Source organism: Cronobacter muytjensii ATCC 51329 (assembly GCF_001277195.1).
Taxonomy (GTDB): Bacteria; Pseudomonadota; Gammaproteobacteria; order Enterobacterales; family Enterobacteriaceae; genus Cronobacter; species Cronobacter muytjensii.
The window spans coordinates 1,656,651-1,711,429 of the sequence record NZ_CP012268.1 but is presented as its reverse complement, the minus strand read 5'-3'; the positions used below and the strand labels follow the sequence as shown (position 1 = coordinate 1,711,429).

Genomic DNA, 54,779 nt, shown 5'->3' with positions numbered 1-54,779 from the left:
CAGTCGAGAAACGCCTCCATGCTGCGCTGGTGCCGTCGTTCATCGGCTTTTTCACGCTGCATCAGCGTCAGCAGTTCGCCATCGCAATCCTGATAGATATGGGCCGGGAACAGCGTCGCGCCGGCTTTATCGCCGCAGAACTCGACGTTCATCAACGACTGCGGCGCAATGTTGAGCGCAAAGGAGGTTTCGAGACGTAAAATGCCGCCGTTCGTAAACTCCAGAGTGGCGAACAGCGCGTCCTCTACCGTGTAGCGCTGCGGATCCCAGTGGCCAAACTGGCCGCTGCTTTTGGTCGTGCCAAGCTTCTGGAACGTGTGCGCGGTGACGCGCGAGACCTGCGGAAAGCCGAGCACAAATAAGGCGGCATCCAGCATATGAATACCGATATCTATCAACGGCCCGCCGCCCTGCAACGCTTTATTGGTAAACACGCCCCACCCAGGAACGCCGCAACGCCTGAGCGCGCGGGCGTTGGTTACATAGATGTCACCGAGCACACCGTGTGCGACCTGTTCACGCAGGAGTTGGGTATCGCGCGCAAAACGGTGATGAAAATCATAGGCCAGCACGGTTCCGGCGCGACGCGCGGCCTGGCGCATCTCGTCCGCCTGCGCGGGCGTCATGGCGGGCGGTTTTTCGCACATCACATGGCAGCCCGCGGCCAGCGCCTGCATCACATGCTCATGATGAAAGCGGTTTGGCGAACAGACGCTCACCACATCAGGGCGCGCGTCAGCAAGCAGCGTGGCGACATCGGCGAAAACGTGCCTGATGGCGTGGCGTTCTGCGAACGCCTGCGCCTGTTCAGGGCGGCTGTCGCAGACAGCCACCATTTGCACCTCTTCGCGTGTGCGGTAAAACGAGGCATGGACATTATCCGCCACCTGACCGGCGCCGATAATGGCGACCCGTAGTGGCGAGGCTTGATGAGCACTCATTTCGCACGCCGCCTCTTAACACTGACGCAGGAAATCGAGAGACTGCTGGTACGCCTGTGCCGGATCGTCAGCCCGGATGCGGCACTCGTAGACGATATAGCCGTCGTAGCCGTCGGCGCGGAGCTGGTCGAACGCCACGCGGAAATCGATGGCGCCGCTACCCGGCTGGTAGCGGTGGTTATCGGCGATAAGGGAAGGACGGTGCGGAGTTTTGGAAATTTACCGTATTTTCTGGGCTGAATGGGCTTTTTTAAGCACTTAACTAGCTCGCTTTATGTTCATGTTTGGGGCATTTATGACACTCATGTGTCCCATATATGCCCCACGGTTTGACCTATCATTCTCGGCAATAGCAAGTGGTACAAAGCTATTACATGTGCCTAATCCTGTTGTCAGCTTTGTGCCAGGAGCGGACATTGGTAGCTGGTAAACGCTGTAGTGATACTTCGCCGGGAAGAGTAGAACGGACCTGTCCGGTTTAGATATCGAATAATATTTATCTGATTTCTTTTTTTGCAAAACTGCTGTTTAGGCTTTTCAGCACTTCATTGATTCCTCTGCTTACAATCCGGTCCTCCCGCATAACTGCCCCGAGAGTCCTGTGAAGAGAGGGCGCCACAGAGTAAAGATCTAGCCCCGATCTTTCCTCGATGCATGCAACGGACATTCGGGGAACAATGCTGTAGCCAAGACCTGCACGGACCATTCTTTTAATAGCCTCGATACTGCCAAGCTCCATGACCGGGCAGGCAATATGTCCCGTCTCCCGGAACCACTGGTCAATCAGGGCGCGTGTCCCGCTTCCCGGTTCAAAGATAATCAGCGGCAGCGGCAGCAAGGCGCCCGGAGTCCATATTTTCGCGCTCTGCTCTGATGCATCCTTTTCCATGATGACAACAAACTCATCCGTACCCAGCGGGATGATGCTCAGGTTTTTACCTGCAGCTGGCAGAGTCACCAGGCCAATATCTATACGATTTTCCTCCACGCCCCGCACAATATCGGAAGTATTACCTGTGCGTACGTCCACCTTCAGCAGGGGATGGACCTGCCGCAGTTGCTGCAGTAAGGGGGGCAGTAGATGAATACAGGCCGTTGCGCCTGTGCCGACAGTAACAGTGCCGGTTATCTCATCGGAATGCAGGCACACCGATTCAACTGCTGTACTTACCACTGCATCAATTTTCATGCTGTGCTCAACGAGAGTCAGCCCGGCAGGCGTGGGCCTTACTCCCCGGCTGGTTCGCTCAATAAGTCGGACCTGAAGCGCCTGCTCCAGTTGTCTTATCTGCAGGCTCACTGCCGGCTGCGACAGACCAAGTGCTTCAGCCGCGCCGGAGAAACTGCCCCGGCTGACGACCAGTCTGAAAGTAACCAGGTAATCGAGGTTCAGGTTTGCCATACCAAAATTTTCCTTATGCCGCTGATAAGTCCTGCTGCCTGTCTGAAATTATTCATTCGGGTTAGTCTCTGCTTCTGACCGTAGAAGGAGCCGTACCGATGGAAATAACCGAAGCAGATGAACGACATATTCCTGCCATCCAGCAGATTTATGCTTATCACGTATTGCATGGCACCGCCACTTTTGAAACCGAACCGCCGGATTCGGCTGAAATGACAGCCCGTCTGAAAAAGGTGCGGGCAGCAGGACTGCCCTGGTTTGTGGCGGTTGAAGACGGCGATATCCGCGGGTACTGCTACCTATCACTCTACCGGGAACGGTGTGCCTACAGATTCACCCTGGAGGACTCTGTATATATTGCCCCTGGCTTTCAGGGTAAGGGGATTGGAAAAAAGCTGTTATCGAATGCGGTCGTATGGGCAGAGGCCCGTAGCTTTCGCCAGCTTGTGGCCGTAGTTGGCAACAGCGAAAACACCGCCTCTATTGCCCTGCATAGTGCGGCAGGCTTCAGAATTACAGGAACGCTCAAATCTGTGGGCTTCAAGCACGGACGCTGGCTTGATACGGTCATCATGCAGCGTACGCTTGGGCAGGGCGACGCCACATTTCCGGAAAGTACAGGTTGACTGACGGGTATCTGACAGGCCGCACCATTTTCTGCATTGGCATGACGCAGTTTATCAACTGGGGTATCACATTCTATATGCCGGGAGTCTTCGGGAGCGCCATCATGGCGGAGACAGGCTGGTCGCCGGTTGTGACATTCTCCGGGCTGACTACTGCCATGCTTGTTATGGGGCTTGTTTCGCCGCTTACCGGCCCCCTTATGGCCCGTACCGGCGTACATACGATGATGATGGCGGGAACCTTCGCCATAGTCCTCGGTTGTTTTTTGATGGCTTTTACCCATTCAACAACATCGTGGGTTGCCGTCTGGCTCCTGACGGGAGCCGGCATGCGACTTGCACTGTATGATGCCGCATTTGCTCTGCTTGTAGAAACCGCAGGCGCAGGGGCCCGCCGGGCAATTACCCTGGTCACACTGCTGGGTGGTCTCGCTTCAGTCGCGTTCTGGCCTGCTGGCGCTGCGCTACTGCACATTACCGACTGGCGGCATGCCATTATCGTTTACGGCTGCGCGGGCATTGTCAGCCTGCTTTTTTTGTCCACCGTTCCGGCAGGGCATCGGAGTCAACCTCCCGTTGCCGGGCAGCCTGCTCTTCCGGCGATCGGAACAGCAGAAGACCGAAAAGCATTCATCAGCGGCCTGTGGTACGCCACGCTAATAGCGCTGATAAGCTTTGTTTCCACCGGCGTGTCCGCTCATTTTCCTCAGATACTGGCCGCTTATGGTATGCCCGCCGTGGCGGGTATGTTGTGGGGAGTGGGACAGGTGAGCGCCAGACTGCTGGACGTGGCTTCTGGCGCACGTACTTCAGCGATTCGTCTGAGCCTGGTTACTGGCATTCTGCTGCCATTTTGCTTTCTGGCCGGCCTTGCAGGTAATGTTACCCCTGTGGCTACAGCCATCTTTATTCTGAGTTACGGAGCTGTGAACGGACTGAGTACGGTAGTTAAGGCCGTACTACCTCTTGTGCTGTTTGATCCGCAGCAGTATGCCCGTAAAACAGGCGTACTGCTGTCACCAGCTTTTTTGCTCGCGGCGCTCGCTCCGTCAGCTTACGCCATACTGCTGGAGCGATACGGCATACCCGGCACGCTGCTTTTATCTGCCATCCTTACCCTGTTCATCACGGCGATTTCCATAGTGATCTGGCGTCGCCATCCTTCCTCTGCTGGACAGAACCGGGATAAGAACGTGCCATCCATTCCGGGGAAAAATATTTGACGCTGACTATATTTCCATTATTCTGGAAATATAGTTTAAGGAGGCCGCATGGATTTAAATACAGCAGCAAATGCGCTTCGGGAGCTGGGGCACCCGACCCGTCTCAGCGTGTACCGGGAGCTGGTGAGAGCGGGTCATGACGGCCTGCCGGTCGGCGTTCTGCAGAAGCGCCTCGGTATTCCGCCCTCCACGCTCAGTCATCATATTTCCGCGCTGATGTCCGCCGGGCTGGTCAGCCAGGAGCGGCAGAGCCGTACCCTGTTCTGCAGACCCTGCTATGCGCAGCTTGAACAGCTGATGGCCTTTCTGACAGAAGAATGCTGTGCAGGTGGCAGCTGCAGCCTGTCAACCGTGACGACTCATGAAGAGACCTCATTGTGAACAACATGAACGATATCCTGAAAAATATTGATACTTCACTCCTGGACGTGCCGCTGACTGAAGATAAGCTGAGGGCTGCAGAAGTAGCGCACCCGCCCCGCATCCTGATGCTCTACGGCTCGCTGCGGGAACGCTCATACAGCCGTCTAACTACGGAAGAGGCGGCCCGGCTGCTGACGACAATGGGCGCCGAAGTGAAAATTTTTAACCCGTCCGGCCTGCCCCTGCCCGATGACGCCCCGGAAACGCATCCGAAAGTTGCAGAGCTGCGCGAGCTGGTTCTCTGGTCCGAAGGCATGGTCTGGTGCTCGCCGGAGCGTCACGGTGCCATGACCGGCATCATGAAGGCGCAGATAGACTGGATACCCCTGACGTCGGGGGCGGTGCGGCCTTCTCAGGGCAAAACTCTCGCCGTTATGCAGGTCAGTGGCGGCTCGCAGTCGTTTAATGCCGTCAACCAGATGCGCATCCTCGGCCGCTGGATGCGTATGATCACTGTCCCGAATCAGTCATCCGTGGCAAAAGCGTGGGCCGAATTTGATGAAGATGGTCGCATGAAGCCTTCGCCATACTACGACCGCATCGTGGACGTAATGGAGGAGCTGATGAAGTTCACTCTGCTGACGCGCGGGCGCAGTGACTACCTGACCGATCGCTACAGCGAAAGGAAGGAGAGTGCCGCGCAGCTGTCTGAGCGGGTTAATCAGCGCAGTATATGAAAAAAGCCGGCATCTGCCGGCTTCTGTTTTTGCGTCTCCCTTCCTGCCGGCAGCACACTGAAAAAATCAGTGGCTGATCCGGTTTCCGTGTTCATCAATGACTTTTTCGCCGTCCTCTTTCGTAAATGCTCCCTGCTGCGGGTCAGGCAGAATGTCCAGAACCGCTTCAGACGGACGACAGAGCCTTGTGCCGAGCGGCGTCACAACCACCGGGCGGTTGATGAGGATGGGGTGAGCCAGCATCGCATTCAGCAGTTCATCATCGCTGAACCGGTCTTCTGCCAGCCCCATATGCTCATACGGCTCTGTATTTTTGCGCAGCAGGGCGCGTACGCTGATACCCATATCTGCTATCAGCTTCTTCAGCTCGTCGCGGGATGGTGGCGTCTCCAGATACAAAATCACTGTTGGCTCCACGCCACTGTTGCGGATAAGCGCCAGGGTGTTACGCGACGTCCCACAGGCCGGGTTGTGGTAAATAGTGATATCAGTCATAAACGGTACTCCGTTACGGGGCTGCGCAGACGCAGCCCCGAGGTTTAGGTTAAACAGACAGGCGCAGGGCCAGCGCGGCCAGCGTCACAAAAAGCACCGGCAGGGTCATCACAATGCCCACGCGGAAGTAGTAGCCCCAGCTGACGGTGATGTTTTTCTGCGCCAGAACGTGCAGCCACAGCAGGGTCGCCAGGCTGCCGATGGGTGTGATTTTCGGGCCGAGATCGCAGCCGATGATGTTGGCGTAAATCATCGCCTCCTTCACCGCGCCCTGAGCCGTGCTGCCATCAATGGACAGGGCACCGACCAGGACGGTAGGCATATTGTTCATCACCGATGACAGAAAGGCCGTCAAAAAACCGGTGCCGAGCGTGGCACCCCAGACGCCGTGCTCTGCAAACCGGTTCAGGATGGCTGAGAGGTAATCCGTCAGCCCGGCGTTGCGCAGGCCATACACCACGAGATACATACCCAGCGAGAAGATGACGATCTGCCAGGGCGCGCCCTTCAGCACTTTACCGGTGTCAATTACGTGCCCTTTCCGGGCAACAAGCCACAGAATAAATGCCGCCACCGCAGCCACCAGACTGACCGGAACGCCGAGCGGCTCCAGGGCAAAAAAACCGGCCAGCAGCAGGAGCAGGACCAGCCATCCGGCTTTAAAAGTTCGCATGTCACGAATGGCTTCCCGTGGCACCTTCAGTTTCGCCAGGTCATAAGTGACCGGGAGGTCTTTACGGAAGAAGAGGTGAAGCATAACCAGCGTGGCCGCCACGGACGCGATATTTACCGGCACCATGACAGATGCATATTCGCTGAACCCCAACTTAAAAAAGTCCGCCGTCACGATGTTGACCAGGTTCGATACGATGAGCGGCAGGCTGGATGTGTCCGCGATAAAGCCTGCCGCCATCACAAACGCCAGCGTGGCGCCGGGGCTAAAGCCCAACGCCAGCAGCATAGCAATGACGATTGGCGTCAGGATAAGCGCCGCTCCATCATTGGCGAACAGTGCCGCTACCGTTGCGCCCAGCAGAACAATATACGTAAAAAGCAGCCTGCCTCTGCCGCTTCCCCAGCGGGAAACGTGCAGTGCAGCCCACTCAAAAAAGCCAGACTCATCAAGCAGCAGGCTGATGATAATAACCGCGATAAACGTGGCCGTGGCGTTCCAGACAATCTGCCAGACAACCGGAATATCACCGATATGCACCACGCCGGTCAGCAGCGCCAGCGCGGCCCCGATAACCGCACTCCAGCCAATACTGAGTCCCTTTGGCTGCCAGATAACCAGCACCAGTGTCAGGACGAATATAGCGCCTGCCAGAAACATACTTTCTCCTTTGGATATAAAGCCTGCAAACCGGACTAAAGACAGCCCTGCCAACAAGTATGAAAAATCATATGTGTTTGGGTAAATTTTTAAATGCAGACAGGCTTGCCGTTGGTGGTCGCGTTATTCCTTTCAGCCTGCTGACTGAGTTGCAGAATGTCATCGCGCTGACACAGGTAAGCCTGCTCAATCACCGCAGCAGCCCAGGCGGGCATGTGTGGTGATAACCGATAATAAATCCACTTGCCGTCACGCCTGTCGATAAGCAGACCGGCGTCTCTGAGTAACGCCAGATGCCGGGAAATTTTAGGCTGACTTTCTTTCAGCATTGACGTGAGTTCACAGACGCAAAGCTCTCCTTTTTCGCGCAACAGCAGCACCAGACTGAGTCGTGTTTCATCAGAGAGATTTTTGAAAAGCTGAAGAGGCTGAAATTGAGGCATGATGACTCCTGAGTCCAGAATTGAAGACATTCTCGCTGCCTGCAATCTGTGAGTCAATCATATATTCATTAATTCAGATATGTTTATCTGGCAATGGCTCATCTTGTGATAATTCGTTTGCGGTATGCCTGCACAGGTAAACCAGAAGGATGCAATCAATCTTCGAGCATTCAACGTCCGCTTTTCGCTCTAAGCGGACGTTAATTGATATCATTTTTCTTAGCTTGTATCACAGGTAACCGGTACGACTACTACTTAGCGTAAACGTCCCACTGATGCTCCCCAACCCGCTTCAGACAGTAGTGATCGTAATGCCGCGTCCGGAGTTGCCGAATGTGCTCCTTCGCCTCTTCTCCATTCCCTTCAAAAATGAAATCGTGCTCATCGCAGTTGAGCCTGACGGGTAAAGCCCTTCTGAAATGCTGGTTGCTGGAAGCTGATGGTGTAAGCATGTACGCGATCAATGCAGTAAGCATAAATCCGCCGCCAAACAGAATAATTAAGAATAGTTTTGCGCCGGGAGTAAGCCTGGGAAGCATAACAATACCCACTTAGTTTTTGTGGGCACACTACCAGCCAAGCGGCTAGATTTGAAATTGGTACTATAGATCAATAAGACGACATTGATCGCTTTCACCGATCAATGTGATACGAGACTAGGCGAAGAAGAAACCGCCCGAAGGCGGTGCGCAACCCAGCTTGAGCCCCCTTCGGGTTAGCCAGGCTTTGCAGGCCAAGTGATTGTCTTAAAACCTTGCTCATCACTAACGCAGGTAAAGCTCAACGCCTTCACTTTGCGAATGTACTCCATCCACCGTGACAGGCTGGCCTTGTCTGCTTCAGGAAGTGCACCAAGCATCAACTCAACACGCCAGTCCGACGTTACGCTATGAGCTTGTGATAGCAGCATCTGACGCCGTGCTTCAGCTTGCGCACGCCAGTCGATTGTCGGTTCGATCAACTTAGGTTGTCCCATTTCATCCGCAGTAATGATTCTCCCGTCTGCCTGCCCTTCAATTAATGAGTGATAGAGATCGTCACTGATTGGTGTTACATCATCAGGCCATGTACCGGAAGCGCGATAATCATTCTCCAGCGCTGCCGCAAAAAAGGCGTTTAATTTTGGGCTGTAATAATAAGAAGGCATGTCTGTTAATAACCTATAGCCAGAAAATAAGAGCTAACTTCGCCAGAGCCCGCAATGTAATTAAACCGGGTACGGTCGACCGGCTGGCAAAATACGTTTTGATCGGTGAAATGCCCGCTCCATATCACCGTCAAATTTGTACAAAGGGCCGCATTAGGAAATGCAATCGGGTAAGCGATACTTGTCGAATCGGCAGAGCGTTTAGCCACGCCCCACTGAATAATCAACCCGGTCGAGGTGTCTTTATACCAGCCACTTGAGGCGCGATTCGCGGTGTTCTTCGCCTGATAACGGGCGTCAAAATTCGCATAGTTACCGGGGATAAGCTGCCCCGGACACGTATAGTTGCCGCTTGTATCCCATTCGTGTCGATAGGTATGGCCGCTTCCGTCGATCATATGTAGGCACCAGGAAAGCTTGCCATTATCACATAGTGATCCGTAAGAAAAAGACCATGCGGCCTTGTTGGTTATCGTCGCTTTCTGTTTCAGAAGCGGATGAAACTCGCTAACACCAGTGGTGTTAAACGTCTCATAGAAAGCAGCTCCTGTTGCAAATTGGGCAGAGAATGCATATGAGCCTACATAACCTGACTGAACGCCTTTATCTGCCTGAATCGTACTGGCGACATATAACGGTGTGCCAATGGAAACATTTCCTTTTGCAAGATCCACGCGAAACGGGCGAAGGCCGTTATAACTTCCGTAAGGGTCACCATTATCAGTGAGCATCAGGTACAGATTTGCGCTGTCATTACGCCAGAACGCGCCATAACCGCCATAAGCGATGCGAAAGCCATTAGGGGTGCTTGATTGCACCTCCCCGGTCGTGCGCAACGGCCCGGTAATATCGGTGCTTCCCGTTATTGGAATGGCTCCCACGTCGCTCGCCTTTAAGCTGTCTTTTAACGCCAGCTCGCCGAGACCGAGGTTTTTCCGCGCCTGCTCGACGTCGTCGACGTCTGAAAGATTGTTCTTAATCAGAAGCGCCAGCTCATGCTTTGCCTGAATCATCTTGTTGATGGCGGCGGAGAGCTGCGCGCGGTCGCTTTTTTTAAGCTGAATCCCGACTCCCTCGATAACGGCGCAAATCTCCTCCTGAACCGAATCGAAAAAGGTCTCGTCGAGCTGCGTCGCCGGAACGCCGAGCGTCGGATCGCCAGCCGTGAAGCCGTTTTTGCCCGCGCCGAATTTGCCCTCTTGTGCTGTGGGGGTGTCTATACGATGCAAAGTAATTACCTCATAAAAAACCCGCCGAGCGGGGTTAACTGTGAAAGGAAGCGCTTTATTCCGTGTACGCGAACACGACTTCGGTATGAGAGGGGGCGACCTTGTTAATCACGCATTCAATGACCGTATCGCCCCAGGTGCGGAGGCTGTCCACGCAACTTGATGCGCATGTCATGACGTCAATCGTCGCGAGCGTCGGAATATTCACCTGCCACAAATAGCGGTAGTCGTCGTCCGTGGCGATATCCGGGCGTGGGTTGTCGGCCTCGTTTTGATACTGCGTAATCGAAACAGACTGATAGCCGAGCGCGTCGAGCTGTCGCCGGTAAAACGCCTCGTTAATGCCGCCGTAACCGTTGACCTTTGCCGCCAGTCGCCGCTGTCGCTGCGAGAGGGTTTGCGTTTCCTCGATGGTGCATTCATCAGGCAACCCGCATAACGCCTCGTAACGGTCGAGGAGCTGCACCGCCGCCCCCGGATCAATCTCGCGCATTAATGCCGACGATTGCGCATGTACCCGCGCCAGAGACGGCGCGAGCCCTTCGAGGAGGGGATTATTCCCCTCCCAGGCAGGGCCAGGCGGTAAAAGCCGTTTTAACAGGCGGGTATATTCGTCCTCTACAGCCACGTAACCTCCTCAATATCGAGATAGGAGTTATCCGTTGCGGTCTTGCCTTTGTACTCGACAGTAACCCGAACATGAACTGTCCCTGGAGCGATGCCGGTTGCTTTCACGCCGCTGTTATCTGCACTCGGGGTAATGACGCAAAGCGTCGACGGGTCAGGTTCGCCCTCGCCTGCCGGGACAAAATCCCAGGTGATGTTAACCCCATCCAGCGAAGGCAGATTCTCAGGCGTGAAGGTGGCGGTCGCGAATGCGTCCGGGCTGTCCGGCAGCGTGACGGGGTTCGGTGAGAACGAGCTCAGGGAGACATCTATTTCAACGTCAGATTCGTTGTAGTTCGACCAGGTTATTTCCCCGATAACCGGCAATTCATAGGTGCCGAGCGCTACGTCTTTCGCTGGCGAAATCAGGCGGTGCGCGAACTGGTCAGTCGCCAGGCTAATCGCCTCACTGATACGCGAAAGATAAATCTTTCCTGACGGCTCGCCATCCCTGAACAGCGCCGATTTAATCTCTTTCGTTACCGCTGCCCTGATTGCCGGAGTATCTTTCGCAAGCGCGATTTCGAAGTCGATTTTTCTCAGCGTTGGCGGGAACACAAACAAGCCTGAACCGGCCACCGGCGCAAGCGGAAGAATGTACTGTTTAACCGCTTCGATTAGCGTCTCATCCGGCACCGGATTATCTAAATCGCTGTTAGCAGGCATCACGCCAACCGTCCCGCGTCCGGCATGATGGCGGAACACCCAGGCGCGGGAGATCCCCGCGACGTCGGTCGCCCATATCCGGTAATCGGCATCCGCGCCGCCCTGCGGCGTGTAGTACCAGCGAGCCATGATTCGCGAGCGCCAGTCCTCCAGCGCTTCTAAATCTGTCCCGCCCTCAACCGACTCCGCATAGCCCGTCGAGGAGAGGCCCGCGACCGGCGTCATCAGGCGGAGCGGCGTTTTGTCATCGAGATTTCCGCCTGTCCCCGCATCAACCGCTTCTACAGGCGCACGGAGAACCCCCTCATCGTTGACGGTCGCGTCTGCGGTCGTTACATACTGCTTTTGCTCGTCAGTCTGCATTTCCGTCCCGGCGGGCAGCGTGATCCCGGACGACACGCTCTCCCATCGCGCATAACCGCCCGCCGTGGTTGGTTGTTTGCGCGGGACTTGTTTCAGATTCCCGTGTCGCGAAAGCCATTCCTCATCCGCAAGGTCAGGAAGCATGTTTCGCGCCAGATAGTCGAGATAGCCATAAAGCGTGTGAACGGCAGCCGCCATCACGCGCGAATAGACTTCTGCATCAAGGCGACGGAGGACGACGTCCGTCTCAAATCGCGTGAGTAAATCACTTCTGATTGTGGCGATCAGATTTGGCAAATCTGGACGCGAGAAGCCGGAGTCAGCCATTTAACACCTCCTGCCATATGTCATCGAAAATAATTGCGTGTTTGCTGCCGTCCCGCTGCCAGATAACAACTTCCAGTTGAAGCGAGTTAATCCCGGTTCGGGTGGCGGCCACGTCGACGCGCGCGGCGACGCCGTCCTCCTCCATCCAGGCGAGCGCCTGGCGGGCGTAATCCTTCGCGCGCGTCGCGGTTGCGTTGGTGAGTTTGCTCCGTTGCAGCAGGTACAGGCGGGAGCCAATCCGGTCGTTCTCCACACTCGGGTAAGTGTCACCCCACCACCCGAAAGGCTGCCCGGTTTCGTCGTCCGTCTCAGCGCGTCGCCAGGAAAAAAGCGAAATGATCACGGAACGAGTAAGGTCGTCGAAATAGTCGGTCGACTCTTTCAGTAATCCATTTACAAAGATGATCATGCGTTATCCCATAGAGGCAGAAGGGCCGGTCGTTTCTGCGGTTTCGCCCCGTGCGGTGTGCGTGTGTCCGTTATATGTGGTGCGGATAGCCGACATGGTGCCGACGCCGTCGGACACCTCGCCAGCCGCTGAAAAGTCCCCGCTTGTTGTGATGGTCGGCGTCGTGAATGAGACGCCGGAGGATGCATTCACGACGAGCTGCGTCGCGTTGAGCGAGATTTTCGACTCAGCATTAACCACAAGCTCGGATGTCGTTATCTCGGTAACGCGCCCGCGCTTGAGAACAATCGAGTCGCCCTCGTCAGTGTAGATAGCCACCTCGCCAGACTTGAGCCCTTTCAGCCGGTAACGCCGGTCAGCAACAGAGATAACAACGCCGTGAGAACGGTCGCCCGACGGGAACAGGACAACCGCCTCCGCGCCTGTGTGTGCGGTTGACGTGAAGCCGTAAGGCTCGATGTATTCGACGTTCTCTTTCGTTTCACCGGCAATCAGTTTTAACCCTGCCGCCTGGCATTTTCTGGAGGAGTCCAGCGCCGCCAGAACGGCGCGCGCCGCGAGATTAGAAATCGCCTGTTTGATACCCATCAGAAAAGCCAGTCCTCATCATCGCCAGATTTTTTCTTTTTGGGTGCCGCCGGTTGCGGGAGATACGCATCCGCGGGCGCGACGCGGAGCTCTGTCGTTGTCCCCTGATCGCCCTTAATGAAGGTCACCTCACCGATAACCAGCTCCTCGTTATCGAAGCCGCAAAACGGGTCGTAGACGATAACTTTCATGTTCGGTGCCCACAAAGCGCCGTCACCCTGACGCCAGCCCTGAACCGTGTAAGTCGTTTCGCGTGTTTTCGCGGCGCGCTGCGCCTGCTCAAACTCGCACCGGGCCTTACAGGTCGCCGATGTCGCCGCGCCGCTTTGCTGGATTGTGTGGGGACGGTAACGGGTGATCGCGCTGTCACCGCTTTTTTGTTTAATAGCGGCGATGGTTGCCTCGCCGAAATCGTCGTCCGTTCCCGGTCGCTGACCGGTGACGAGATACTCAGAAAAACGGTCTTTGATGCTTCGCTCGGTATCACACGATAGAACGTTTTCACCCAAGACGAGCGCCGTCGCGGCTTTCGCCGAACCGACCACGCCGAGGACGAGATCGCCTTTTTCGTTGTCATAAACCAGCGCCTGAACCTGACCGAGAAGCCGGTAAAGGCAGTCAATGACCGTTTCGCCGTGCTGCGGCTGCGCATCAATAAGCGCGGTCGTCGGCGCGCCTGCGTCGATGACATTCACTTTAAACGGCCCGGCCAGCGAGGCGGCAATCTCCGCAAGCGTTGCGCCGGTGTGCTGCGATGGCGTGGCGGTGCAATCAATCAGATCGCCGGTTTTGCTGCGCCCGACTATCGCCATGCTTAACGAGCGCGCGTTATAGCGAACGGGCGTCGCCTCAACCCATCCGGTGAGGACAAGATCGTCGCCGATTCTGACCTCGACCGCGTCGCCGTTTTTTATCTGCGGCGTGGAATCTGTCGCACCGGGCCATTGGCGGGTGATTTCAACGTTGAAATCGCGCGCGGCGCGGTCAACCCCGGCGGATATGCGAACGGTTGTCCACCCGCCCCACTCGCGCCCGTTCACGCGTAAGAGAACGGTATTATTCATCGGACAGGAACCCTCAGCGGCACCACCGGCACAAAGCCGGGGTGCGCTATGTTGTTGCGATAGAGGATGTCAGTTTCCCGACTGGCGTCGTCGAACCACTGCGCCGCCAGCACAACCGCCGGGAGCGACTCGGACGGCGTTACAGAGACGGTTTTCTCCACCTGCGCCAGACGCGACGAAATATCTTTGTTGAGGTCGGCCCGGAGCGTCGTCAGCGCCATAAAAACGGCGTCGTCGGTCGTGCGGGCCTGCTCGCTGTCTATCGCCGCATTAAGCGCGGTGCGGATATCCGTTAAATCGTCCCAGGTTGCCGGTGTGGCGCGCGCCGTGGTGGCGGGCTGTGAATCCAGCGCAGGGTGATTGATATTGACAATATCCGATACGGGGTTTGCGCCACCCTGCAACGCCCTGTTACCCGGTGGCGTCGGGATTTGCGCGACCGCGCGCGCCGCTTCGGATATCGAGACGACGCGCATCGTCGAGGCGACAAGGTTCGTTTGGGCCTTGCGTGAGGCGGTTGTCCCGCTGTCTGTGCTCCAGACGCCGCGAGGCGCTAACCCGGAATCAACGGTAACGCCGCTGATGGTCTTAACCATCGTGACCAGATCCGAGGCGTTGCCGGAAAGCCGTGTCCCGGCCCGCCAGGCTTTTTGCAGGTTGCGAACAAAATCATTAGCGGAGCTCGGCGGCATCAGGATCACCGACAAATCGCCCTGCACAAGTCGCATGGCGGCGGAGATACCGGAATCAACCATCGTGAACGCGTCGGCGATAACGTCGAACATCTCCGCCGCGTCAGCCAGAACGCCGTTCTGAACAAAATCGCTTAACCCGTCGAGGGAGAACGCCGAGAAAGCGCCGGAGATAGCATCGGCCAGAGAACCCGCCGAGCTGTCGAGACTCGCGTCGGTTGCCGTGCCGGATGTCGGGAATGTCAGCTCGCCGGACTCGACGAACTGAAACGACACGCGACACATTCGCCCTTCCTGATTGCTGTGCGTCACGCGTACCTGACCGTCGACATTGCCCTTCATTTCCCCGTAATAGGGATGAACCAGCGTCGCCGCGCCCTCTGTCTCGATGGCGGCAATAAGCCGGTCGCGCTTCTCCGGGTAATCGTCACCGATGAGGTAAGCATTGATGGTTATCCGTCGCGCGGCGCGCCCCAAATCCTCGGTAAACGGCTTGTCGCGGTTGGGGTATTCGTGAACCTGAACGCGGCGGCCAAAAATGCCTTCATCGCTTTCAACCTCAAAGGGAACGCCGCGAAAGGAGGCGCTTTGCAGACGCGCGCGCCAGCCGGTTTCAAATGCCATGATCGGCCCTCATAAAAAAACCCGCCGGAGCGGGTTTAACCTGGGTTTCTGAAAGGTGAATATGCGACATCGGTTTTCACCGACATAAACGGATCGCCGGATTTCGGGTCGATAACCCGCATTCCTGGCGGAGCATTTTCAAACGTGACGGTTAACTCGCTTTGTGAGCGTCCACCGACGGGGCGCGAAAGGCCAACGTTGGGCGAGTAGCGGCCATCAGGGATCGGCGGGGTATAGTCCTGCCCGGTGATACTCGCCCATATCTCTTTCGCACGCTCACCGAAGCCGTAATATCCGCGCTCCCGCTCCTTAGCCTGCATCTTATGCACGGCAAACGCCCCGGAGCTTTCACCCGCTGCCTTAGCGTCAGTTTCAAGCTCTTTGAGCGCCTGAAGCATGGAGACCGCTATGCCGATAGTGACAGTCATCGCGCCCATTTTGCCAATCTTGCCGAGGGTGCCGGAGAGCGCCCCGGCCAGCGCGACAGCCTCGCGAAGCGAGCCGAGGGTTTTGATCGCGAAAGAGCCCGCCATTACCGCCCCCACTCCCTCGATCACGTTTTCCCATCCGCCGAGCTCCTGCGCCACGTTGTCGACTTCCTGCCACACTTTTTTAATGACCGGCCCGACCTCGTCCCAATGTTCAATAATCTCATATGCGCCCAGGACAAGAGCCCCGATCAGCAATTTTGCAGGCGACATTTTCATCGCAAAATTCATGATCTTGACCGCCTGGGAGATAGCGCCAATCGACGCGGAAACGCCCAGCAAAGCCACGCCAAATTTTGCCGCGGCGCGAACGGCTTCGGGGTTATCTTTTATGAATTGAGAGAAGGTTTTAAGTAGCGGCATAAACTCTTTTGCCGCGTCGCGTATGACTGGAAGAAATTCGCGCCCTATCTCTACGGTAATTTGTGTGACCTGGTTTTTCATTCGCGCCAGATCAGCCGCTGCCGTATCCGACGCGATGGCATATTCATTAGCAGCCGCACCGCTATAGAGCTGCGCGTCCGAAACTTTATTAAAGTTAGCTTTTAAGGTGTCCAGGTTAGTGAGAAGTGGGACGATTGCCTCCGCTGACTCCTTACCAAACAAGATCTCCATAATCCTGTTTTGCTTATAGGGAGCCATCTTCCTGACGCCCTCCAAAACCTTAAGCATTGTCCCGCGTGAGTCCTGGATCATGCTCTTGGCAAGCGTGGCGGGCGTAAAGCCGAGCGCTTTCGCTACTTTCTTCTGATCCCCCGTAGAAACGCCCGTAAGACCGGAAATAAAGTTTTTAATGCCTGTTTTGGCGACGTCGCCATTAATACCCACGCCGATAATTGTCGATGCCAGCGCGGCAACATCGCCAGAGGCAACATGCGCAGATTTCGAGATCCCGCCGAGCTCAGTCACGACCTTAGCAATAGAGGCCGCATTCGCGGGGCCGGTATTGCCTAAGTAGTTCACCTTGTCGGCCAGCTCGACGACTTCTTTTTGGGTCAGCCCAAACGCGGTACGCCAGACCGCAAGCGTCCTCCCCGCCTCCTGACCAGACAGATCCCACGCCACGCCAATTTTTGCGGCATCCTCGGCAAACTGTGACAGCTCAGAGCGCTTTATTCCTGACTGCCCCGCCTGCGCGACGATGTCCGCAATTTCCGTTGCCGCTAGCGGGATTTTTGCCGACAGGTTGAGAATATCATCCTGCATCTGGCGGAACGCTTCCGGCGATTCGAGCCCGTCGACGACTTTCCGCACATCTGCCATCGACTTTTCAAAATCAACCGCCTGCATTGTTGCGCCAGCCAGTGCGCCGAGAATCGCCGTTCCCGTCGCGCCCGCGCCAACAGCCAGCCCCGAGAGTTCTTTCTGGAATCCTTTTAGCTGGCGTTGCATCCCCTTTAGCGGAGCTGAAAGGCGATCAACGGCGGTGATAATCGCTTTCAGCTCGAATGAGTCAGCCATTGCCTTTTAACTCCTCATTAATGCGAACGGCTTCGGCCTCCATCTCGGCGAAATCCGAGATGGAGGCGCGTTTCAGCTCTAAAGGATTTACTCGCCAGAAGTGGGCGACGTTGTAGAGACGCCGACGGAGTCCGCTTCCGTTCCCGAGGACGTAAAAAAACCCATGATATGCATGGAGATCATGAACACATCACGGAGCGCCAGTTTTTCAGCGGAACTTCGGGGAATCCCCGCCAGCGCGGGGATGTATTTCAGGGCGACGGCGCTGTCGATTTTCATTCCGCCATCACCGGCAACGGTGAACGGGAAACCGAGGGACTCGACCTCATCGAAGCGCGGCGGGCGTAGTTCCAGCACATGAAGTTTTTCGCCGTGCGCCATGACTGGCTGTGAAAGTGTAATTTCTTTAATCACTGGTAAAAGCCCTCCTGACCGTGAAACTCAATGTCGACCGTGCCGTCCTCGGGGTTATGGTTCATTTCGCCATTAACCCACGCGTTAGAAAGGACGTACACGTCCCCGTTTGCGAGTTCGCTCGTTACCGTCATATTTTCCGAGCTGATAAGCTTGTCGCGCGGGAACCCCTTCGGAACTTTCGCGGTGAGTTTGGTATAGGGCGCGCGGTGCGTTTCCTTGTAGTCGACTGAGCCATCAAGAGCGATCACGTCCTCTTTAAGACGCGTGTTCATGGGAACCTCCACGCCGCCGGTTGCGGAGAGCTGGAGCCCGTCAACTTTGATGTAACAGGTGCCTGCAATCTTACCCATTTGCCATTTCCTCATTCGAATACTGGAGGCGGAACTGATTTTTAAGCGCGAACACGCGGAGTTGATTCACATAATCAGCCGGGAACAGAACGTCGACGCGGTTCGGGTCGTCAGCGTTACGCTCAACAATCAGGTATTTTTTGAACACTTCGAAATTCTCGACGATACCGGCGAGCTCCATTTCGCGATAAGCGGCGCACATTTCACCGCGTAACACGGACGGAGTAACAATCGCCTGACCAGGCCCGAAGCGAGTCCCGTCATTCGCGAGCTTGTGTCGCGGATATTTGGTCGTGATGACCGATTTCAGCTTGCGCAGAACATAGGCGGAGGTGTGGAGCGTTTCGCTGTCGAGATAGCTGTTATCCGCCACGCCGAATTTGTTCTTCTGATAGGTCGTGATATCGCGCTCGATAAGAAGCGTCCCGCTGTTTACGGTCGAGCTGGCGATCCCGTGAGTCAGCAGGGACTGGCGCTCGGTCATGGAGAAACGTTCACCCACCGGAGCCGGTAACGCGCCGGTGATTTCACCGGTCTGTGTCGGTCGGGCCGGGTCATTGCGGATAAACACTGCCTGACGTCCCAGGCGGGACGCGAGAAGCTCCTCCGGCGCGGTCTGCGTTTTTGGCTCGTAACCCGCAATGGTGAGGTGCGGGTCGTTAAGCGCTTCCCCGAACGCGGCGAGATCCGTCAGGGTGCCAATTTTGGCGGTGTACACATGCCCGTAGAGCTGACGTGACCAGCTCCAGCGGCCCGAGGAATCGTTCATCTCCTCGCCCATCTGCTTTAACGTCGCGGCGTCGTTATATGGCAGGCCGATAAAATCGAACGGCTCATCGCCCATCGCGGCGATCACGTTATCGAGACTGATTACGCCCGCGCCGTCCTGCATGGCGGACAGGGAAACGGTCAGACCGTCCGGGATTTCTTCGCCGCTAATCGCGCCGTAATAGTTCAGCATCAACGGGATCTGATTGCCCGCCTCGCCGCTGTATTTTGCGGTCAGCGTGACTTTTGCCCCAATAACCTCAGCGGCAGCGCGGGCGGAGGTCGCTTTTTTGAGGCTTCGTTTGGCTGATCGCACTTCGCCTTGTTCAACAGTAACCGCGCATACGCCAGAAAGCCCGGAACCGTCGGTCGTCGTCGCGGTAACGTTGGCGGCACCTTCAGCAATACCGGTAACGGTGCCGTTATCGTCAACTGTGGCGATCGCGGTGTCGTCAGATTCCCAGGAGAGGGTTTTATTGGTGGCGTTGTCCGGGAGAATGGTCACGTCGACGCCTGCGCTTTCGCCGGTTTTGACGGTCAGCGTCGGGGCGACCGTCAGCTCGGTGATTTTTACGTCACTGGTAATAGCGGTCGCGGACGCCAGAACAGGCAGATCGGGGTCGGCATTAATGGCATCGGCCAGAGATTGTGCCGCGTCCAGCGCTGTATCGCCGGACGTTACCGCGCCCGCGATCCGTTTGGCACCGATATACAGCGAGACCGCGCCCGACACGTTAGCGCTGCCGGAGAACGTTACCTCACCAACCGCCGGAGCCCCTTCCGGGTCAGAAACGGCGATAACATACAGCTCGCCAAACGGATCTGTTTTGCGATAGGCGTCCACCATGCGCGCCAGCGGTGATCCCTGCCCGCATAACTTGCGTGCCTGATCGGCGGTCGGCATCAGAACCAGCTTATTACGCTCGATGGTTGCATCTTCCAGCGCCTGACCAATCAGGAGCGCGGGCGCGGAGGTCTGCGCGGTGTTGGCCTTGCTGTTATCCATTTCCGCATAAAACAGCGGAACGCGGATATTTGAAGGGATGGAATCAAAACTAACAGACACTTAATCGCCCTTTTTTTGAGAGGTTTCTTTTACATCGCCGTCCATGAGACGGCGGAGCCAGTAGGAGTTTTTTTCGACATTTCTCCCCTTTTCGGGCAAAAAGTCGCCCCGGCGCGGATCGGGAACTTTCCGCCCGTTAACTGGAATGACAAACATGGGGTTTACTCCGTGAAGTGGATTTCGTCGTGATGCTCGATGTCGCCGTCCGGCCCGTTGTCGGGGTCGATAAAGTCCATATCGATAGCCACCGTTTCGAGCGGGACAAGCTCGTCCAGATCGCGGTGATGGCGCGTGTCTATGTCGGTTATTTCCCGTTCAGCAGTAAAATCGAACTGGTAATAAAGCGCGGCGCGGTTCATTTCGACCACCTGCCCGCCGTCATAGGTGATCTGGTGTGTGCAATCGTCCGGCTCCCATCCGAGAATCGCGCCGAATATCTCCGCCCGGATTGAATCGACGGCATCAAACGCGGCAGCCTGCCCGCGCATGTCCCGCCGGTTGTCGAGCACGACAACCACGGCGAAACCCTCATTCACAACCTGGTAGTAGTCGGTTTGAGACTCCTGGTGGGAGACGGTATCGCCGGTCGGAATGACGTAAGCGGCGGGAAGCATCATCTTTGCGTTAGGCTCCAGCGCCTGAAACTCAGCCGCGCCCGCGACTCGCGATTTAAAAGACGGAGCGCGCTCTCTCAACGCCTCGATAATTAACGATAATTTCATGACCTTACCCTCCTGACTTTCGGCGGTCGCAAGGCTTTTCGTAACGCGCGTTGCAGTGTGTAGCGCGTCCAGGCTTTGCGACGCTCTAACACTTCGGTCATGTAGTTATTACGTGGGGCAACTTTCCACCCGGAGCCGCCGGATTTGCCTTTGTGGTGCGAGCGCTGCCGCTTCGCGCCACGGCGAACGCCGTAGAACAGGAAAGCCGGGTAAAAGTCGCCCTCAATGGGCCGGTTGCCCTCGCCCCGTTTCTGGTTCGGCGCGATACGCACCATCAGGCCGGGACGGTTTTTCGAGGCGCGCGGAACGTAATAGCCGATTGAGCGCGCCAGCCTGCCGGTTTTGTATCCGGGGTTTTCGCCAGGTTTCGACGTCCCCCGTTTCATTACCAGCCGACGGGCATCCTTCATGTGAACCTGACCGATTTTGACGAATGCCTGGCGCATGACGGGGCGTTTAAACTCCATCTGCTCCGGGACGTCGTAATCGACGTGAAAGAGAGGGGAATCAGCCATAAACCACCCCACAGTAGTGATCCGCGTCGCCGAGGCTCTCGCACTCCAGGAGCAAGAACCGGTGCTCGGAATTGAGATCCCGGATTCTGCGGACGCGCAAAACCTCACCTCCGGGCAACACGATTTGCCACTCGTTCGACATGCCCGACCGGTAGCGAATCGTGATGAGGTGCGTCACGGCCTCGCCAGTCTGAACAGAGGACTGATAAGTCGTCGCGCCGGTTTGCTGGACTCTCGCCCACACCCGGAAGGTGTCGAGCTCCTCGCTTTCCGTGCCGAAATCAGCCGCCGGTGAATCAACGCGCTTTCTGAACTGAACGCGTCGGTTAAGCTCTCCGGGGTCGGGAAATGAATAGCGCGTCGCTGTCTGTGACGGACTTCTTTTCATAGCGGGATAAACCTGTATGCATCGACAAGCCATTTAAACGACTGCGGCATCTCCGTCATTTCCACGTCAGACGTTGATGATCGGTTTTCATAAAGATGACTACAGAGCATCAGCATCGCCTGGCGGATATCGTCAGATACGACGAGTCCGTCCTCGTCAGTGTCGGGGACTTCCGTCGCGTATAACCTGCGGTTGAGGTAATTCGAGGTGCGGGCCTCAGCGGCCCCGCCGAGGAGGGTTAAAAGCGCGTCCTCCTCGGTGAAATCCTCCTCAATACGCAACTGCGTTTTAATTTCTGAAAGGGAAAGAATCACGGCTCGGCCTCAATAAAAAACGCCCCGGAGGGCGTTATTTAGATTTAGTTCGCTTTTCCGCTGTGACAGTGACGGCGCAGGAAGCAGAAACGCCGGAGCCGTCCGCCGCTGTCGCGGTAACGTCTACCGGGCCGCCCTCAGCGACGCCAGTAACAACGCCCGAGGCGTCAACGGTTGCAATGGCTTCGTCTCCTGACGTCCAGTGAAGCGCCTTGTTTGTGGCGTTTGCAGGGGTGACACTTGCTTTAATTGGCGAGGCTGTGCCGACCGCGACAGAAAGCACGGTCGGGTCAAGCGTCACCCCTGTTACTTTGCCTCGGCTTTACCGACCAGCGCTTTAACCGCTGCGGCATCTTCGAGGGCGCAGTCGAAGCGATGGAATGCCAGGAAGCCTACCTGATCATATTCCGCGTAACGCTCAGTGAGTCGCATCAGGGTCATGTACGCCACACGGCGTAAGATGAAGCGGTCAAAGTCACCGCAATACACGAACTGTTTACCCGCGCCAATATCGGCAATCGCCTGATCAATAACGTAAGGCACGTTGAGCACGGTCGCCGGTGCCATACCAACCACATCCGGGAGCCAGAGCGGACGGCCCTGCGCATCTTTCATAGAGGAGATTTTCAGCAGGGTATTGTCGTTAAATGCAAAGCGGAATTTCGGCGAATTGCGATAGGCCGGATCGACGCTGTGTTTCAGCGCGAGCAACTCCTCCCAAGTAAACGCGTCAGCGGCTGCGGCGGATGTGGTTTTCGTCACCCACTTAGCCAAGCCTTTAACGTTTTTACCGGTGCCGTCACCGTTAACGATTTGCGCTGCTTCGCCACGGCCCAGGCGCTGCGCGATACGTGCGGCCAGATAGCCGTTCATGTCGATGCCGCTATCCAATAACAGCTCGTTAGAAACGCGGATAATTTTCGACGTCATTTTTTTGGCACCGATAGTGATCGGCTCGAAAGTGACATCGCCTTCGCTCGCTTCCTCGTTCTCTCCGAGCATCACGCCCATATCAGCGGTGCCGTCACTGTAAGTCCAGTCGATATCCTGACCGTTCGAGGTGCTCAGAATCTGGCAAACACCCGCGATCCCGCCGTAGGCTTTCATTGCCTCAACGACACGGTTTCGGAACTGTTTCGGCACAGTGAAACCGCCTTTAGAACCGCCGCCCTCGCCGTCGTCGATACCCTGGGCGCGGAACTCTTTTAGAGTGCGCTTTTCTTCCGTTGACAGCTCCCCTAAGCCGTGGCGGACAAACTTGTCGAAAACAGCGGCGCGACGTTCATCTTCGGAGCCCTCCGGGTTGTTGCGGTGTTCGGGTTCGTTTTCGGCTGCGAGGATATTATCCATCGCGCGGAGTTCTTCCTCGCGCTTAATCGCCGCGTCGAGCTTGTCGTATTCGTGCTTTGCATTGTCCCACTGGCTGCGCTGTTCCTCAGTCCAGGACCCGTCGCCGATTTTTTCGTTCAGGGCGCGCATTTCAGCGGCGATAGTGGCGCGTTTTTGCTGCATTTCGTGCAATTTCATGAGATCTATCACTCTTTTTTCAGATATAAAAAAACCCCGCCGAAGCGAGGTTGTTTAATGAATTGTTTATTTAAAATTACGGTCGCGCTATCAGGTCGAGAACACGCTCGCGAGCGGCTTTCTCTGTCGCCTGCTTTTGCCGCGCCTCAGCACTCCGCTGATCCTGCTCTGCCTGTTGGCTGCGCCACTGCTCCAGCGAACGGACGGCGCTATCGGCCTCCTGATAAGCCGGATAGGTGACAGGCGAAACGTCCAGCAAGCGGGAAAAGCGAGTAATTTCGCGAACGACGACGCCGTCTTCATCCTGATACCAGCGTTCGCCGTCGCGGGCGACACGGAACGCAAAGGAGCTTTGTGAAATGTCTCCGCGCTGCATCGGCGCGAGAACCAGATCGCGGATTGTCTGCGTTTGTGGAGCAGTGATTTCGTAACGCAAGCCTCTGTCGTCGACAGAGAGGGACAACGTCCCCGCCGAGCTGCGTCCTAAAATAAAATTAGGGTCATGGTTAAACAGGGCGCGAACATCGTCGCCGAGGACGTCGTCAAACGCTCCCGGCTTAATCACTTCGCGGAACGAGCCGAAAATCAGCTCAGAACGGCTGTTAAATACAGACGCATAGCCAATAATTTTGGTTGGTTCGCCCTCAACCTCAGCGGCGCGGACGTCACCAACGTAACAGCGCTTTTCAATATCACTCATTGTCAGGATTTCCCTCCGGGGTTTTGTCTTTACTTCCGCTTGTCTGCGCCGCATTGACCGACACGAGCATCTCATCAAGCCCCGGAACCGGGTTTTTATCTTCCAGCGCCCGGACTTCGTTACGGCTTAACCAGCCGTCGGTGATTGCGTAGTGATAGAACTCGGCTCGCTCTTTCGGCGTACCACGCAACAGCCCGGCCAGATTGAATTTGACGTAATAACCGGCGGCCAGCTCCTGCCGGGTAAACAAGCGGCGATTTAGCTCCTGCTCCCAGTTAACAACCCACGGCATAATCGTGAATCGCACGAACTGGATCGACTGCTCGGAAATATTGGAAAACGTCGCTTTTTCGAGGTCGTTAATCATGTGCGCCGGCACATTGAAAATCCCCGCTATCATGCTGCGGTTTAGCTTCATCATTTCGACGAGCTGCGCGTCTACTGGCGATATGGTCAGGGCTTTGTAATCCAGCTCGGCAGGGAGTAAGAGTGTTTTGTTTTCCTGCGAACGGAGCGCGGCAGCAGCTTTCTGCCAGATTTTTTTAAGCCGATCCCACGATTTATCGTTCAGCTCCTGCTTAACGGACACTATCCCCGCCGGGCGCGCATTGCCGTTAAAAAAACTCTCTGTATACTTCTGCCCCGAGAGTCCCAAGCCGATAGTTTGCGCGTGCTGCATAATCGGGGAGATCCCCCATTTGTCGCAGTTACCAATCGCCTTAATATGAACCATATCGTCGGGGTGAACCGACCAGCTCCCTTCGTCGGTGTAAATCGCGTAACGCCAGCGGCCATCAAATTTAGTCAGACACGACTCCCACGGCATCCGGTGCGCCAGCTCGATAACCTCGCCGCGCCGGTTGCGTTTAATCTCTGTGTACGCATTGCCCCAACCTAAAACGTGGCGTTGCATCAGCTCGCGCCATTTATACGAGGTCTCCCACGGGTTCGGCTCGTCATGAACGAGATGGAAAACTGGATGTTCTGTTGCCTGCCGAACGTTTTTCCCTTCGCGCCGCAAAACGTGTAGGGGCATTTGCGCCAGGTTCGACGAGATAACGTAAATACAGGAATAAACCGCCGCCAGTTTCATAGCCGTCTCAGGCGAGACAAAAACGTCTGAAACCATGCCGGACGTTGTCGCGATATTTTCGCCTGTCAGCGGTGTGGCGGGATTTTCGGGATTACCCTGCCCTGCGTTAGGGTCAGAACGGAAAAACGCGTCGAGTAACATCAGCGCCTCCTGTTGCGGGCCATTGCGAGCCCGGTTATCAGAAAACCGCTACCAGCAACCGCCAGTGCCGGAGCCAGACCAAAGCGCAGGTAGCTGGCAGCAACAAGCAAGCCAAAGCCTGCGACGCCAAACAGGTCGTGGATTTTCATATAGCTAGAATGTCCTCGTCGTCGAGATTAGAAAGGAAATCGCCTGGCTCGTTGAGCATGGCCCGGCCAACACCCATCATTGCCGCGACTGCGCCGTCAATTTTGTTCTCGTTGCCCTCTTTGGTCGGACGGACAACATCGTCAGAGCCTGCGTAATACTTGCCGACAACGTTCTGGATGCACCAGGTCAGGATCGGGTTTCCATCGTGATGGAAACGGCCAGCCGCGAGCGCGGCCTCGATTTCTCGCATCGGGTCGGACATGTTCGTAAAGTTCTGCGTAATGGTGACAGGATTTAGCCCTTCATCGTTGAGCATATGCGCCAGTGACGTCGCGCCGTAAGGGTCGATGGGGCATATCTCGATTTTCACCGTGTCACGGAGCCTGAGAATCGACTCGAAAATCACCCGATAATCGACTTCTGCGCCATCGGTCGGGATCAGCACACCTTGATTAACAAACGACTGATAGCGCTCGGCGGTGCGTTTTAGCTGCGGATCTGTTGAGTAAACCGTATCCTCTGGCACCCAGAACTGAGCGCCGATGCAGTAAAAGTGTTTAAGCCCATCGATTTCCCGCATGAATACTGGCACCACGGCGTTGAGGTCGAGCTTTGATGCCAGGTCGATCCCGAGATAACACGGCTCTCCCTCAAAATCGGCAAGCGTCAGCGACGGGTCGGCAGCCTCCTGCCAGCGCTGCATGTTGTAAAACGCGGCTTTACTTGAGACCCAAAGGTTGAAGTGCTTGGTCAGGATCTTGTTAGTCTGGCTCGGGGTAGTTTTTGCAAGCTCCTGCTTGGCGCGCAGAAATTCAGGCTTGAGCGAAACGCCAAGGTTAGGGTTCGCTTTCCGAATGGCTTCCTCAGAGGTCCAGTCGTCATCCTTATCAAGGGTGTAAATGATGCCGAAAATCGTCTCATTTGCACCGTCAGTGCGAATGCCCTCAAGAATTTCCACCACCTGTGAGCGCTTGTCATAACAGGGCGAGGCAATATCGTAGCCCGCTGTCGTGATGATGAGCGTCAGTGGCTGTTCACGCGCGCCCTGCCCGGTCGTCATTGTCGTGTAAAGCGCATCTGTGGCGTGTTCGTGATACTCGTCGATAATCGCACAGCTCGGCGAGTCACCATCACCAGGGTCGCCGACAATCGGCGCAAACACCGAGCCATCTGGCCGGGTCATTTTTTTTGCCCACGGCTTTATTGAGAAGCGCTTACGCAGCGCCGGGAGTTTCTGCACCATTTGACGCGCAGGTTCAAAGACTTTAAACGCCTGCTTTTCTGTTGTGGCTCCGCAGTAAACTTCAGCGCCGTGCTCGTCGTCCGCGCAGAACATATAAATGCCCACGCTGGCAGCGATGAGTGATTTCCCGTTCTTACGGGGAACCTCGATGTAAATCTCCTGGAAGCGGCGAAGTCCATCTGATTTGCGAACCCAGCCAAACGAAACGCAGAAACAAAACTTTTGCCAGTCCTCCAGCGTCAGCCGGAGCTTTTTACGGGCCCATTCGCCGGACGTGTGGGGCATTTTTTGCGAGAAGCGACAAAAACGCTCGGCTTTATCTCTGTCGAACCTGTATGGCCAGCGCTGATCTTTGGCCCGCTCAAGGTCATTAAGATGGCGCTGACACGCGAGCTTTACATAACGGCAGGCGAGAATCTTCCCGGCGACAACATCCCGCGCGTAGCGATTCGCGTCGTTAACGTTCGGATAGGTCGCCATAAGTTAAAACTCATCAAATTCATTTCCCTCTTCATCGTCAGGCGTACCCGCGCCGAGCATACGCGCACGACTCATAGGGTCCAGGCCCAGCAACGAGCCAAGCCTGGTTATCTGCGCTACGGCATCGTTTCGAACATTAATCGCGGGATGTTTTTTGATGCCGCTCTCGCCGGTAGCGATGATTCCACTGGTTGCGATCATCTTCTCGGCTTCGATCATGAGGTGAAATGCATTACAGTAGGCCATGAGGACAGGAGCGTCCTCCGGTTCAAATAAACCACGCTCAATAAGTATCTTTGAGGTGCTTTTCCAGACCTTCACAGCAACGGCGCTCATTAGCTCTTGCGGCGGTCTGATATTTGTAATTGAGCTTTTGCCGCTTACAGGGAGATTCTTCTTTCGACCTCCACCAGCGGCCCGGACTCCGGCCATAAATTCACCTCCTGGTTGAGCAAGAAACCGGCAAAAAGCCTCCCGGAAAAAAATTCTTATTTCTCACGCGTAAAAATTTAGCGGGGCGGGCAGTCTGGAACGCTTTATTCACCAGAGATTTACCCCCGCCCCTCCCTGCTCGCTCTCCCTTATGTTCTGCATCATTCACCGCATCACGCTCAGTCGCTCTCTCGCTGTTTTAGCCTTGTGATGTTCAGAGCAAATGCATTCGAGATTACTCGGGTCGTCTGTGCCCCCGTGAGCTTTAGCGATGATATGGTCGACGCTTGAACCGGGACGAATGACGCCCTCACGCTTACAGGTCTGACACAACCCCTTGTCGCGCTTGATAACTAGGTTCCTTACCTTTCGCCACTCAGCACCATAGCCTCGCTGTGCTGCTGACCGCCCTTTATTGTGTCGTTCCCAGCCAGCGCCTTTATGCACTTCGCAGTATCCGCTTCTGTCTGTAGTTGATTTACCACATCCACGTTTACGGCAGGCTTTAGGAATTCTTGGGGGCATATGTGATTTCTTGCAGGGGACAGCAGGGAAAGGGTTGTAATAAGAAATGACTACTGCTAAACGAAGCGGGTGCTTCATCTTAAAAAAAAGCCCCACATAAGTGAGGCAAGTTGGGCATCAACCTTTCGTCGAGGGAAAAGGTTTGGGCTTATCAAAGACTTTGTAATTATCATAAATATAAATTAAAGATGTTAAATTTACTTGGAGACTGAAACTACCTTAACAAGTAGAACGCAGGTTTTTGATATTATAAACACAAGTTCGTAAGTGAACTGGAGGTTTCTGGAGCTATCTACACATATGTCCAGAGCTTATAAAAACATTCGACTGACATACATGCCTGAATACGCACCACATAAACCGCCATTATTGATACTATCGTGACTCCAGTGAATCCCGATGTTGCTGACATTTAACCAACACATGACCGTTAAATGAAGTAGGCAAGCAATTTCTTAATACAGATGTCGATCCAATATTATTTTCAAGATTGAAATCATCTCTGTTAATTTTGATTTCTGCTATTTCATACATAAAGCTAGGTAAAGATTTACCAAGATACTCGTTATCAAAAACCTTTACAACAAAGGAATCATCATCAATTTTAATGACATCATATCTTACTAACCGACTATTATCATTACTGTTTATGTAATATGTTTCCACTTCCGACATAACCATTTTCACCCCCACACTATCCTTTAATTGCGTCGCATTCTTAAAATGCGATGTCAGACATTACTCCCTTATAAGCTTTTAACATTTCGGTTATTAACTTATGGTGAGAAAACCGCCCGAGGGCGGTTCGTTTATACAAGGCGGATTGTAATATCATCCGCGATGGTATCGAGCGTCTTGAGATCCACACCCTCATCTTCAGTTGGCTCTTGACCTGGCTCGTCTTGCACAGGTTTATCCGAGGGAACGGGTTCATCATAATCAGGTTGCTGCGACATAAAACCTCCAGCATTTTGCACATGTGTGTGATAAAACACCCCGTTATTTCTTATCTTGATGGGGTTTTTTATTATCAGTTTCTGAACGCTTATCAGAATCTTTCTGATTATCGTTTTTATCATTTGCAATGTTCATAATGTAGTTTTTCATGGGAACTCCTGGGTTATGCAGAATTTTTCCGCCTTAAAACTATAGCCCCACAACCAAATAAATGATAGCTTTTTAGCGAAATTAAATTTTCAAGCATTCCGCAAAAGGCAATTTAAAAAAAATCGCCATAAAAAATCACCATGAAAAAAAAGCAAATGATGGACATATTTCCCCAGGGCGCTGATTACAAAGAATGAGTTATGAAAAGTTTAACTTCCCCGCCGCATTTTCATCCCAAACGCCTCTGTGCAGCTCTTAAACCTCGAAAAATCACAACATTAATACGGACTCAATTCAACTGACCATTTAGTCATCTTCAATTGATTTTTTATCATTAAAAAATTATAAAGCAAGCTCTTGTAATGTTTGCATAACTAAACGCCAATCCAGATTATCAGCAACGTGTCAGGTGGGTAAATGGTGGCCATCATTATGAGTTTTGACACAGGAAAATTACCCTGCCCACCGAGAATCACGCTTTGCAAAAGCATGCCGACGCTTTTGAGCTTATCGACAGGCAACTTTAACTGCGTTTAATTCACAATTAAATCCTGTTAAAGAAGCCTCTGTTTTTGTGAGCAAGATCGAGTAATTCCTACCCATAAAATGGTGCGATTCAATAGAGCAGCATTGGTGTAAACGCTAATGAATAGAAAAACTTACAAGAGAATTTTAATGAGATAGCACAATTCAATATGGCGGAAAATCTGTAGGTGCTGGCGCAAAATTGCTTATGGCCATTTCAATATCTTCTTGTAAAGGCTCCAGGTCAGACGTGCCTATCAGATAAGCTATGCCGTTATCAGTTATATAAGTCGTTATGAAAAACATCACGGATCTGGCTTCTTGGTCGTGGGGTATATGCTCAAAGAATTTGATATTTGTTTCGACTTTAAACAACTCGCCAGACCAACCATCACCGAACAGCATGACATCATTCATGATTATTCCCAGTAGGTATGGGCTAGGGATAGCCCATCTTTTAACAGAAAAGGCCACGCAAAAGCGTGGCCTTTGTTTGTCGCTTAGCTGGGCTTAACGAAGTCAACACTCAGGTGCCACCGGAAAATGTCGACGTTCGGCCAATTAAACTGGCTTCAATACCCTCATCTGGTGTTGGCAGGTGAACCGAAGTTACACGAAGCTTAACACCAAATCGGAAATAACTATCGAAAATTTTAAAACAATTGATAGTAACAATCAATGTATCGTAGATTGGCTATTTTTGGTCGTTAATAGGGGGAATTAATTTTAGGCAGAGGATATGCGCACCATGTCAGATAATTCCTTGCTTTATCAGGTGATTACCCACAATAAAGACCACAAATAGGCAAAAAATAGGGGTTTATAGCTCATAAATGCGCCTATTTCAGAGAATTATACCAAGCCTGCCATCGGTATTTGTCGAGCCTTAACTGTCTTAAGCACTTTGCGGTTTCTATATCAGCCAGTAAATCTTCGTCACTGTTTCTACCAGCATTACTTGCTTTGCATGGGGGCTCCATCAAATCCGCTGAGGGAATTGGCAGCGTCAATGGCGCGTTGCCGCAACCGCACAGCATCATGGTCAAACTTACACACAGTACGATTTGGAGACTGGACATATTTAATTACATCACGATTGATAACATGGTAAACGATTTTTCCTTCGTGACTGGTGCGAGCAGCTTTAATCTCAGAAGAACGAATCATATCTTCAGCTTTTGCTTTCTTACTTGCCGCCATCGCGTTTACGTAATCAGAGTGGGCATTCCAGCCAGCGCGCCAGGAAAGTAAACCCGTGAGCATAAAAAGCAGTACATAGATTACAAATTTTCCAATGACCTTCATTACCGATCCCACATGCAAACCTGATGTTCAACTTCTCGCCTGCTCATCAACCCTCTCCACTTCTTGCCACCAGCGTAAATCCAGCGCTTAAGCTCGTTACATGCCCCGACATAATCACCGTCGTTAAGCTTTTTCATCAGAGTAGATTTGATAGCTGCTGAGGGGCCGACGTTATAGGCAAATGAGTAGATAGCGGCGCGTTGGGTATCAGTAGTGTTTACTTTGATGTGCGGATCAATCTGGCGAGCGATATGTGTCATATCAGCTTGGGTAAGCGCATCACACTCGGCATCGGTGTAACGCTTTCCCAGAATAATGTCTTTGCCGGTATGTCCATCACAGACCGTAAGAACGCCAACCACATCCCGATAAGGCACATACTCGCGCCCTTCTAAGCCGTCTTTACCAGCAACCATTGCGGTGGCAATGGCAATAGCCCCACCGCCCACAGCTGCGACGATTCGTTGTTTTAATGCCGGGGACATTATTCTCCCCTTGCGGCTTTACGCCGATCTTCTTTCAGTTTGAAATAGAGGTTGGTCAGGAAGGTAAGGAAACCGAATACCAGGCTGCCGAGTACACCAATAGCTGCCCACTGTGATGGGGAAACTTTATCGAGGAGCTGGAGCACCCAAAACCCGGCATTACCTACAGATGTCCCATAGGCAATGCCTGTCGTTAATTTATCCATTTGATACATACTCTCACCTCCTCTGTTCAGGGAAGTGTTCTGTGTTAAGACAGGAGTGGAACGGAGATAAGGAAAAGGGCAAAAAAAAGCCAGTTCGGCAGAACTGGCGACATGCGTGACTTCAGGACGCTCCATAGCCCTTGTTCTGTAACGTACTATTCTTCCCTGAGTTAGTTAGGTGCGGCACATCTTAATTTTAACAATCAAGATGCATTCGGCACTCAATACCGGAAGAATTCGCTACAGCTAATTATTTGCACCATGTGAGGGGCGCGCTTTAAAAGTAGCAAGTCCTGGGACGAAAAGGATCGCTGGCATTAACGAAAAAAGTTTTATTTTTTTATATCGTGATTATTATCAACTTTTTAGTTTCCAGCACGTTTGCAATGTTTGAACGCCAGATAACATGAAAAGGCCACCTCTCACACAAGAAGCTCTACACCCGAGCAAAAAGGCGGTTGATAGAACCTGCCTATGTTAAGGAGCAGGAGCGTATCTCTTTACTGGACGTCAAAAGAGTTTTTGTAGGAAAGCCAATCATGCCAGACGTTCTCTGGGTCAACGTCAGGATAACCACGGCTCTCATACATTTTTAAAGCGATATCGTCAGGCATTACCATACCGACTGCATTATCGCGCAGTGTCTCAACCTCTTGTTGCGTCAACTCGCGACCGAGTTCTTTCTCTTTTGCAGTGAGTAAAACGATGAGAGCAGGAATAAACACCAGTGCCATTTGTTGCCCCTGAAGGTATCGGTAATGGAAGCCATATTATCTGATGGCACATGTCGCAGAAACAAAAAACCCGCACAAGGCGGGTTAGATATAACAGAGGCAAAATAACATAATGTAAATAAATTTACCGGTTTTAGTTCGGTTTTGCAATAACTTGTTTGTAATTTGCTACCTTCTGCTTCGAACGTGTTTTTGCTGCATCTATTACGGCCCTCTTATCCAGATAAATAAAATTGGCTCTCATCTGCGCCCACCGTGCGGCATATCCTTCCGACCACGTAGATTTTGTTACCCCAACCGTCTGCGCCAACGCATGGGCTTTGTAGCAGCCTTGCGGCTCATTTCGTAACTCGCGTTTAACGTCCTGCGCCGCCAGCCATACCAACGCACGCAAACGCTCCAGTGTCTTACCGGCGATGCGCTGTCCTTTGAGTTCCTCGCTGAAAGTCTCCCATCCCCAGCGTACTATCTCGACCTGATGTGCGTAACGGATGTTTTCGGAGTAACACCAAAGCAGCCAGGCGCATTCGACTTCATCAAGCGCCAGTACAGCCCGACGCCAGCTCGCGGTAGCGTATTCGACGGGAAGCACCAGCGCGATTGATGAACCTTTGGATCGGGACTGCACTCCCGGTACGGGTGGGTTATGTAAGGTAATCATCTTCCCGGTTTCCTCATCCCTAACCTTCAGGCGCTTTCGCTTGTAGCGGTTCGTGGCCAATTGAGCGTTTTCTGCGAACGCAACGAGTTGCCCCTTGGTTGACCCGCTTAAATCAGCGGTCGCGGTAATGAGTTGCTGACGGATGTATTCGTAATCCTGTGCTATCACTCTTCAATCTCCGTGACTTTAATACCCAGACGACCACCGGGAATGACTTCCCCGCGTACCACTTTTAGTTCGTCTATTTGCGAGTCGTTTTGCATGAAACCGCCCTTCTCTAGTGAGTCGCAGACCGCTTTGAGAATGTTGTCGATATCGCGGCGGCGCTTATCAGGCATGTTCGCGATAATGCGCAGCCTCAGCCGCGCAGGGGTGTTTATGTCGAGCTTGAGGATATGCAGGATCTCCTGCACTGCCCGACGGTACTCGCGGCCTTTCTTATTGATGTAGGTAATGCCATTTCCACGCCGCCAGTAGTCGTTAACACTTGGTGGATACGGCAATGTGAATTCATAGGTGTTCGTCATTTGGGCACCACCAGACCGCGCCGCGTCAGTTCCCGAAGCGTAAGCACGATGGCGCGGTCCATTAATGCGCGACGCTCCTCTCTTGTCAGTTCGCTGCCGTTATCGATAGCATGATGACAGTCAACACAGAGCGCTGCCGTCAGGCTGTCATCTGCCTTAAGGCCCATGCCTTTGTCCTCGTTGCGATGTGCCGCCTGTACACCCCAGCGGCGGCAAAGCACGCAACAATCTAACTGGCGAACGGCGGCCAGCCATTTAGCGCTTCGATAAATACTCTTCACCCTCACCTCCACATCCGTTGTTGAAATGTGGTGTCCTGCCGTGGCGGGTATTTGCTTTCCGGCAGCAGTACGCGAACAACGAACGTCTTACAGTCAGCAGACAGAGACCGCTCCGCTTTCATACCGCGTTTGCGATACTGGCGAAGCAGCTCGTCGGCCTCTTCTGCGGTGCAATCCGAGTGTTCAAACCATCCCATACGCATGATTAAGCCTCCTGCTCTGCCCGGAGCTGCGCATATTCACAGTCCTCAGGAATAGTGAGACGGCAACCGATGCTCAGAGCCCAAGCTTCAACTTGCGAGAGGAAGAAATGCATCTCGCCGGTATCGAGATCGGAGGTATGACGGAGGGAACTGATTGTAGTTTTCTCGCCGGTAATGACGTCAGTCATCTCACGGCGTTCGTAACCGAGATAGGAATGCTTCAGCGCGTCCTTAACCCACGCCGAGGAAGCAAAGGATTTGCCCCGCTTAATGAGATAGTCGCTGATTTCAGCAAACCACATGTGCGCCAGCGCGTTCTGTGAAAGGCTGCGAGTTTCGCGCCACGGTTTGATGATCAGGCGGTAGCAATCGCCAGTAGCCAGTAGCGGCTGCAATTGCTGGCCGATGGAAGCGAAGTTGGATTTGTGAAGGCGGATGCCGTCTTTGGGGAAGTTCACGCCGCACCTCCGTAGAGGTCGAACGCTGGACAAAGGAAAGCGCCAGTCTCGGGGGTACCCGGGGCCAGCGTATCAGGAAAGGCTAGTACTAAGTTGATATGCGCCATCGGTTTCTCCGATAAGGCGCAGTGACTACAAAGCCTAGGGTGTTCAGCCCTATTGCTTAATTATATTCGAGCTAAGGGAGCTAAATCCAGCTAGCCGAGTGGCCTGTCTGAAATCTTCTAGAGATGTCACGAACTCATCTTCTCTAAGCGCAAATCCATCCACAACCTCTAAATTATTCATGTAAAGCAAGATCGCGCCATTGAAACTTCCGCTTTCGAGTACGGGAATCAGTGCCTTGGGTACCTCGATATTGATTGTTTTCACAAAATACACCCCTTACATCTTAACGATAAGTTCGTTATCGCCTAACACTTAAAAACTATATCTCAGCTTCGCTCGTGAAAATTCATGTACCTACACAATCAGATAACATTTTAGTAACGGCTCACCGACACATTAACTGTATATAAATACAGTATCTTTTGTGGGATCGGGAAATACAAGAACCAAGAACTCTATTTGGTTAATTTCAATGATCTCAGTAAAGCAACATGTAATTGTACACTTTAATTTTATGATTGAAATCAATCATTAGCTGGAATCACTAGCAGGAAGAAAAGACTATAAACGGGGGGGTGAAGTATGTTAAGAAATATTCAAAGTCCGCTTTGTGCCAAAAGCGGAAGTAGCTACAACATTTGTGTGGAGCAACTGGGCCCAGGCCAGTGGTTATAGAAAAATGAGCCCTCGGGGACGAGGGCAAATAGTAAAAGTCGTCTTAGAAAGTCAATTTGGTGTTGCTTCATCCTGTTTCTTTTAAAGGATAGAACTATGCTCAGCATCGGGACTCTAGATACTTGCGTATAACTCCTGTATTTTTGCTGGATTGGCAAAAAATCTAGCAGGATATGCATTAGGGTAATTTTGCTCTAAATAGCTCTCTGTACTGTTTATCAACAAAGCAAGTTCAGCTGTTAACTTCGATACATCCGGACTCAAATGATCAGTACTTGAGTTTAAATTTTGTATAGCGCTTAACAGAACAGATGCATAATATCTATTTCCATGAGTAATTATTAAGTGGCGTCTACTATGGGTGGATTTATCCGTGGAGAATAATGCTTCACTAATTGCTCTTTCAATCACTCTAAAGTGATTAACTGCATTAATTAATTTAACACCGCTCAATCTTGGGTTGAACAGCGTTTTATAGAGTGAACCATCGAAGTTTTCAAAAAATCTACCTCTATTAGATTTCAATGTTGCAACAATGGTGTTATTTTTACTTAAACATGCAAGCGCATTTAGCGCTTCATCCAGATCTATAACTTTTATATTACTTTGAGAATAGTCTTCATCTGTCCTCAAAAGTTGATATTGATATCCTTCAAGTATTAGTTCTCTTGCCAGGCGATGCTGATCGGGTTGCTGCGAAGCAAAGTCTCTTCCTAATACTCTGTTTTGAAAGTTATTTGCCCTAGTTATTGAATTTGAAATAATATTATCCTGATCCTCTCTCAATTCAATAAATCGGACTGGGACTTTAACTTGAAATATTTTATCACCAATTGTATCCATAACTGAACCAATGCTGCTTACAGTTTGAGCGCCATTAATAATACTTACATCCTTAAAGTCAAAAAAACCTCTTTCTGTTCCTGAAGCTGCGTTTCTTCTATGAGGAACCACTTCCTTAACTAAAATGGTAACGCCATTGTTATAGAACCAAAACATCTCAGGGTTTTCAGATGCGGATTTTTTTATTTCTTCATTGACATCAGTTTTACCTAACATGTTTCTAATGTTTTTTGTAAACAGGCGAGTCCCGTACTGCTTCCACCAATTACCAACTTGATCACCAGATAGAGTTCCATAGAACGCCTTATAAGGTTCATTTAAGTATCCATAACGTTCAACCTCTACACTTGACAGATCTATTTGACCTCTTGAACCTGTCTGCAGCCAATGAACAAGGTCTTCAGATGAAATTAGATGAACCTGAAAAGCCCACTCTTCTTTTGGCTCTTCACCTGGTGTAAAGGAAGCATCATTTAATTGGCTTTGCCATTCTTGCATATCACGAAGCACTTCCTCTGAAGCACCCTTTTTACCAGTGTGAGTCATGGCAAATATAAATTTATAGTCAAAAGAATTGAGGGCAATATTTATGTCTGAATTTTTATCTTGCAGTATTTGGTCAAATAAATCATAACGCTCGTTTTGTAGTTTTTCACATGCATCTTTAAAGCAAATGAAATCAGCTTTAGTCCATGTTCCATTACCGGCCTGATTAAATTTTGATTGAACTACAACAACTATTTTTTCACTATGATTTATAACAATTCCATCAATGCCACCGTCTGTGCTACTATCACAAACCGACTCGCCTGCGTGCTTCTCATCAACGCCGCCTAGCTGATACATGGTAAACGCGGCTAGGGCTCGACTTGCCATTTTCGTATTATAATCTTGTTGATCTATCTGGCATTCACGCTTATGGATATGGGCCTCAAATCTTTCTCTTAAGCCACTTCCTAGTCTCTGCGCTATAACTTGTGCCGTTGCTGGTGCAGCAACAGCATTATCCTCAACGCGAATATCTACAACGAATGCCATTTTATTTCCCTTAATAAATTGAACCAGCGTAAGTACAAAGAGAATGCACTTTTCAAGCCATGATATCCATAGAAACACCAAAATTTTGACTGGTTGATGTATGGGCCATTACCTTTTGTTTTGGCAGTATCGCCATACTAGTTTGTTAGAGGTCGTGATTATTGTGAACGGCAGCTCCTCGCTCAAAACGGACATTACCCTATGCTTCAGCCCCCTCTTGCCAGAAGCAGAAATTATGTGTAATCCCCCGCTGTACATTGCTACCCCCTAAAACCTGCCGGAATTGTATTATCAGGCTCCGGAATATGATTCACATCGCGCCAGGCGGGCATGTTCACGCCAGTGCAACACCTGATCACTAGGTCATCCCATTTCTCACGCAACTTGGACGGGCATTTAACCTGACGGATCCAGAACGGGTCGCTTTGTACCCGTCGAAATAACTCGCAAATCTGTTTGTGTGTACGGCCATCCAGCATGCGCATCAGGCGTATATCGTTCGCCCATGCCGTCCAGTTAGGCTCTTTAGGCTGGACAGGTTCGCCGTCAAGGGTGTCGGCCTGCTCGTACAGTTTCAGCACTCGCGTCCAGATCCACTTCGCGCAGGTCAAATCTTCCTGACTGCCCCACTGGCTTTTCCTGGGGCTGAAAACCACGGCTTCAGGATGCCGTGTCAAAAACTCAGCTTTGGTGAGCTTTTCGTCCGACAGCGAAGCGTCGGGACAAGAAGTGTTTTCTGGTTCTTTGACTGGTTCAAAAGAGTGACTGATTCTGGGTGAATCTCCTGCACCACCCCCTAGTGAATCTGTTGCACCACCTAGTGAATCTCCTTCACCCCCCTGGTGAATCTGCTGCACTATGCCTTGTTTATTACTGGCCCCGTCTAAGGTCAGCCGGTAAAAATTACTGGTGTTTCCTTTGGGTCCGGTTCGGGTTTCTTTAATCATCAGCCCGGACAGGCATAATGCATTAATATGGTTCATCACTGAGCGTCGACTGATTTCGCATTGATCGGCGATATGCTGATAGCTCGGCCAGCATTCGCCCTGGTCGCTCGCGTTATCGGCCAGCTTAAGCAGGACCAGCTTGCGCAGCGGGTTCCCCACTTTCACTTTCATTGCCTGAACCATCAGTTCCATACTCATAATAAGACCTCGATACTACTGCGCTAAACTGCGTTCGGCATAGCCGGAACCAGCTTCACTTCGTAACCCGGCAATAAATCTGCCAGGGCATTAATCGCTTCCAGCGTTTCCTTACGGATAATTTCCTTCGGCTTGCGCATCAGCACGGCGTTCGTCGCCTCGATACACTCGCGGTTCGCCACAGCGGCCCGCAGTTGTTCGGCGGCAGCGGTTTCCAGCTCAGCGTTCATGGCAGCCCTAACCGCATAGCTCAGCGCTTCAGCGTTGCGGCGGTACTTTGGTGAGTCGCCCCGGAAAGCGCGTTTGATAATCTGCGCGTTGTTATGCAGCCGGCGGCTGTACTCTTTGGCGTCCTGAACGCTCAGGCTTTCCAAAAGACCGCCGGAATGATGCGCCGTTATCATCGGCGTGATGGTCTTCCAGCCCTTTTCCGCCGCCCACTGCTCAAGCTCCATGCCGAGTTTTTTGATTTCCATCAGTCAGAATCCTTCTGAGATTCAGTGTTAGCCTTTCGACTCAAACGTTTTTTCTTGCGGTATTCGTCGTAAAGGTTTTTGTCGTAGTGAAGTGTCCCTTCAGAAGCATCGGCTAAACGTTGAGCACAACGCTCTGGAACAAGGATTTTCCACTGGCTGACTGCGGAGGGGTCAACACCTGCCGCAAATGCAACGCGAGACTTATTTCCAAAAACTTTAATGGCATCCTCTTTAAACATATCGACTCCTTAATCTGAGTTTTCTCAATGTTAAAATCGCAAGGAATCTCAAGTCAAGAAACTTTAAGATATCTCAATATGAACAACATCACTTTGGGCAGGCGTATTCGCCAAAGACGTAAAGAGATAGGTTTTAGTCAACGAGACTTGAGCCGGGCTGCTGGCGTCTCCGATTCGTCAATATCACTATGGGAAAGCGACAACACAGCCCCAAGAGGTGAAAACCTTCACAAGTTAGCCGCAGCACTGCAGTGCACCCCTACATGGCTGTTGTTCGGAGACGAAAACCAAGCTCCGACTCAGGCGGTTCCAGCGGGTGCGCCCCTCGAACTGTCTGATGATGAACTTGAGATGATCAGGCTTTACCGCGCATTACCAGAGTCTGAGCAAAAAGCACAGATGGGTAACATGCGAGCCCGGGTAAAAAACTTTAATCGCCTCTTCGATGAGTTGCTTGAAGCCCGTAAGCGTTCCAATAATCCCTGAAATTTAACCCACTTTAATTGCCTTTTAATCAACAAGATACTGTATACTCACGTCTTTTATCATGAGTTTTCTCAATAATAATATTGACTAATTACTATGAGAAAACTAAAGTTCACTCCATCACGTAACCACGACGCAGTGATTACAAAGCTCTAAACGTTCCGCCAGCCGGGCGATAACGGCAAGGGAGAAGATGGTTAATCAACACTACGGCACTATGCCGGTAATCAGGCAATGCCTTGAACCTGGAATGATGGCGCTCCGCGATGGTTGCGCTTATCGAGTCTCAGCGATCCGCGGTAAACACGTTTACCTTCACTCAATGCGCGAGCAAATCCGCATTACTGATCGCGTAGTCGAAGTTTTTCTTGATGGGTTCGGTAATCCGTTAACTCACTGACCCACCCTTTCGGACATCAATCAAACCCTCGTAATTGGCGGCTAACAAGGCGCCGGGGATTTTTACGCCCTTTTACAGGAGGAATCGTGAACGCGTATTTCATGCATGACCGTATCGAAGAGCGCGCATGGCAAGACCACTACATACAAATAGCTCGGGAAGAGGAAGAAGCAGAGCTGGCCGACTTATACGATCGCCAGATCAAGTTTCATCACCTTCACGCTCTACTCAGCAACACCCAGGCGGATAAAGCCGCCCTTACCGCAACTTTCGATGATGTGGATTTTCAGGAAAAGGCTGCGGAGTTTCTGCGGTACGCCGCCGAAACGCTCGCGGCCAAACAGACTGCAATTAACATGGATTTGAGGAGAGGATGAGATGGCCCTTTTCCAACGAGCCACTAATACACAGGCTTTCCTTAAAGCCGGAATCATGGGCTTTGCCGGAGACGGCAAAACCTACACCGCCAGCGAACTGGCGATCGGCCTCGTTCTGCTGATGCGCCAGCGCGGGCTTGCAATGGGTGATAAGCCGGTAATGTTCCTCGATACGGAAACCGGCTCTGACTGGGTTAAACCCCGCTTCGATGCCGAAAACATCGAGCTTTACACAGCTAAAACCCGCGCATTCGTGGATCTGATTGCCGCAGTCAATGAAGCAGAGCAAAGCGGCTCGGTACTGATCATCGACTCCATCAGCCATTTCTGGACGTGCTTATGCGATGAGTACGCAACGCGCCGCAAACGCAAGCGTGGCCTTGAGTTCTCAGACTGGGCGTGGCTGAAACAGGAATGGCGACGTTTTACCGATCGTTTCGTTAACAGCCAGGCGCACATCATCATGTGTGGCCGCGCGGGCTATGAGTATGACTTTTTCGAGGGCGACGACGGAAAGCGCCAGTTAGAGAAAACCGGTATCAAGATGAAAGCCGAAACCGAGACTGGTTATGAACCCTCGATTTTGATCCAAATGGAAAAGCAAATGGATCTGGAGTCCGGGCAGGTATGGCGCACCGCGCGCATTCTTAAGGACCGCTCTACCCGTATCGACGGCCAGACATTCGCGAACCCGACGTTTAAACACTTTCTGCCGCACATTGAGTTCCTTAACCTGGGCGGAACACATTTAGGCGTGGATACCTCTCGCGATAATGGCGAGCTGTTTGCCGATGATGGTTTGCCGACATGGCAGAAAGAGAAACGCGCGAAAGAGATTGCCCTCGATGAGATCGTCGAGCTGCTGAACAAACATCATGGCGGCACCAGTAACGACGCTAAACGCGCTAAAGCCGACCTTCTGGAACAGGTGTTCTGCTCTCGCTCCTGGGAGCGAATTAAGGGCATGGACTGGCCGACCATCAAAGCGGCCCGCTCCGCTCTATGGCTTCAACTGGAAGGGGTTCCTTACGAATTCCCCGCTCCTTCTGGCGCGGAGAAAAGCGAACCAGATGCGGCTTACGATGAAGTGATCCCACAGTAATAACCGGGCCCACGCCCCGCTTTTTAGTAGTGAATTAAATTTTGTATTTTGATAGCGGCTTTAGGGCCGAGGAGGATTTCATGAGTGAAGTAGTGATGATTGTATCCCCTGGGAAATGGGTTGCGGAAGAACAGCTTATTGCGCTTAAAGGGTTCAAAAGAGGAACGTTGAAAAGAGCAAGGGAACAAAGCTTTCTTGAAGGCAAAGAGTACATACATGTCGCGCCTGATGGCCAGCCCTGGGATAACAGCCCCTGCTTTTATAACCTGGAAGAGATAGATCGTTGGATCGAACGGCAGGCAATGGCAAAGCCACGTCGTTACTCCGCTTAAGTTCGTTTCAGTAAAAAGGAGTCGTAATGATTCAGTACCCAACGGGTGTGGAGAACCACGGCGGAAAACTCCGCATCTGGTTCCTCTACAAAGGGGTTAGAGTCAGGGAAAACTTGGGAGTCCCTGACTCCCCTAAAAACCGTAAAAAAGCCGGTGAGCTTCGCAATGCTATTTGTTATGCCATAAAAACGGGAACGTTTGATTATGCCGCGCAATTTCCGGACTCACACAATCTGGCCCGCTTCGGTGAAGCTAAACCCAACATTGATTTCGCCACCCTTACCGACAAATGGCTGTCGTTAAAGCAAATAGACGTCTGCAAGAATACTTACGTACGTTACAAGGCTGCCATTAAGAACGTAATGCCATACATCGGTGCCAGAACGCTCATCGCTTCGATCAATCAGGAGTTCTTACTCTCACTACGCAAGGAGCTACTCGTAGGTTTTCAACACCCTAAACACTGGCATACAGAACCAGTTAAAGGACGTACAGCCTCGACTGTTAACTACTATCTGAGAGTAGTAAACGGAGCACTAGAATTCGCTAAAAATAATGGCTATTTACCTTCAAACCCCATGCAAAACTTAGTGCCCTTGAAGAGAGCTAAATCTGACCCGGACCCGTTAACAAAAGATGAGTTTGAACGCCTTATTGCCTGCTGCGACAACCGTCAGCTTAAAAACCTTTGGAGTCTTGCCGTTTTTACTGGAATGAGACATGGCGAATTATGTGCCCTGGCGTGGGAGGATATTGATCTCAAGGCTGGCACTATCACCGTCACAAGGAACTACACCTCAGCCCGGAATTTTACACCGCCCAAAACTGAGGCCGGAACAGACCGAAAGATCGTGTTAATTGATGCAGCTATTACGGTATTGCGAGACCAGGCCGAGCTGACCCGGCTCGGTAAGCAGCATGACATCAGCGTTGCTCTTCGTGAGTACGGTAAGACGCGACTGGATAAATGCACGTTCGTCTTTAATCCGGGCATATATACCAAGAACCCGCATTGCGGGATTAACTATGCTACTGGTTCTCTGAACATGAGCTGGGCTTCGGCTATGAGGCGCGCCGGTATCCGACACAGGAAAGCGTACCAGTCCAGACATACATATGCCTGTTGGGCTCTTTCAGCGGGAGCTAATCCCAACTTTATTGCCGGGCAAATGGGCCATGCGAACGCGAGAATGGTGTATCAGGTTTATGGTAAATGGATGTCTGAAAACGATGCGGATCAGCTCTCTATCCTGAACAAAAGCATAACTGTAAATGCCCCACCCATGCCCCACAGCAAAACCGCTGAGTTGTAAATTTCTTTATAATCAAACACCTTACCCTTATAGCTGATCATCTCGGCGATATGCACGTGGCCGAGAAGATCGCGGTTGTCATGGAAGGCCGCGCAGAGGTTATCTTCTTCGATATTCATGTGATAAAAATCGCCGATGATTTTTACGTGCTTAAGGCCGCCTTCGACGATATAACGCCGCGCGTCGGCAAGCGTGTTGATCATGTGATCCTGATAGCGGTTGAGCGGCTCAAGCAACACGGTGGTGCCGGTACGTGCTGCCACACCGTCGAGATAGCGCAGCGACTCGCTAACCGCTTTGCGATCGCCTGCCAGGCTGCGCGGCGCTTTCATCGGCGGCAGGCGGAATGTGAACATCCCCCAGGCTGCGGGCACCACAATGCCTTTGCCGCCCACCTCCGCCAGCGCTTCCAGAATACGGGTGATTTGCGCAAGCCCGTTAAGACGACGCTCTTCGATGAAGTCGCCGATCCAGCCGTCATAGCCGCCGCAGGCGGTGGTCACCGGCAGGCCGGTCTCCTTAATGGCCGCTTTGACCTCGTCGAGATGATCCACCAGCAGCTTGCCGTCAATTTCAAAGCCGTCAAAGCCCATCGCTTTGATGTAGCGGAATTTCTCCAGAATATTTTCCGGAAAGAAAGCCTGATTCTGCGTTGCGATTTTCATAGTGTTTTCATCCGTGAATTAAAAAGTGACGCCCATTTTGATGCTCAGTTCCGGGTGCTGATCGACATACTTCATGTAGCTTTCCGCGCTCTGTGCGAAAGGCACTACCGGATCGATCAGGTCCTCACAGTTGAGATAGCCATTCATCAGCAGTTCCCAGCAGGTTTCTTCGATACGCTTGCGGCTCCAGCGCGGATAATCCGGGTTCGGCTCGCTGCAGGCGCGGGAGAAGACAATTTTCGCGTTGTTGAAATGCGCTTCGCGCCCGAAGTTGAGGCTGGTAAACGGTTTGGCAAAGGCCACGTAGGAGATAGTGCCGCCATAGGCGATGCCGCGCAGCGCCGCCTGCAGCGCGTCGGCATGGCCGCTGGTTTCAATAATGACGTCCGCGCCCTGCTTGCCGGTGAGCTTTTTGATTTCAAGGCCGATATCCGTACCGACCGGGTTGAAGGTATAGTCCGCCCCATGGCGGCGAGCGATATCGCAGCGGTGCGCGATAGGATCAACGCCGATAACCACCGACGCGCCCGCTTTTTTAGCGAGCTGAATGGCAATCTGCCCGATGGCGCCAAGGCCAATCACTACCACAAAATCGCCGACGCGTACGTTACCGTCGCGCACGCCGCTCATGGCGAACTGCGCCGGATCGTAGCAAACAGCGTTTTTCCAGCTCGCGCCTTGCGGCATCTTGCGCAGCTTGTAGTTATCGACAGCGTTGACGATGACGGTGTCCATCAGCGGGCCGTAGGTACAGACCATGTCGCCCACGGCGTAGCCCGTCACCTGCGCGCCGCACTCGATAATTTCCCCCACCACCATGTTGCCGAGCTGGAATTTACCGAATTCAATACCGCGCGGCGCGTCTGCCGGGCGCGGCGTGAACAGTTGCCATTCACCGGAAAATTCTTCGTCGATGAACGGACTGGCGGCGCGAAAATCCACGACTTCCGTGCCGTGTTTCGGCGCGCCGAAACGGACGCGAATTTTCACTTCGTTTTGCGCGACTGCGCGATCCTGATATTCCACCAGCGCTGCCACACGCGGTGCCTGAGCCACTAATTTTTGCATGATTTTCTCCCTGAAAACGACCCGGTCAGCCTTTAACGCCGCCGTCGGTCAGACCACTTTTAATAAAACGTTCGGAAAGCGCGTACATCACCACCACCGGCAGCGCGGTCACCAGCGAGGCCGCCATCATGCGTCCCCAGATGTAGTCCGGCGTGCTGAACAGGGTGTTAAGCCCGACCGGTAGCGTGAAGTTCGATGCGCTGGAAAGGAAAATCGAGGCGAAGAGATAGTCGTTCCACGCCACCATAAAGCAGTAGACAAACACCGACACCAGTCCGGATACCGCCAGCGGCACGGTGATGCGAAAGATGATTTGCAGGCGATTTAAACCGTCCATCATCGCCGCCTCTTCGATTTCATCCGGAATGGTGTCGAAGTAGCTTTTCAGCATGAACACGGCGGTCGGCAACGTCTGGGTCACCATCGTCACGATGATGGCAAGCTGGGTGTCATAGATGCCAAGCGCGGTGATGATTTTGAATAGCGGTACGACCAGCAAGATCCCGGAGAACATGTACACCGTGTAGAAACTGGCGTTGATGGTCATCCGGCCTTTAAAGCGCAGCTTAGAGAGCGCATACGCGCCGAGAATGCCAATGAACACCGCCACACCGGAGGCCACCACCGACACCACCAGGCTGTTGCGAAAATAGGTGACGAACGGAAAGATCAGCGGGTTAAAAATGTCGACGTAATGCTCCAGCGTCCAGTGCTGCGGAAACAGCGTCGGATGCAGCGAAATCGCCTCTTTAACGCCTTTGAACGAAGTCATCAGCATTACAAAAAAAGGAAAAAGCGTTGCAATAAGAAACAGCGCCAGGCCGAGATAAAAACCGGCGCGCCGTGCAAAGCGTTTATTTGTTGCCATGGAGATTCACCCGTTTTCTGGTAATCAGGATCACTGCGAAGATGATGACGAACAGCACCACGGAGATCGCCGCTGCTTTGCCGAGATCGTTGAACGCAAACGCGGTTTTATAGAGGTACACCCCAAGGATATCGACCTTAGTAGTGAGCAAATAAACATCGGCGAACATGTAAAACATCCAGATGGTGCGCAGGGTCACGACCGTCGCCAGCACCGGCATGATGGCGGGCAGCGTCACGATGCGAAACCGCTGCCAGGCGCTGGCGCCGTCCATTTCCGCCGCCTCGTAGAGCGATTTATCAATCGTCTGCAAAATCGCCAGAAACGAGATAAAGGCATACGGGAAGTAGCGCCAGATGGCGAACAGCACCACCAGCGCAAAGCTGCTGGAGGGGTTGTCGAACCACAGCGGCGCGCGCTGGTAAAGATGCAGCAGATCGCCTGCCACCCAGTTCACGATGCCGTAGCCGTTGTTGAACATATATTTCCAGGCAAATACCAGAGAAATCGACGGCGTGACGTAAGAGAGGATCACCAGCGAGCGCGCCGTTTTGCGAAACCGGAACTCGCGGTTAAAGAGAATGGCTACTGCAAGCCCCAGCGCGGTGCTTCCGGCCACGACCAGCGCCGTGTACCAGAATGTCATCCACAGCGAATGCCAGAAGCCCGGATCGGTGAGGATGTTGCGGTAGTTCTCAAACCCGGTGAACTGCGACGGCAGCCGCGGGTTCAACGGCAGGCGTAAAAAGCTGATTTCGATATTCGACAGCATCGGCCAGGCCACCAGGCCGCCCAGCAATAGCAGGCTGGGCGCCAGGAGCAGCATGGCAAATGGCAGGTCGGTTCTACCGGAAGTTAACGTCTTCATGAGCGTCCTTTCCTGAAGCGGAGTTATGGTCTGGCGACCAGTTCATCCAGGCGTTTTTGACCAAGCGTGAGCGCTGCTTCCGGCGATTTGCCACCCACCGTCACGCTGTTAACCATTTCGTTAATTACCCCGGAACCGGTGACATCGCCCATGCGGGTGAAGTTTTTATTGCCGACGGAGCCGAAGATCTGCACGTTGGGATACTGCGCGATAAGCTCGCGGGTAAGCCCGCCGAACGCTTTAATGACAGGGTTTTGCTGGTAGGCCGGCGTTTCGACGACCGTTTTATTCACCGGCAGCGCCGCGCCCGGGGACATCAGCACCCAGTCGGCGGCGTTTTCCGCCTGCTCCATAAAGACCACGAATTTCTTCGCCGCTGCGGTTTCTTCTTCGCGCTGTCCGGCGGTGATCGTAAGCGAGGTCAGCATGCCGTAGACGGCGGAGGATTTTTTGGTCGGCACGATAAAGCCGAGATCCTGCGGATCGCCCTCTTTAAACACGGCCGGCAGAATGTAGGTGGAGTAAATGGCCATCGGCGCGGTGCCGTTCATAAAGGCGTCTTTGATTTCCATGACATCGCTGGAGCCGGGCATGGAGAGCATGGCCAGCTCACGGTAATACTCCAGCGCCTCGCGCATTTCAGGCGTGTTGAGTGTAATGTTGCCATTGGCGTCAAAAGCGTTGGCGCCGTTTGATAGCGCAAACTGCGAAAACGCCTGTTCGGTCATCACGCTTTCAGCGGTCGGCAGCGCGATGCCATATTTTTTATCGGAGGGTTTATTGAGCAGCGTCGCGGCGTTCAGCAGCGACTGCCAGTCCTGAGGCGCGCTCAGGCCCGCCTGCGCCAGCCGCGATTTTCGGTACCAGACGCCGCCAAGCCAGGCGCTGATCGGCACACCGGTCCAGGCGGTGCCATCCTCGGTGCGCACGATGCGCAGAATGCCGTCAAAGAACTGCTTTTCTCCCACGTCAGCCACCGCGGCTTTGATAGCGTCGCGATCCAGCAGTTGCTCTTTGTCCATCACTTTGGCGTAGTCGTGGCTGATTTCAATCACTTCCGGCAGCGCGCCGGAACGGGCGAGCGTGGTGACTTTAGTGTTATAGGCGTCCTCTTCGACTGGCACCTGTTTTACGGTAATATCCGGGTTGGCCTTTTCAAAGCGAGCGATCAGCTGCGTAATAACCGCCTGACGCTCCTGCTCCACCGACGAGTGCATAAATTCGATAGTGACATGATCTTTTTTATCATCGTTGCAGCCTGACATCAGGGCGCAGGCAACCAGTGCTGAAATCAGCACGCTATTATTATTTCGCATATTTAGTCCTTTCAGGCTTTGTTAAGCCACATTGCTTGCCAGGGGGCGAGCGTGAGCGTTCCATTCTCTGGCGTCACGCCGGAAATTAATTCACGCTGACCGCACGCGTCGTAATAAATCGTCTGCGGCTTATCACTGATATTAAACAGTGCGGTAATTTGCGCGCCATTATTCGCGGTACGAATAATTTCCATCACGCTGTCATTAATACAGCGCGCGGCAAAGGCGCTGTCGGGGTGAAATGCGGCGTGTTGACGGCGCAACATTATTAAATCGCCAAGCTGTTTCCAGGTATCGTGCCGTAAATTTCCCGGTGTCTGTAATGCCCCGATGATTTCCGTTTCGTGATATTTCTGACGATTAATCGCACGGTTGTAACCGAGACGCGCCACGCCCTCTTCATCATTGCGCGAGCCCAGAATGCTTTGAATATAAATGGCCGGAACGCCGGGAAAAGTTAATAACAGCGCGTGGGCCAGCAGAAAACGCGCCAGGCGCGGCGCGTCGCTGTCGCCATGGGCGCTGAGCGCGTCCATATAAGTAACGTTGATTTCATACGGGCTGCGGCTGCCGTCCGGGTTGTTTTTCCAGTTCACCCGCGCGCCTTCGGCCTGGAGCTCCTGTACCAGAGTCAGAATTTCCGCTTCCGGCAGGATGCCGCGCAGCGGGTTTAGCCCAATGCCGTCATGAGACGCCAGGAAATTAAACCAGGTGGTTTCACCGACGCGCGCATCGCACAGGCCCTGCGCCCACTGGCATAGCGCACGGGCGTTGCGGGTATGAATAGCATGCAGCACCAGCGGCGGCAGCGGAAACTGGTAGACCATCTGCGCTTCGTCATGCCCGTTGCCGAGGTACGCGATGTTGTCCTTATGCGGCACATTGGTTTCAGTGATGATAACGGTGCCCGGCGCGACCGCATCAGCGATGGCGCGAAACAGCTTCACTAACAGATGTGTTTTTTCCAGATGGATACAGGACGTTCCAGGTGTTTTCCACATAAACCCGACAGCATCGAGGCGGACATATTGCGCGCCTTCACGCAGGTAATGCAAAAGAACTTCCACCATCGCCAGCAATACGGCGGGGCTTGCGAAGTTAAGGTCAATCTGGTCTTCGCTAAAAGTCGTCCAGAGATGGCGCACCTCGCCGTTTTTCAGCGTAAACGGCGTTAATAGCGGCAGCGCGCGTGGTCGGGTGACGGCAGATAAATCGGTCGCCGGATCCATCGCGATAAAAAAATCCTCAAAGCCTGGCTGTTGCGCAAGATAATTCGCAAACCAGTCGCTTTTGGCGGAAATATGGTTGCAGACAAAATCAAACATCAGCCGCGCATGTTGATTAAGCCGGGCGATATCTTCCCAGTCACCGCACTGGGGGTCGACGCGGTGGTAATCCACCACGGAAAACCCGTCATCGGACGACCACGGATAAAACGGCAACAGATGAATATGAGAGAAAAAAGGTTTCAGCCAGTCGTTAAAAAAATGCTGCAATGTCGCGAGCCGTTTTTCGCCCGGCACGCTGAATTGATCGGCATAGGTAATTAATACTACGTCCGTTTCATCCCACCCTTTTTTACGCGGCGCACTTATTTCACTACGCGTTTGAGAAATAGCTTTCTCAAGCGCAATAAAATGCTTATCGCTAAAAGTATCGCCATAAATTCGCGTAATTAAATGTCGAATAACATCACTGTTTATTTCTGCTGTTGTTATTTTTTCCATTGATAACATTTCTCATGGTAGCGGTCCCACGTAGAAAGGCTACTCCCGGAAAACAGGGAGTGTCAACGCGCGAAAAGTTTGCTTTTAAGAATAAAACCCGGTTTCCGGAAATGGGTGTGAGTAATTGTGAAGTAGCGCAAAAAACGCCAGAAATAAAAAAGCCCGAGGGGCTCGGGCTATTTACGGGAAGGGTTATTGATATAACGCGCGGAGACGCGTCTTGCGAGTCGTTTGAGCAGCGGCTCAAGCGCAAAGGCCAGCGCTATCTTCAGCGGACGACGGGCGACCGATTTTACCGCCCAGCCTGCAAATCCTGCCGGCCCGTAACGCAGCGCGGTCATCAGCGCCAGCTTGCCAGCGAGCTTAAGGCCAGGCTTCGCGTGGCGGGAGACTTTCTGCCAGCGTGTGGTGGAATTCATAGCAACTCCTTTAAAACCGGGGGCGCGGCCCCCTGATAGAATAATTATAGCTGGCGGAACCGGCTGCGCAGCGAGAAAGCGTCCGAGGTGACATAACGCTCCATCGCCCTTAAGCGCTGTTCACCGGCGGCAAGCTCGGCGTCCACCGCGTTCAGCAGCTCGCTGCTGGTCGGCGCCGCCTCTCCCTCCTGCGTCTCATCCAGCGGGTCGAGCGCGAAGGTCAGCACGATATAGGCGACAATCGTGATAAAAAAGAGCCCAAAGAGCATCGACAGTACGGTTATCAGGCGCACCAGTTTAACCGGCACGTCGAGATAGTGCGCGATACCGGCGCAAACGCCTTTGACCATGCCTTCGCGGGGAAGCCGCCCCAGTTTTTTGCCGCTAAAAGTCCGCGTCATTATTGATTTCTCCAGTTCGGGTGCTCGGCATCGAGAATTTGCTCCAGCGCATGAATACGCTCGCGCATGCGCTGCGCCTCTTCATTTAACTGCGCCAGACGCTGCTGCTCGCTCTGCGAGAGCGCATCGCGCCCGGAGCGGTTGCTGTAGTGCAGCCAGAGCCAGACCGGCAGTACGAACAGCACAAACAGCGTTAACGGAATAGCCAGAAACAGTGCACTCATGAGTTCTCCTTACGGGTGAATATTGCGACGGCCAGTGCCGCCGCGCTCCTTTTCAACGCGAGCGATTACTCGCCGTCGCGTTGCTGCACTTTCGCTTTCAGCGCCGCCAGTTGCGCGCTAATGTCATCATCCGCTTTCAGTTCGGCGAACTGCTGATCCAGCGATTTCTGCTTGCCGAAACCGTGGCTTTCCGCTTCGGCTTCCATCTGATCGATACGGCGTTCGAACGATTCGAAACGCGCCATGGCCTCGTCGATTTTGCCGCTGTCGAGCTGGCGGCGCACATCGCGTGATGAGGACGCCGCCTGGTGGCGCAGGGTCAGTGCCTGCTGGCGGGCGCGGGTTTCGCTGAGTTTGTTCTCAAGCTCGCCGATTTCCTGTTTCATGCGCGCCAGGGTTTCATCCAGCTGGGTCGCTTCTTCTTCCAGCGTACGGATAATATCCGTCAGTTTCTGTTTTTCGATAAGCGCGGCACGTGCCAGATCGTCTTTATCTTTACGCAGCGCCAGCTCGGCTTTCTCCTGCCATTCGGCCTGCTGCGCGTTCGCCTGCTCGATGCGGCGAGCTATCTGTTTCTTTTCAGCCAGCGCGCGTGCGGAGGTAGAGCGCACTTCGACGAGCGTATCTTCCATCTCCTGAATCATCAGGCGGACCAGTTTTTGCGGATCTTCAGCCTTCTCCAGCAGGGAGTTGATGTTGGCGTTCACGATGTCGGCAAAACGAGAAAAAATACCCATAATTTCATCCTCTACATGGTAAGACGGGCTAAGCCCTTGCTGTATGGCTTAATACAAATGTTGTGCCAACTTTGTAATGCATTGATTAATAAGGACGAACTAAAATTGCACCGCTGCGCCCCTCCAGGCTACAGTAGTGAGATACACTACTAAGTGGTGAATTTCATCATGACCGAATACAAAGATAACCTGATTGGCGAGGCGAACCGGTTTCTTGAGGTGCTGGAACAGGTTTCGCAGCTGGCACCGCTCGACAAACCCGTGCTGATTATCGGCGAGCGCGGCACAGGCAAAGAGCTTATCGCCCACCGCCTGCACTATCTGTCGCGCCGCTGGCAGGGGCCGTTTATTTCGCTTAACTGCGCGGCGCTCAATGAAAACCTGCTTGATTCTGAGTTATTCGGGCATGAGGCGGGCGCCTTTACCGGGGCGCAGAAACGCCATCCGGGGCGTTTTGAGCGCGCTGATGGCGGCACGCTGTTCCTGGATGAACTCGCCACCGCGCCGATGCTGGTACAGGAAAAGCTGCTGCGCGTGATTGAATATGGCGAGCTGGAGCGCGTCGGCGGCAGCCAGCCGTTGCAGGTGAACGTGCGGTTGATCTGCGCCACCAACGCCGACCTGCCGCAATTAGTGGAAGAAGAAAAATTCCGCGCCGACCTGCTCGACCGGCTCGCCTTCGATGTGGTGCTGCTTCCCGCGCTGCGCGAGCGCGACGCCGATATCATGCTGCTGGCGGAGCAGTTCGCCATTCAGATGTGCCGCGAACTGGGCCTGCCGCTATTCCCTGGTTTTACTGAGCGCGCGCGTGAGACGCTGCTTGGCTACCGCTGGCCGGGCAATATCCGCGAGCTGAAAAACGTAGTGGAACGTTCGGTGTATCGTCACGCCAGCAGCGATGAGCCGGTCGATACTATTATTCTCGACCCGTTTCGCCGCAGTCCCGTAGAAAATGCCCAGGCCATGCCTTCCACAGCGGCAGAAGGCCGCCCGTCGTTGCCGTTGAATCTGCGCAAATGGCAACATGACGAAGAAAGACGGCTGCTGGACGCCGCGTTACAGGCGGCGAAATATCACCAGAAACAGGCCGCAGAACTGCTGGGTTTAACCTATCACCAGCTACGGGCGCTGCTGAAAAAACATGAAATACGCTAAGAGCGGACACTTTTAACCCAAACGCCCGCAGAGTTTTTTACGAAGCTGGCTTAAGTGCGATACACTTTGCCTGGTGACTAAAACAACTCAAAAACTTATGCGCGGAATTCTCTCCCCTTTTTTAGCGACGCTCGGGCTCCTGAGCGTACAGGCTTTTGCTGCGCCTCCCGCCGGGTCTCCTGGCGATATTCGCCAGAGCGGCTTTGTCTATTGCGTTAACGGCCAGGTCAATACTTTTAATCCACAGAAGGCCGGTAGCGGGCTGACGGTCGATACGCTCGCCGCACAGCTCTATGACCGCCTGCTGGATGTCGATCCTTACACGTACCGTCTGGTCCCGGAGCTTGCCGAAAGCTGGTACAGCCCCGACGACGGCATCACCTGGCGCTTTCGGTTGCGTCCGGACGTGCAGTTCCAGCATACCCGCTGGTTCACGCCCACGCGCGCGCTGAATGCCGATGATGTGGTCTTCAGCTTCCAGCGCATTATCGACCCGAAGCATCCGTGGCATAACGTCAACGGCGCGAGTTATCCCTATTTCGACAGTCTCCAGTTCGCTGATAACGTGCGCAGCGTGCGTAAGCTCGACAATCGCACGGTGGAGTTTCGTCTGCGCCAGGCGGACGCTTCTTTTTTATGGCATCTCGCCACCCACTACGCCTCGATAATGTCAGCCGAATACGCCGCCATGCTTGAGCGTAGCGGAAATCAGGAAGAACTTGACCGCGAGCCGATCGGTACCGGGCCTTTCCGTCTCGGCGAGTATCGCGCCGGGCAGTATATTCGGCTGCTGCGCCACGATAATTACTGGCGCGGTAAACCGCAGATGCCGCAGGCGGTTATCGATCTTGGCTCCGGCGGTACCGGGCGGCTTTCCAAACTGCTGACCGGCGAATGCGACGTGCTCGCCTGGCCTGCCGCGAGCCAGCTCACCAGTCTCAGAGACGATCCGCGCCTGCGCCTGACGCTGCGCCCCGGCATGAATATCGCCTATCTGGCGTTCAACACCCACAAACCGCCGCTCGATAATCCGAAGGTGCGCCATGCGCTCGCGCTGGCGATTAACAACCAGCGGCTGATGCAATCCATCTATTATGGTACGGCAGAAACTGCGGCCTCCATTTTGCCGCGCGCCTCCTGGGCATACGACAACAACGCGAAAATCACCGAATACAACCCCGAAAAATCGCGTGCGCAGCTGAAAGCGCTCGGTCTGGAAAACCTGACGCTGCAACTCTGGGTGCCGACCAGTTCGCAGGCCTGGAACCCGAGCCCGCTGAAAACCGCCGAGCTGCTGCAGGCGGATCTGGCTCAGGTCGGCGTGACGGTAGAGATTGTGCCGGTGGAGGGCCGTTTTCAGGAGGCCCGCCTGATGGATATGAACCATGACCTGACGCTCGCGGGCTGGGCGACGGACAGCAACGATCCGGACAGCTTCTTCCGTCCGCTGCTGAGCTGCGCGGCGATTCGCTCGCAAACCAACTACGCCCACTGGTGCGATCGCGATTTCGACGGCGTCTTGCAGTCGGCGCTCTCCTCGCAGCAGCTGGCGTACCGTATTGAAGCCTATACCCGCGCCCAGACGATTCTCGCCGAACAGCTTCCGGTATTGCCGCTGGCGTCATCGCTGCGGCTGCAGGCGTATCGTTACGACATGAAAGGCCTGGTGCTGAGCCCGTTCGGCAACGCCTCGTTCGCGGGCGTCTCACGTGAAATCACAGAGGACAAGCAGCCATGATTATCTTTACCCTGCGCCGGCTGGTGCTGCTTATCATCACGCTGTTTTTTCTGACGATAGTCGGCTTCTGCCTGAGCTATTTCACGCCGCATGCGCCGCTGCAGGGCGCGTCGTTCTGGAACGCCTGGCTGTTCTGGTGCGACAGCGTGCTGCACTGGGATTTCGGCGTCTCCAGCATTAACGGTCAGCTGATCTCCACCCAATTGCGTGACGTGTTCCCGGCGACGATGGAGCTCTGCTTCCTGGCGTTCGGCCTGGCGCTGCTGGTGGGCATTCCGGTCGGCATGGCGGCGGGCATTCTGCGCCATAAATGGCAGGATAAGCTCATCAGCGCGCTGGCGCTGCTCGGCTTTTCGATCCCGGTGTTCTGGCTGGCGCTGCTGTTTACCCTCTTCTTCTCGCTGACGCTCGGCTGGTTCCCGGTATCAGGGCGGTTTGATTTGCTTTAC

The 54,779-nt window shown here is 53.4% G+C and carries 67 protein-coding genes and 2 pseudogenes (2 of these 69 cut by a window edge); 13 read left to right on the top strand and 56 right to left on the bottom strand.

The features are described from left to right. The 3 genes and pseudogenes from AFK63_RS07995 to AFK63_RS07990 form a co-directional block, all read right to left on the bottom strand. A protein-coding gene (locus tag AFK63_RS07995; protein WP_038862703.1) for a Gfo/Idh/MocA family protein crosses the window boundary here: on the bottom strand, positions 1 to 941 show its 5' portion. 112 nt of this gene lie to the left of the window's left edge; only the first 941 of its 1,053 coding nucleotides appear in the window; it begins with the start codon at positions 939 to 941; the stop codon falls past the left edge of the window. A 15-nt stretch (positions 942 to 956) separates the two neighbouring features. After that, positions 957 to 1,130 (bottom strand): annotated as a pseudogene (locus tag AFK63_RS21210) (TIM barrel protein); the annotation flags it as partial. Positions 1,131 to 1,437: 307 nt separating this feature from the next. Further along, positions 1,438 to 2,343 (bottom strand): LysR family transcriptional regulator, encoded by a 906-nt coding sequence (locus tag AFK63_RS07990; RefSeq protein WP_038862702.1) that lies wholly within the window; start codon positions 2,341 to 2,343, stop codon positions 1,438 to 1,440. A 98-nt stretch (positions 2,344 to 2,441) separates the two neighbouring features. Here AFK63_RS07990 and AFK63_RS07985 point away from each other — a divergent pair, with 98 nt between their 5' ends. The 4 genes from AFK63_RS07985 to arsH are packed head-to-tail and all read left to right on the top strand — an operon-like array spanning position 2,442 to position 5,292. Continuing rightward, entirely contained in the window at positions 2,442 to 2,969 is a 528-nt protein-coding gene (locus AFK63_RS07985) for a GNAT family N-acetyltransferase (protein WP_038862701.1), read from the top strand. Continuing rightward, complete coding sequence (locus tag AFK63_RS07980; protein WP_007749357.1) at positions 2,966 to 4,192, top strand: MFS transporter; 1,227 nt, start codon at positions 2,966 to 2,968, stop codon at positions 4,190 to 4,192. The genes AFK63_RS07985 and AFK63_RS07980 overlap by 4 nt, the downstream gene beginning before the upstream one ends. A gap of 48 nt (positions 4,193 to 4,240) precedes the next feature. Then, positions 4,241 to 4,573 (top strand): ArsR/SmtB family transcription factor, encoded by a 333-nt coding sequence (locus AFK63_RS07975; protein ID WP_007749362.1) that lies wholly within the window; start codon positions 4,241 to 4,243, stop codon positions 4,571 to 4,573. Positions 4,574 to 4,578: 5 nt separating this feature from the next. Beyond that, positions 4,579 to 5,292, top strand: a complete 714-nt coding sequence (gene arsH / locus AFK63_RS07970; protein WP_038862806.1) for an arsenical resistance protein ArsH — start codon at positions 4,579 to 4,581, stop codon at positions 5,290 to 5,292. A 66-nt stretch (positions 5,293 to 5,358) separates the two neighbouring features. On the opposite strand, the gene arsC is transcribed toward arsH, so the two are convergent. The 43 genes and pseudogenes from arsC to AFK63_RS07775 form a co-directional block, all read right to left on the bottom strand. Beyond that, positions 5,359 to 5,787, bottom strand: coding sequence for a glutaredoxin-dependent arsenate reductase (gene arsC, locus AFK63_RS07965; RefSeq protein WP_007749369.1), 429 nt, complete (start codon positions 5,785 to 5,787; stop codon positions 5,359 to 5,361). A gap of 49 nt (positions 5,788 to 5,836) precedes the next feature. Further along, positions 5,837 to 7,120: an arsenic transporter gene (locus AFK63_RS07960; RefSeq protein ID WP_038862700.1), complete on the bottom strand. Its 1,284-nt coding sequence runs from the start codon at positions 7,118 to 7,120 to the stop codon at positions 5,837 to 5,839. An 89-nt stretch (positions 7,121 to 7,209) separates the two neighbouring features. Further along, entirely contained in the window at positions 7,210 to 7,563 is a 354-nt protein-coding gene (locus AFK63_RS07955; protein WP_007749371.1) for a metalloregulator ArsR/SmtB family transcription factor, read from the bottom strand. A 715-nt stretch (positions 7,564 to 8,278) separates the two neighbouring features. Next, positions 8,279 to 8,710 (bottom strand): tail fiber assembly protein, encoded by a 432-nt coding sequence (locus AFK63_RS07945; RefSeq protein WP_038862699.1) that lies wholly within the window; start codon positions 8,708 to 8,710, stop codon positions 8,279 to 8,281. Positions 8,711 to 8,715: 5 nt separating this feature from the next. Beyond that, positions 8,716 to 9,939 carry a phage tail fiber protein gene (locus AFK63_RS07940; RefSeq protein ID WP_038862698.1) on the bottom strand — a complete coding sequence of 408 codons (1,224 nt, stop codon included), beginning with the start codon at positions 9,937 to 9,939 and terminating at the stop codon, positions 8,716 to 8,718. A 55-nt stretch (positions 9,940 to 9,994) separates the two neighbouring features. Beyond that, the gene (locus tag AFK63_RS07935; RefSeq protein WP_007749373.1) at positions 9,995 to 10,567 is read right to left on the bottom strand and encodes a YmfQ family protein; all 573 of its coding nucleotides are present in this window, start codon (positions 10,565 to 10,567) and stop codon (positions 9,995 to 9,997) included. A gap of 329 nt (positions 10,568 to 10,896) precedes the next feature. After that, positions 10,897 to 11,961: pseudogene (locus AFK63_RS07930) on the bottom strand (baseplate J/gp47 family protein); the annotation flags it as partial. Next, on the bottom strand, positions 11,954 to 12,370 hold the full coding sequence (locus tag AFK63_RS07925) for a phage GP46 family protein (protein ID WP_007668762.1): 417 nt from the start codon (positions 12,368 to 12,370) through the stop codon (positions 11,954 to 11,956). The gene AFK63_RS07925 and the pseudogene AFK63_RS07930, both read right to left, overlap by 8 nt. Before the next feature lie 3 nt (positions 12,371 to 12,373). Next, positions 12,374 to 12,958: a phage baseplate assembly protein V gene (locus AFK63_RS07920; RefSeq protein ID WP_038862696.1), complete on the bottom strand. Its 585-nt coding sequence runs from the start codon at positions 12,956 to 12,958 to the stop codon at positions 12,374 to 12,376. Continuing rightward, complete coding sequence (locus AFK63_RS07915) at positions 12,958 to 14,022, bottom strand: phage baseplate assembly protein (RefSeq protein WP_038862695.1); 1,065 nt, start codon at positions 14,020 to 14,022, stop codon at positions 12,958 to 12,960. Before AFK63_RS07915 ends, AFK63_RS07920 begins: the two co-directional genes overlap by 1 nt. Next, positions 14,019 to 15,338 (bottom strand): DNA circularization protein, encoded by a 1,320-nt coding sequence (locus AFK63_RS07910; protein WP_038862694.1) that lies wholly within the window; start codon positions 15,336 to 15,338, stop codon positions 14,019 to 14,021. Before AFK63_RS07910 ends, AFK63_RS07915 begins: the two co-directional genes overlap by 4 nt. A gap of 35 nt (positions 15,339 to 15,373) precedes the next feature. After that, positions 15,374 to 17,287 carry a phage tail tape measure protein gene (locus AFK63_RS07905; protein WP_038862693.1) on the bottom strand — a complete coding sequence of 638 codons (1,914 nt, stop codon included), beginning with the start codon at positions 17,285 to 17,287 and terminating at the stop codon, positions 15,374 to 15,376. Positions 17,288 to 17,374: 87 nt separating this feature from the next. Then, positions 17,375 to 17,701: a phage tail assembly protein gene (locus AFK63_RS07900; RefSeq protein WP_007668776.1), complete on the bottom strand. Its 327-nt coding sequence runs from the start codon at positions 17,699 to 17,701 to the stop codon at positions 17,375 to 17,377. Next, a complete protein-coding gene (locus AFK63_RS07895) occupies positions 17,698 to 18,054 on the bottom strand; it encodes a phage tail tube protein (RefSeq protein WP_007668785.1) in 357 nt (118 codons plus the stop codon). The genes AFK63_RS07900 and AFK63_RS07895 overlap by 4 nt, the downstream gene beginning before the upstream one ends. Continuing rightward, positions 18,047 to 19,888, bottom strand: coding sequence for a phage tail sheath subtilisin-like domain-containing protein (locus tag AFK63_RS07890; RefSeq protein ID WP_038862691.1), 1,842 nt, complete (start codon positions 19,886 to 19,888; stop codon positions 18,047 to 18,049). Before AFK63_RS07890 ends, AFK63_RS07895 begins: the two co-directional genes overlap by 8 nt. Then, on the bottom strand, positions 19,889 to 20,044 hold the full coding sequence (locus tag AFK63_RS20345; RefSeq protein WP_071603679.1) for a DUF2635 domain-containing protein: 156 nt from the start codon (positions 20,042 to 20,044) through the stop codon (positions 19,889 to 19,891). 5 nt (positions 20,045 to 20,049) lie between these two features. Next, complete coding sequence (locus AFK63_RS07885) at positions 20,050 to 20,610, bottom strand: Gp37 family protein (protein ID WP_038862690.1); 561 nt, start codon at positions 20,608 to 20,610, stop codon at positions 20,050 to 20,052. After that, positions 20,607 to 21,125, bottom strand: coding sequence for a hypothetical protein (locus tag AFK63_RS07880; RefSeq protein ID WP_038862688.1), 519 nt, complete (start codon positions 21,123 to 21,125; stop codon positions 20,607 to 20,609). The genes AFK63_RS07885 and AFK63_RS07880 overlap by 4 nt, the downstream gene beginning before the upstream one ends. Then, a complete protein-coding gene (locus AFK63_RS07875; protein WP_038862686.1) occupies positions 21,118 to 21,513 on the bottom strand; it encodes a phage head closure protein in 396 nt (131 codons plus the stop codon). The genes AFK63_RS07880 and AFK63_RS07875 overlap by 8 nt, the downstream gene beginning before the upstream one ends. Then, on the bottom strand, positions 21,510 to 21,827 hold the full coding sequence (locus AFK63_RS07870) for a head-tail connector protein (protein WP_038862685.1): 318 nt from the start codon (positions 21,825 to 21,827) through the stop codon (positions 21,510 to 21,512). Before AFK63_RS07870 ends, AFK63_RS07875 begins: the two co-directional genes overlap by 4 nt. A gap of 34 nt (positions 21,828 to 21,861) precedes the next feature. After that, positions 21,862 to 22,110 (bottom strand): Ig-like domain-containing protein, encoded by a 249-nt coding sequence (locus AFK63_RS20340; RefSeq protein WP_236613098.1) that lies wholly within the window; start codon positions 22,108 to 22,110, stop codon positions 21,862 to 21,864. Positions 22,111 to 22,133: 23 nt separating this feature from the next. Then, positions 22,134 to 23,354: a phage major capsid protein gene (locus tag AFK63_RS07865; RefSeq protein WP_007749435.1), complete on the bottom strand. Its 1,221-nt coding sequence runs from the start codon at positions 23,352 to 23,354 to the stop codon at positions 22,134 to 22,136. Positions 23,355 to 23,430: 76 nt separating this feature from the next. Next, positions 23,431 to 24,054, bottom strand: a complete 624-nt coding sequence (locus AFK63_RS07860) for an HK97 family phage prohead protease (RefSeq protein ID WP_038862682.1) — start codon at positions 24,052 to 24,054, stop codon at positions 23,431 to 23,433. Next, on the bottom strand, positions 24,047 to 25,288 hold the full coding sequence (locus AFK63_RS07855) for a phage portal protein (protein WP_038862681.1): 1,242 nt from the start codon (positions 25,286 to 25,288) through the stop codon (positions 24,047 to 24,049). The genes AFK63_RS07860 and AFK63_RS07855 overlap by 8 nt, the downstream gene beginning before the upstream one ends. Then, positions 25,288 to 25,437, bottom strand: a complete 150-nt coding sequence (locus AFK63_RS21475) for a hypothetical protein (protein WP_165765736.1) — start codon at positions 25,435 to 25,437, stop codon at positions 25,288 to 25,290. Before AFK63_RS21475 ends, AFK63_RS07855 begins: the two co-directional genes overlap by 1 nt. Further along, positions 25,434 to 27,161, bottom strand: coding sequence for a terminase large subunit (locus tag AFK63_RS07850; RefSeq protein WP_038862680.1), 1,728 nt, complete (start codon positions 27,159 to 27,161; stop codon positions 25,434 to 25,436). The genes AFK63_RS21475 and AFK63_RS07850 overlap by 4 nt, the downstream gene beginning before the upstream one ends. A 3-nt stretch (positions 27,162 to 27,164) precedes the next feature. After that, positions 27,165 to 27,593 carry a phage terminase small subunit P27 family gene (locus AFK63_RS07845; protein ID WP_038862678.1) on the bottom strand — a complete coding sequence of 143 codons (429 nt, stop codon included), beginning with the start codon at positions 27,591 to 27,593 and terminating at the stop codon, positions 27,165 to 27,167. A gap of 165 nt (positions 27,594 to 27,758) precedes the next feature. Beyond that, positions 27,759 to 28,118, bottom strand: coding sequence for an HNH endonuclease (locus AFK63_RS20335; RefSeq protein WP_038862676.1), 360 nt, complete (start codon positions 28,116 to 28,118; stop codon positions 27,759 to 27,761). A 375-nt stretch (positions 28,119 to 28,493) separates the two neighbouring features. Further along, on the bottom strand, positions 28,494 to 28,793 hold the full coding sequence (locus tag AFK63_RS21205; protein WP_144420896.1) for a hypothetical protein: 300 nt from the start codon (positions 28,791 to 28,793) through the stop codon (positions 28,494 to 28,496). Positions 28,794 to 28,927: 134 nt separating this feature from the next. Further along, positions 28,928 to 29,074, bottom strand: a complete 147-nt coding sequence (locus tag AFK63_RS21410) for a hypothetical protein (protein ID WP_155884332.1) — start codon at positions 29,072 to 29,074, stop codon at positions 28,928 to 28,930. A gap of 841 nt (positions 29,075 to 29,915) precedes the next feature. Continuing rightward, entirely contained in the window at positions 29,916 to 30,167 is a 252-nt protein-coding gene (locus tag AFK63_RS07840; RefSeq protein ID WP_038862674.1) for a hypothetical protein, read from the bottom strand. A gap of 537 nt (positions 30,168 to 30,704) precedes the next feature. Then, a complete protein-coding gene (locus AFK63_RS07835; RefSeq protein WP_038862673.1) occupies positions 30,705 to 31,055 on the bottom strand; it encodes a hypothetical protein in 351 nt (116 codons plus the stop codon). Next, positions 31,055 to 31,540 (bottom strand): lysozyme, encoded by a 486-nt coding sequence (locus tag AFK63_RS07830; RefSeq protein WP_038862671.1) that lies wholly within the window; start codon positions 31,538 to 31,540, stop codon positions 31,055 to 31,057. Before AFK63_RS07830 ends, AFK63_RS07835 begins: the two co-directional genes overlap by 1 nt. Beyond that, positions 31,540 to 31,755 (bottom strand): class II holin family protein, encoded by a 216-nt coding sequence (locus tag AFK63_RS07825; RefSeq protein WP_007749455.1) that lies wholly within the window; start codon positions 31,753 to 31,755, stop codon positions 31,540 to 31,542. Before AFK63_RS07825 ends, AFK63_RS07830 begins: the two co-directional genes overlap by 1 nt. A 491-nt stretch (positions 31,756 to 32,246) precedes the next feature. After that, a complete protein-coding gene (locus AFK63_RS07820; protein WP_038862667.1) occupies positions 32,247 to 32,480 on the bottom strand; it encodes a hypothetical protein in 234 nt (77 codons plus the stop codon). Between the two features lie 133 nt (positions 32,481 to 32,613). Further along, positions 32,614 to 33,309: a bacteriophage antitermination protein Q gene (locus tag AFK63_RS07815; protein ID WP_038862665.1), complete on the bottom strand. Its 696-nt coding sequence runs from the start codon at positions 33,307 to 33,309 to the stop codon at positions 32,614 to 32,616. Beyond that, positions 33,306 to 33,668 carry a RusA family crossover junction endodeoxyribonuclease gene (locus AFK63_RS07810; protein ID WP_007749461.1) on the bottom strand — a complete coding sequence of 121 codons (363 nt, stop codon included), beginning with the start codon at positions 33,666 to 33,668 and terminating at the stop codon, positions 33,306 to 33,308. Before AFK63_RS07810 ends, AFK63_RS07815 begins: the two co-directional genes overlap by 4 nt. Then, the gene (locus AFK63_RS07805; RefSeq protein ID WP_038862663.1) at positions 33,665 to 33,961 is read right to left on the bottom strand and encodes a hypothetical protein; all 297 of its coding nucleotides are present in this window, start codon (positions 33,959 to 33,961) and stop codon (positions 33,665 to 33,667) included. Before AFK63_RS07805 ends, AFK63_RS07810 begins: the two co-directional genes overlap by 4 nt. 193 nt (positions 33,962 to 34,154) lie before the next feature. Continuing rightward, positions 34,155 to 34,610, bottom strand: coding sequence for a YbcN family protein (locus tag AFK63_RS07795; protein WP_038862662.1), 456 nt, complete (start codon positions 34,608 to 34,610; stop codon positions 34,155 to 34,157). An 897-nt stretch (positions 34,611 to 35,507) separates the two neighbouring features. Beyond that, complete coding sequence (locus AFK63_RS20330; RefSeq protein ID WP_071603678.1) at positions 35,508 to 37,274, bottom strand: AIPR family protein; 1,767 nt, start codon at positions 37,272 to 37,274, stop codon at positions 35,508 to 35,510. Between the two features lie 260 nt (positions 37,275 to 37,534). Then, on the bottom strand, positions 37,535 to 38,419 hold the full coding sequence (locus AFK63_RS21200) for a helix-turn-helix domain-containing protein (protein ID WP_144420895.1): 885 nt from the start codon (positions 38,417 to 38,419) through the stop codon (positions 37,535 to 37,537). A 23-nt stretch (positions 38,420 to 38,442) separates the two neighbouring features. Continuing rightward, complete coding sequence (locus tag AFK63_RS07780) at positions 38,443 to 38,895, bottom strand: toxin YdaT family protein (RefSeq protein WP_038862660.1); 453 nt, start codon at positions 38,893 to 38,895, stop codon at positions 38,443 to 38,445. Beyond that, entirely contained in the window at positions 38,895 to 39,134 is a 240-nt protein-coding gene (locus AFK63_RS07775; RefSeq protein WP_038862658.1) for a Cro/CI family transcriptional regulator, read from the bottom strand. The genes AFK63_RS07780 and AFK63_RS07775 overlap by 1 nt, the downstream gene beginning before the upstream one ends. Before the next feature lie 78 nt (positions 39,135 to 39,212). On the opposite strand from AFK63_RS07775, the gene AFK63_RS07770 reads away from it, so the two are divergent. The 6 genes from AFK63_RS07770 to AFK63_RS20320 all read left to right on the top strand — a co-directional run bounded on the left by AFK63_RS07770 (position 39,213) and on the right by AFK63_RS20320 (position 43,144). Then, entirely contained in the window at positions 39,213 to 39,620 is a 408-nt protein-coding gene (locus AFK63_RS07770) for a helix-turn-helix domain-containing protein (protein WP_015386643.1), read from the top strand. Positions 39,621 to 39,813: 193 nt separating this feature from the next. After that, entirely contained in the window at positions 39,814 to 40,020 is a 207-nt protein-coding gene (locus tag AFK63_RS21620) for a cell division protein FtsZ (protein WP_071603677.1), read from the top strand. 86 nt (positions 40,021 to 40,106) lie between these two features. After that, positions 40,107 to 40,397: a host-nuclease inhibitor Gam family protein gene (locus tag AFK63_RS07765; protein ID WP_038862657.1), complete on the top strand. Its 291-nt coding sequence runs from the start codon at positions 40,107 to 40,109 to the stop codon at positions 40,395 to 40,397. 1 nt (position 40,398) lies between these two features. Next, positions 40,399 to 41,499 (top strand): AAA family ATPase, encoded by a 1,101-nt coding sequence (locus AFK63_RS07760; RefSeq protein WP_038862655.1) that lies wholly within the window; start codon positions 40,399 to 40,401, stop codon positions 41,497 to 41,499. Between the two features lie 80 nt (positions 41,500 to 41,579). Continuing rightward, entirely contained in the window at positions 41,580 to 41,831 is a 252-nt protein-coding gene (xisR, locus tag AFK63_RS07755; RefSeq protein WP_007749489.1) for an excisionase family protein, read from the top strand. A gap of 26 nt (positions 41,832 to 41,857) precedes the next feature. Then, positions 41,858 to 43,144 carry a tyrosine-type recombinase/integrase gene (locus tag AFK63_RS20320; RefSeq protein WP_071603676.1) on the top strand — a complete coding sequence of 429 codons (1,287 nt, stop codon included), beginning with the start codon at positions 41,858 to 41,860 and terminating at the stop codon, positions 43,142 to 43,144. Here the strand turns inward: AFK63_RS20320 and AFK63_RS07750 are convergent. The 10 genes from AFK63_RS07750 to pspA all read right to left on the bottom strand — a co-directional run bounded on the left by AFK63_RS07750 (position 43,069) and on the right by pspA (position 51,437). Then, on the bottom strand, positions 43,069 to 43,809 hold the full coding sequence (locus AFK63_RS07750; RefSeq protein WP_038862652.1) for a sugar phosphate isomerase/epimerase family protein: 741 nt from the start codon (positions 43,807 to 43,809) through the stop codon (positions 43,069 to 43,071). The two genes, AFK63_RS20320 and AFK63_RS07750, sit on opposite strands and share 76 nt — an antisense overlap. Positions 43,810 to 43,827: 18 nt before the next feature. After that, positions 43,828 to 44,877 carry a zinc-dependent alcohol dehydrogenase gene (locus tag AFK63_RS07745; protein WP_038862651.1) on the bottom strand — a complete coding sequence of 350 codons (1,050 nt, stop codon included), beginning with the start codon at positions 44,875 to 44,877 and terminating at the stop codon, positions 43,828 to 43,830. A gap of 25 nt (positions 44,878 to 44,902) precedes the next feature. After that, on the bottom strand, positions 44,903 to 45,745 hold the full coding sequence (locus AFK63_RS07740; protein ID WP_038862649.1) for a carbohydrate ABC transporter permease: 843 nt from the start codon (positions 45,743 to 45,745) through the stop codon (positions 44,903 to 44,905). Then, the gene (locus AFK63_RS07735) at positions 45,732 to 46,613 is read right to left on the bottom strand and encodes a carbohydrate ABC transporter permease (protein ID WP_038862648.1); all 882 of its coding nucleotides are present in this window, start codon (positions 46,611 to 46,613) and stop codon (positions 45,732 to 45,734) included. Before AFK63_RS07735 ends, AFK63_RS07740 begins: the two co-directional genes overlap by 14 nt. 23 nt (positions 46,614 to 46,636) lie before the next feature. Beyond that, the gene (locus AFK63_RS07730; RefSeq protein ID WP_038862646.1) at positions 46,637 to 47,929 is read right to left on the bottom strand and encodes an ABC transporter substrate-binding protein; all 1,293 of its coding nucleotides are present in this window, start codon (positions 47,927 to 47,929) and stop codon (positions 46,637 to 46,639) included. An 11-nt stretch (positions 47,930 to 47,940) separates the two neighbouring features. After that, positions 47,941 to 49,656, bottom strand: coding sequence for an alpha-amylase family glycosyl hydrolase (locus AFK63_RS07725; RefSeq protein ID WP_038862645.1), 1,716 nt, complete (start codon positions 49,654 to 49,656; stop codon positions 47,941 to 47,943). A gap of 176 nt (positions 49,657 to 49,832) precedes the next feature. Then, on the bottom strand, positions 49,833 to 50,075 hold the full coding sequence (pspD, locus tag AFK63_RS07720) for a phage shock protein PspD (protein ID WP_038862644.1): 243 nt from the start codon (positions 50,073 to 50,075) through the stop codon (positions 49,833 to 49,835). 44 nt (positions 50,076 to 50,119) lie between these two features. Then, entirely contained in the window at positions 50,120 to 50,476 is a 357-nt protein-coding gene (pspC, locus tag AFK63_RS07715; RefSeq protein WP_007776398.1) for an envelope stress response membrane protein PspC, read from the bottom strand. Then, entirely contained in the window at positions 50,476 to 50,700 is a 225-nt protein-coding gene (pspB, locus tag AFK63_RS07710; RefSeq protein ID WP_004385364.1) for an envelope stress response membrane protein PspB, read from the bottom strand. The genes pspC and pspB overlap by 1 nt, the downstream gene beginning before the upstream one ends. A 65-nt stretch (positions 50,701 to 50,765) precedes the next feature. Beyond that, on the bottom strand, positions 50,766 to 51,437 hold the full coding sequence (gene pspA, locus AFK63_RS07705; protein WP_038862643.1) for a phage shock protein PspA: 672 nt from the start codon (positions 51,435 to 51,437) through the stop codon (positions 50,766 to 50,768). Positions 51,438 to 51,590: 153 nt separating this feature from the next. Between pspA and pspF the strand changes: the two genes are divergently transcribed. The 3 genes from pspF to sapB all read left to right on the top strand — a co-directional run. Then, positions 51,591 to 52,592 carry a phage shock protein operon transcriptional activator gene (gene pspF, locus AFK63_RS07700; protein WP_161580238.1) on the top strand — a complete coding sequence of 334 codons (1,002 nt, stop codon included), beginning with the start codon at positions 51,591 to 51,593 and terminating at the stop codon, positions 52,590 to 52,592. 97 nt (positions 52,593 to 52,689) lie between these two features. Continuing rightward, positions 52,690 to 54,330 carry an ABC transporter substrate-binding protein SapA gene (sapA, locus tag AFK63_RS07695; protein ID WP_038862642.1) on the top strand — a complete coding sequence of 547 codons (1,641 nt, stop codon included), beginning with the start codon at positions 52,690 to 52,692 and terminating at the stop codon, positions 54,328 to 54,330. After that, on the top strand, positions 54,327 to 54,779 hold the beginning of the coding sequence (gene sapB, locus AFK63_RS07690; protein WP_038862641.1) for a putrescine export ABC transporter permease SapB. Its footprint extends 513 nt past the window's final position; the window shows 453 of its 966 coding nt (coding positions 1-453); its start codon is at positions 54,327 to 54,329; the stop codon falls past the right edge of the window. The genes sapA and sapB overlap by 4 nt, the downstream gene beginning before the upstream one ends.

Excerpts from the sequence above, each read along its gene's own strand:
- AFK63_RS07990 (WP_038862702.1), bottom strand. The coding sequence starts at position 2,343 with ATGGCAAACCTGAACCTCGATTACCTGGTTACTTTCAGACTGGTCGTC.
- AFK63_RS07985 (WP_038862701.1), top strand. The coding sequence starts at position 2,442 with ATGGAAATAACCGAAGCAGATGAACGACATATTCCTGCCATCCAGCAG.
- AFK63_RS07975 (WP_007749362.1), top strand. The coding sequence starts at position 4,241 with ATGGATTTAAATACAGCAGCAAATGCGCTTCGGGAGCTGGGGCACCCG.
- arsH (WP_038862806.1), top strand. The coding sequence starts at position 4,579 with ATGAACGATATCCTGAAAAATATTGATACTTCACTCCTGGACGTGCCG.
- arsC (WP_007749369.1), bottom strand. The coding sequence starts at position 5,787 with ATGACTGATATCACTATTTACCACAACCCGGCCTGTGGGACGTCGCGT.
- AFK63_RS07960 (WP_038862700.1), bottom strand. The coding sequence starts at position 7,120 with ATGTTTCTGGCAGGCGCTATATTCGTCCTGACACTGGTGCTGGTTATC.
- AFK63_RS07955 (WP_007749371.1), bottom strand. The coding sequence starts at position 7,563 with ATGCCTCAATTTCAGCCTCTTCAGCTTTTCAAAAATCTCTCTGATGAA.
- AFK63_RS07945 (WP_038862699.1), bottom strand. The coding sequence starts at position 8,710 with ATGCCTTCTTATTATTACAGCCCAAAATTAAACGCCTTTTTTGCGGCA.
- AFK63_RS07925 (WP_007668762.1), bottom strand. The coding sequence starts at position 12,370 with ATGATCATCTTTGTAAATGGATTACTGAAAGAGTCGACCGACTATTTC.
- AFK63_RS07920 (WP_038862696.1), bottom strand. The coding sequence starts at position 12,958 with ATGGGTATCAAACAGGCGATTTCTAATCTCGCGGCGCGCGCCGTTCTG.
- AFK63_RS07915 (WP_038862695.1), bottom strand. The coding sequence starts at position 14,022 with ATGAATAATACCGTTCTCTTACGCGTGAACGGGCGCGAGTGGGGCGGG.
- AFK63_RS07910 (WP_038862694.1), bottom strand. The coding sequence starts at position 15,338 with ATGGCATTTGAAACCGGCTGGCGCGCGCGTCTGCAAAGCGCCTCCTTT.
- AFK63_RS07905 (WP_038862693.1), bottom strand. The coding sequence starts at position 17,287 with ATGGCTGACTCATTCGAGCTGAAAGCGATTATCACCGCCGTTGATCGC.
- AFK63_RS07895 (WP_007668785.1), bottom strand. The coding sequence starts at position 18,054 with ATGGGTAAGATTGCAGGCACCTGTTACATCAAAGTTGACGGGCTCCAG.
- AFK63_RS20345 (WP_071603679.1), bottom strand. The coding sequence starts at position 20,044 with ATGTTTGTCATTCCAGTTAACGGGCGGAAAGTTCCCGATCCGCGCCGG.
- AFK63_RS07885 (WP_038862690.1), bottom strand. The coding sequence starts at position 20,610 with ATGAAATTATCGTTAATTATCGAGGCGTTGAGAGAGCGCGCTCCGTCT.
- AFK63_RS07880 (WP_038862688.1), bottom strand. The coding sequence starts at position 21,125 with ATGGCTGATTCCCCTCTCTTTCACGTCGATTACGACGTCCCGGAGCAG.
- AFK63_RS07875 (WP_038862686.1), bottom strand. The coding sequence starts at position 21,513 with ATGAAAAGAAGTCCGTCACAGACAGCGACGCGCTATTCATTTCCCGAC.
- AFK63_RS07865 (WP_007749435.1), bottom strand. The coding sequence starts at position 23,354 with ATGAAATTGCACGAAATGCAGCAAAAACGCGCCACTATCGCCGCTGAA.
- AFK63_RS07860 (WP_038862682.1), bottom strand. The coding sequence starts at position 24,054 with ATGAGTGATATTGAAAAGCGCTGTTACGTTGGTGACGTCCGCGCCGCT.
- AFK63_RS07855 (WP_038862681.1), bottom strand. The coding sequence starts at position 25,288 with ATGTTACTCGACGCGTTTTTCCGTTCTGACCCTAACGCAGGGCAGGGT.
- AFK63_RS21475 (WP_165765736.1), bottom strand. The coding sequence starts at position 25,437 with ATGAAAATCCACGACCTGTTTGGCGTCGCAGGCTTTGGCTTGCTTGTT.
- AFK63_RS07850 (WP_038862680.1), bottom strand. The coding sequence starts at position 27,161 with ATGGCGACCTATCCGAACGTTAACGACGCGAATCGCTACGCGCGGGAT.
- AFK63_RS07845 (WP_038862678.1), bottom strand. The coding sequence starts at position 27,593 with ATGGCCGGAGTCCGGGCCGCTGGTGGAGGTCGAAAGAAGAATCTCCCT.
- AFK63_RS20335 (WP_038862676.1), bottom strand. The coding sequence starts at position 28,118 with ATGCCCCCAAGAATTCCTAAAGCCTGCCGTAAACGTGGATGTGGTAAA.
- AFK63_RS21205 (WP_144420896.1), bottom strand. The coding sequence starts at position 28,793 with ATGTCGGAAGTGGAAACATATTACATAAACAGTAATGATAATAGTCGG.
- AFK63_RS21410 (WP_155884332.1), bottom strand. The coding sequence starts at position 29,074 with ATGTCGCAGCAACCTGATTATGATGAACCCGTTCCCTCGGATAAACCT.
- AFK63_RS07840 (WP_038862674.1), bottom strand. The coding sequence starts at position 30,167 with ATGAATGATGTCATGCTGTTCGGTGATGGTTGGTCTGGCGAGTTGTTT.
- AFK63_RS07835 (WP_038862673.1), bottom strand. The coding sequence starts at position 31,055 with ATGAAGGTCATTGGAAAATTTGTAATCTATGTACTGCTTTTTATGCTC.
- AFK63_RS07830 (WP_038862671.1), bottom strand. The coding sequence starts at position 31,540 with ATGTCCCCGGCATTAAAACAACGAATCGTCGCAGCTGTGGGCGGTGGG.
- AFK63_RS07825 (WP_007749455.1), bottom strand. The coding sequence starts at position 31,755 with ATGTATCAAATGGATAAATTAACGACAGGCATTGCCTATGGGACATCT.
- AFK63_RS07820 (WP_038862667.1), bottom strand. The coding sequence starts at position 32,480 with ATGGCACTGGTGTTTATTCCTGCTCTCATCGTTTTACTCACTGCAAAA.
- AFK63_RS07810 (WP_007749461.1), bottom strand. The coding sequence starts at position 33,668 with ATGACGAACACCTATGAATTCACATTGCCGTATCCACCAAGTGTTAAC.
- AFK63_RS20330 (WP_071603678.1), bottom strand. The coding sequence starts at position 37,274 with ATGGCATTCGTTGTAGATATTCGCGTTGAGGATAATGCTGTTGCTGCA.
- AFK63_RS21200 (WP_144420895.1), bottom strand. The coding sequence starts at position 38,419 with ATGAGTATGGAACTGATGGTTCAGGCAATGAAAGTGAAAGTGGGGAAC.
- AFK63_RS07780 (WP_038862660.1), bottom strand. The coding sequence starts at position 38,895 with ATGGAAATCAAAAAACTCGGCATGGAGCTTGAGCAGTGGGCGGCGGAA.
- AFK63_RS07775 (WP_038862658.1), bottom strand. The coding sequence starts at position 39,134 with ATGTTTAAAGAGGATGCCATTAAAGTTTTTGGAAATAAGTCTCGCGTT.
- AFK63_RS07770 (WP_015386643.1), top strand. The coding sequence starts at position 39,213 with ATGAACAACATCACTTTGGGCAGGCGTATTCGCCAAAGACGTAAAGAG.
- AFK63_RS21620 (WP_071603677.1), top strand. The coding sequence starts at position 39,814 with ATGGTTAATCAACACTACGGCACTATGCCGGTAATCAGGCAATGCCTT.
- AFK63_RS07760 (WP_038862655.1), top strand. The coding sequence starts at position 40,399 with ATGGCCCTTTTCCAACGAGCCACTAATACACAGGCTTTCCTTAAAGCC.
- xisR (WP_007749489.1), top strand. The coding sequence starts at position 41,580 with ATGAGTGAAGTAGTGATGATTGTATCCCCTGGGAAATGGGTTGCGGAA.
- AFK63_RS20320 (WP_071603676.1), top strand. The coding sequence starts at position 41,858 with ATGATTCAGTACCCAACGGGTGTGGAGAACCACGGCGGAAAACTCCGC.
- AFK63_RS07750 (WP_038862652.1), bottom strand. The coding sequence starts at position 43,809 with ATGAAAATCGCAACGCAGAATCAGGCTTTCTTTCCGGAAAATATTCTG.
- AFK63_RS07745 (WP_038862651.1), bottom strand. The coding sequence starts at position 44,877 with ATGCAAAAATTAGTGGCTCAGGCACCGCGTGTGGCAGCGCTGGTGGAA.
- AFK63_RS07740 (WP_038862649.1), bottom strand. The coding sequence starts at position 45,745 with ATGGCAACAAATAAACGCTTTGCACGGCGCGCCGGTTTTTATCTCGGC.
- AFK63_RS07735 (WP_038862648.1), bottom strand. The coding sequence starts at position 46,613 with ATGAAGACGTTAACTTCCGGTAGAACCGACCTGCCATTTGCCATGCTG.
- AFK63_RS07730 (WP_038862646.1), bottom strand. The coding sequence starts at position 47,929 with ATGCGAAATAATAATAGCGTGCTGATTTCAGCACTGGTTGCCTGCGCC.
- AFK63_RS07725 (WP_038862645.1), bottom strand. The coding sequence starts at position 49,656 with ATGGAAAAAATAACAACAGCAGAAATAAACAGTGATGTTATTCGACAT.
- pspD (WP_038862644.1), bottom strand. The coding sequence starts at position 50,075 with ATGAATTCCACCACACGCTGGCAGAAAGTCTCCCGCCACGCGAAGCCT.
- pspC (WP_007776398.1), bottom strand. The coding sequence starts at position 50,476 with ATGACGCGGACTTTTAGCGGCAAAAAACTGGGGCGGCTTCCCCGCGAA.
- pspB (WP_004385364.1), bottom strand. The coding sequence starts at position 50,700 with ATGAGTGCACTGTTTCTGGCTATTCCGTTAACGCTGTTTGTGCTGTTC.
- pspA (WP_038862643.1), bottom strand. The coding sequence starts at position 51,437 with ATGGGTATTTTTTCTCGTTTTGCCGACATCGTGAACGCCAACATCAAC.
- sapA (WP_038862642.1), top strand. The coding sequence starts at position 52,690 with ATGCGCGGAATTCTCTCCCCTTTTTTAGCGACGCTCGGGCTCCTGAGC.